This is a genomic window from Brevibacillus sp. TJ4 (genome assembly GCF_044627595.2).
Classification (GTDB): domain Bacteria; phylum Bacillota; class Bacilli; order Brevibacillales; family Brevibacillaceae; genus Brevibacillus.
The window spans coordinates 3,333,637-3,391,307 of the sequence record NZ_CP185865.1; the positions used below are offsets into that span (position 1 = coordinate 3,333,637).

Sequence of the window (57,671 nt, forward strand, 5' to 3'; positions counted from 1 at the left end):
GACGACGACGCCAGGGTCTTTCTTTTTATCCTCCAGCAGCGGGGCGATCATCCGTACTACCGCCCCCAGCGAAATAATCACGATCAGCCCTTTGTACACCGGCCACAATGCGGGAAACAACATCCGCACGCTGCCGGAAAAGAGCTGGATGCCGCGAGCCTCTTCGTCCCCGCGGGCAAACTTGCTCATGTAGTACAAATCCGTCCCGGGGAACTTTTGCACAAACTGGCGTCCCAGCTCGACCCCGTGCTTGGTAATGGCGATCAGCGCATAATCGTGTTTTTGCTCGATGCGCGGAATTTGACCTTCGACCAGCTCGATCATCCTTCGGTCACACCTTTTCTGTACCCGTGCGTAAAGGTTTTGTCGTAGAGCTTGGAGCGGTACTGCTCATTTTTTTCATGGATGTCGGGATCGAGCGCCCAGCCGGCGAGAATCATCGCGTGCTTGCGAATTCCGTGCTTGCCCATCTCCTCGTCCAGGTGCTCAAGCGTCGTGCGCACGACTTTTTGGTCTGGCCAGCTCGCCCGCTGCACCACCGCGACGGGCGTATCCTCGCTCCAGCCGGCTTCCAGCAGCTCGCGCACGACCTTTTTCGTCAGCGTCGCACTGAGGTAGAGCGCCAGTGTGCAGTGATGCTGTGCCAAAGCGCTCAGTTTTTCCCGCTCGGGGACAGGCGTACGCCCCTCCGCGCGGGTCAGAATAAGCGTCTGGGTCAGCTCGGGAATCGTCAGTTCTGCCCCCACGGCGGCGGCGGCGGCAAATACCGAGCTGACGCCGGGAACGATCTCTACTTCTACGCCTTGGGCGTGCAACAGCGCGATCTGCTCCATGATCGCCCCGTACACGGACGGGTCACCCGTATGCAAGCGGACGACCGTTTTGTGGGCTCGCACCCGCTCCACCATCAACGCGACCATTTCTTCCAGGGCCATGCCGGAGCTGTGCAGCACCTCTGCATCGGGATTGCCCAGCGCCACCAGCTCTTCGTTGACCAGCGAATCGGTGTACATGATCACATCGGCCTTTTGCAGCAGCTTCAATCCTTTTACCGTAATCAGGTCGGGATCGCCCGGTCCTGCTCCCACGATGTACAGTTTCATCCCTTTTTCACCACCATCAGCGTAAGATAGCCAAGCTCGGCTCGCTCAAGCTCCCGTACGTCCGTCCAGATCATTTCCTCGGCAGAGGTGACTTTGGTCGCTACGGCAGCATGGTCGAGCAATTCCATTTCTTTCAGCAAATCGATGATCATCGGCAAGACCTTGGCTACTTTCAAAAACACCACACAATCATGCGTGGAAATCGCCTCGCGCATCGCCTCGCGGTCGTCCGTCGCCGGGATGATGCCGATTCGCTCGTCGCCATCAGCCAGGGGCAGGTTCAGGCGGGCAGCCGCTCCCAAAAACGAGGAGACACCGGGAATCGTCACGATCGGTACCTCGGGATGGAGCTTTTGCATCAAGCGCATCAGATGGATAAAGGTGCTGTAAAACATCGGGTCGCCCTCGGTCACGAACGCGACATCCTTGCCTTGCGCAAGCCGCTCCCAGACGATCTCCACCGTCTTGTTCCACTCGCGGTCGAGAATTTCCTGATCGCGGGTCATGGGGAATACCAGTCCGAGCATCTCTTTCTCTTCCCCGTTCACGTACAGTTCGGCGATTTGGTGGGCGTAGCTTTTGCTGCCCATCCGTTTTTTCGGGTAGGCGACCACCGGTGATTGCCGCAGCAGGCGAAACGCCTTGACAGTGATCAATTCCGGGTCGCCAGGGCCAACGCCTACCCCGTACAGTGTTCCAATCGTGCTCACACCGGACCCCCTCCTTTTTCTGTTTGCTTTGCCCATGCGGTAATGATGTAGATCGGGTTCAATGCTTCAAAACGGGTCAGATTCAGGATCGGCTTGCTGCGGGAAAGCTGCGCCAGGGTGACGGACGTCTCGAAGCCTTCCTCGGCGAATGACTGTGTCGCTTCGTACAAAGTCTCAATCGTTGCCGCGTTGACGACGATCCTGCCGCCTGCGCGCAGCCTCGTGCAGCAAATGTGCAAAAGCTCGCGCAGCTCGCCTCCGCTGCCGCCGATAAAGACCGCATCGGGATCGGGAAACTGCTCCAGTCCCTCGGGCGCACGGGCGTGTACCACAGTCAAATCGGTACGAAACTTCGCCATGTTCTGGCGGCAGTTGTTTAGATCGTCGGCGTTTTTTTCGACCGCGTACACTTCCCCGTCACGCGCGATGCGCGCCGCCTCGATGGCGACAGAGCCGGTGCAGGTACCGATATCCCAGACGATGCTTTTGGCGTGCAGCTCCAGTTGGGCGAGGCTGAGAATCCGCACCTCCCGCTTTGTAATCAGCCCCTTGTCCGGCTTGCGCTGGGAAAACTCCTCGTCGCGAATACCGAGCGGCCAGACCGGAGCCGGTCGCTGCTTTTTCAGAATGACGACATTGAGTGGAGAGAACGTCTGCTCCGCCATGTCCGCCAGCGTGTACCAGCCTGTGCGCTCGTCCGCTCCGCCCAGATTTTCTGCCACGAAAGCATCGTACTCATTCATGCCAAAGTCGAGCAGATAGCGGGCGATCGCCGCCGGATTGTTCTGTTCATCGGTCAAAAGCGCCACCTTCTCCTTGCCGTCGATGCGCTGCGCCAGGCCTTTGATGCTGCGTCCGTGAACGCTGGCAAAGAAGGCGTCCTGCCACGCATCTCCCATTTTGGCAAAGGCAAGCTGGATCGAGCTGAGATGCGGGTAAATGTGCACGTCCAGCTTTTTCGCCAGCAGGCTGCCGATGCCGTAAAACAGCGGATCACCGGAAGCGAGGATGACCGTCCTGCGCGTCTCGGTGCGAAGCTCTTCTGCCAACGCAGTAAGGCCGCCTTTGAGCAGCCGCGTCTCCCCGCGAAACTCCGGGAAAAAGGCGAGATGCCGCTCCCCTCCGACCAAAAGCTCCGCTTCCTCGATCCACTGGCGATACAGCGGCAGCAAACTCGCCTGTCCGTCATCCCCGATTCCGATCACTTTGATCGTCTGTGTCATTGATCGTCACCCTTCCCAACAGGGACCCTTTCATCGTGATGATTGCCGTTTCGATTTCGATGCCGCCGCCAGCCTCATTCAAAGCAGCGCGGCAGCAGTGCTCGCACATTTTTTCAAAAAAGGCAGGTTTGTCTGCCATCAGATCCCCTACCTGGGACGCTGTATTGGCGGTGCGGATTTGTTCCAGCAAGTCTGCTTCCGCGCCCGCTTCCTCTGCCAGCGCGGCGAGAAAGCCGAAGTCGACAGGAGCGCTTTTCGAGTGAACCATCATCACGCCCTGCGCAACTTTGGAAAACTTGCCCATCATCCCGACCAGGGTCACTTTTTTTATCTGCCGGCTCTTGCACTGCTTGATCGCAAAGCCGACGAAATCGCCCATCTCGACAAATGCTTCCTCCGGCAAATCCGGATACATCCCCATGCCAAACGTCTCGCTCCTCCCGCCAGTCGACAGGACGATGTGCTCGCAGCCGGCTTCTCTGGCTACGTTGATCGCCTGGGCGACACTGGCTTTGTAGGCGGAGGTGGAAAACGGCACGACGATCCCCCGCGTTCCGAGAATCGAGATGCCGCCGATGATGCCGAGCCGTCCATTCAGCGTTTTTTTGGCGATCTCTTCTCCGTCGGGCACAGAGATGACGATGCGGACACCGCGTGTGATGCCGTATTGGTCGAGGACCGCCTGCGCCGCTTCCCGAATCATTTTGCGCGGCACCGGGTTGATCGCCGCTTCCCCGATCGGAACGGGCAGCCCCGGCTTGGTCACCCGTCCCACGCCTACTCCTCCGTCGAGGACGATGCCCGGTTCGCTGCTCCATTCCACGCTGCTGACAATCAAAGCCCCGTGCGTCGCATCGGGGTCGTCGCCACCGTCCTTGATCGTCGCCGCCACGGCAGACTGTGCATCATACGTGCAGCTCTCCATCCGAAACGTCACATCCTGTCCGATCGGCAAGCGGATCGTCGCCTCCTGCTGCGGCTTTTGCGCGATCAGCGCAGTCAATGCTGCTTTGGTCGCCGCAGCCGCACAGGAGCCGGTCGTGTAGCCGTGGCGAAGCGGTTTTTCTTCGGTCTGCTCCTTTGCCGCTTTTGCCGCCATCTGCCTTACCCCATTCGCTCCGCGAGCAGCGAGAGCGCATTCAACGCCGCTACCGTGACCGGGCTGCCGCCTTTGCGTCCCTGGTTGGTAATAAACGGCACTTCCGTCAGCTTGGCCAGCTCATCCTTGGACTCCGCCGCCGAGACGAAGCCGACTGGCATCCCGATAATCAGTCCAGGCTTGGCCTCGCCTTCCTTGACCAGACGGATCAGCTCCAGGAGCGCGGTCGGGGCATTGCCGATGCAGAAGATGCCGCCTTCTGCTTCGCGAATCGCCTTGCGCATGGAGACGATCGCACGGGTCGTGTTGAGACGCTTTGCCTCTTCCATGACGTCGGGGTCGGAGATGTACACCTTTACGGCGCCGCCGTACTTTTCGATCCGGTTTTTGCTGATTCCGGACTGCACCATCTGGACGTCGGCCACGACAATTTTGCCGCTGCGGATCGCCTTGATCCCCGCCTGTACGGCATCCGGGTGAAAGATCAGGCTGCGCCCCAGTTCGAAGTCTGCCGATGCGTGAATGACCCGCTGTACCACGGGAAACTGCTCGTCGGTAAAGGAATGCTCACCCAACTCTTCGGTAATGATCCGGAAGCTCAAGTCTTCGATCTCTTGCGGCTGTACGGTAAGCGGCTGAAACTGTGTGCGAAAATCCATCCTTACTTCCCTCCCATGCTTGTTTTCAACTCGTCGAGGACGCCGTCGAAGTCGGAAAAACGACTGCCGTACTCGATGCGCGGACGCCCGATGACGATCGTTTCGATGCCCATCTCCAGGGCCGCCTCGACTTTTTCATCGAATGCTCCGACCTTGCCGCTTTCCTTGGTGATCATCAAGGTGACGCCGTAGTGGGCGTAGAGCGCCTTGTTCAGTTCCTTGGAAAACGGCCCCTGCATCGCGACGATGTTTTTCTGCTCAAGGCCCAGCTCCTCGCATTTGACCATGTTGTCGACGCGAGGCAGCATGCGGGCGACCAGGGTTGTATCGGGAAGCCCGATCAGCCTGTCGGCAAAAATGTTCAGCGTCTTGCTGCCCGTCGTCAGCATAATGACCCCTTTTTTCTGTGCAGCCAGTTCAGCAGCCTGCACGTAATCGTCGACTACGATCAGCTTCTCGTTCTGCGGAGCGTCGCTGCCGGCCCGCTCGTAGCGGATGTAGGGGACGTTTGCTGCTTGCGCTGCTGCCATAGCGTTGCGGGAGGCTTCCTCGGCAAACGGGTGGCTCGCATCGACGACGCACTCCACTCCTTTTTCCTCGATCAACTGTTTGATCGCTTCGGCGTTGAGCCGCCCTACCTGTACAGGGATGCCCGCTTCCTCCAGACTTTTCGCTGCATTGTCCGTCACTACCGTGGCCAGGAGCGGATAGCCTGCCTGCTTGATTTTTTCCGCCAGCTCACGGGCGTCGCTCGTTCCGGCAAGTACCAGGATCATGTGGCATTCCTCCTCGCTCTCCTCGTTCGATAACCGTGCTTTTATTTGTGTCCGTGCTTGACTGTGTGGTGGTCGTGATCGTGGCTGTGATCATGGTCATGGCTGTGCCCGTGATGATGGTGATGATGATGCCCGTGACCGTGGTCGTGGTGATGGTGGTGATGATGGTCGATATGCTCCATCGCCGCTAGACGGTACTGGCAGGTGTCGCAGTTGAGCTTTACCTCGCCGTGCAGTGCTTCCTGCACCCGGTCCTTCAGCACTTCTTGCAGCAGCGGGTGAAACCCGAAATACGCCGCGAGCGTAAACTGCGCTTCTGGATAGCGAAGGCGGAATTGCTCGAGCTGGTCGGCCATGCGCTTGATCAGCACGCCAGTGAACAAGAAATACGGGAGTACGACGACGTGGCGCGCGCCCAGCTTGAGGCAGCGCTCGATTCCGTCCTGATAGAGCGGGAAAGTGACGCCCATAAACGCGGTTTCCACCCATTTCACCTGGCTCTTCTCCCAGAACATGCGGGACATTTTGTAGATGTCGCTGTTGGCGTCCGGATCGCTGCTGCCTCTGCCGATGACGAGCACGGCTACATCGTCTTTTTTCTGCTCAGATGTAATCCCCGCTTCTTGCAAGCGAGCCTCCAGGATGTTCAGCACCTCCTGGTGGATGCCGATCGGTCTGCCGTATATAAACTGAACGTGCGGATACAGTTCCTTCGCTTCGTCAATCGCCGCCGGGATGTGGATTTTCGCGTGGCCTGCGGAAAACAGGATAATCGGGATGACGGCTACGCGCGTCGCTCCCCTTTTCACGCATGCAGACAGTCCTGCCAGCATATCCGGCTGCTCAAATTCCAAAAAACAGGTTTCCAGTACGGGTACGTCAATCTGCCCCGCCAATTCGTTGACAAACTGGCGAACTTCTTCATTTCCCTCGGGATCTTGGCTCCCGTGGCCGACAAACAGTACAGCGTCCATTGCACAGCCTCCTTTTTTTAATCGCCGCATGCGGCCGTCTCAATCTCCGCCTTGGCCGGCTCACGCCATTTGTATCCTTCGATCTCTCCTACCCGCTGGAAAAACTTGTGGAACCTCTCATTCGGAAAGGCATCCTGCTTGTAGCGGGCGACGATTCTTTCGACGAGCGGCACGATTTCCTCCGCATCGATCCCTTCTGCGACGGGTATGCCAGAATGAGCGTTGCGCCCGACCGTCTTCGCTCCCAGGAACAGATCGAATTTTCCTTTGCGGAAGACGATTCCGATATCTTCCCGAACAGCTCCGTAGCAAGCCATGCCGCAGCCGTTAAAGCCGATTTTCAGCTCTTTTGGGCTTTGTCTGCCCGCCAGCTTCTGCTGGATTTGCTCGGCGTACGGTATGCTATCTTTCTTTTCGCCATCGCAAAAATCACACGCTTTTATCTGCACCACGTCGCCGATCGGACTGACCATCAGCCCTGCTGCCCGCAGTCGTTCGGTGATGCGCTCAGGCTCTGCGGTCGGAACGCGCAGGATCAACTGGTGATGCGGCGTGTACTCGATCTCGCCCTTGTCCTTCGTTACTTCGGCGAGCAGCATCATCTGCTGCGGGGTGATTTTTTTGTTGGCGACGCCCGGACTGACCGAACATTCAAAAATCAGCTCCGGCGTAAACGACTGGACAGTGCGGGCTGCGGCTGCAGACGAGGCCTCGCTCTCTCCGTCGAGGACAGCCAGCGCCTCCAGCGCCCATGAAAGCGGCGACTGCTGCGGATGTGCCGGGGCGGGCGGTGACTGTACCGCGATTGCTGCTGCTTGCGGCGTCCCGCTGTCTGGCTGCGCTGCCGGAGATTGCGTTCGTTCCTGTACGGCAACGCTCTGTGCGATGCTTGCTCCCGCTGGCTCTTGCCCCGATCCGCCTTGCGCTTCCAGCGACCACGGCTCATTCTCGACGCGCAGGCGCTGATGCGGCAAAAGCGGCTGCTCATCCACGGAAAGCGTGTATTTTCGCTGGTACCCGCGCGGCGTGATCATCTTGCCGTCGTAGACAAATGTGGACGAGTTGCCGATGATGACCGTCGTCAGCATCCCGATGTCATGTTCCAGCATTTGCTCCAGCGTGGTAACAACGACATGCTCCCGGCTCCGGTATGCGCTTTTTACGATCCCGACCGGGGTGTCGGGCGAGCGGTACGTAAGCAAAATCCGCTGCGCTTCTACGATCTGACGGGTGCGTCGACCGCTGCGCGGATTGTACAGGGCGATCACGAAATCCGCCATACCGGCCGCCTCGATGCGTCGGGCAATCAGTTCCCATGGCGTGAGATGGTCGCTCAGCGAAATCGTGCAGGCGTCGTGCATAATCGGCGCTCCCAGCAGTGCCCCGCACGAATTGATCGCAGAAATGCCGGGAATGACCTCCAGCGGCACGCCTGTTTTTTCGGTCCAGCCTTTTTCCACCAGCACCTCGTACACCAATCCGGCCATGCCGTAGACGCCGGCATCGCCGCTGGAGATGACCGCCACCTTTTTGCCCGCTTCCGCCTGGCGGACCGCTTCCCGCGCCCGCGACACCTCCTCGGTCATTCCCGTGCTGACGATCTCCTGGTCGGTCAACAATCCGCGGATCAGGTCTACATACGTGGAGTAGCCGATGATCACATCACTGTCCTCTATCGCTTCACGGGCACGCTGGGTGATATGTTCAAAACTCCCCGGCCCAAATCCAATGACAAACAGCTTGCCGCTCATAATGCTCCTCCCTTCGAATACTGCTGCACTATTTTCGTTTGTACACACATCGCCGCAAAACAAAAAGCGCTCTGTTCCCCTGCATGACAAGGAAAACAAAGCGCGGAAAGCCAAAAGCCGCAATCCTCACCTTTCCTTTGACCCGAAGGAAATCAGTGCTGTACAGCAAACAGGCAGGTCTCCTGGCTTGAGGATCATCGCCTTTCTTCTCCTTCCCGCCCTCATAGGACAGTGGATGGCAAACGCCGCGAAGAAAAGCTCCTCTCTTACAGTGGCGGGACCGCGTTGGCTTTTCACCAAACTTCCCTTTTAACCCTGTCCTGGCCGCACGGCATCGCCGTACCCAGACAGGGACCTGTTCGCGAAATCGTCTATTCGGTACATCGAATGTACTTTAATCATAGCAAATATTGGTCGAGTTTCAAGCAAAAGCTGGCAAGCATTGTGGCGGGTCTCCGCTCCCCTACCATCCATGCCAACAGAAACCAGTGACGGCAAGCCTGTCCTGCGGAAGCGGCAAAAGACGCCCGGACGCCGCTTGGTCGTACCGGACGGCTGGAGCCCCTTGAGCAGGTGGCTGACGCCGCTGACGGCTGGCTGGACAAGAGCTCCGCCCGCTACGCCAAGTCAGCAGCATCGAGAAACGCGATCTCGCCGGACAATCTGCTGTCGGCCGAACAAACCGCCAGTTTATACCCTACGTCAATGTCGTACTGGCGGAAATGCCACGAACGCACCTGTTTGAGTCCATGATACAAACCGATATCCCCGCTGCCGGATGTTTTGACAGCAAAAGACTGAAGCGGCAGCGAGAGCCCCATTCCCACTGCCTTTATGTAGCTCTCCTTTAACGTCCATATTTCATAAAAGGAAGCGCGTTTTTCTTCATCTGGTTTGTTTGCCAAATCTTCGTATTCTGCATTGGAAAAAAACTGCTTTGCGATGTCCAAGTCGATCGATTCCACCTTCTCGATATCGATTCCGATACGGGAATGGCTCGTAGCGCAGACCACCCATTTGCCGGAGTGGGAGAGGTTAAAATGAAAACGAGGAAAATCGGGCAAAAACGGTTTTCCGAATCGATTGCGCCGAAACGCGATACGGTCATTTTCGATCTGAAACGTCCGACAAACGATTTGCCTTACAAGCACATCTCCGAGCACCGTTCGCAGCGAATCTTCCCGTCTTCGGAAGCGGCACGCTTGTTGTCGTTTCTGAAAGCAAACCCGGTTCAGCAAGCGTTCATACATTTCCTGCGGCAGATGATCCGGGACGGGGACAGCGTATACGTTCACCATTTGCTTCCTCCCCCATTTCGATTCCTATCCTGTGCGCCTCCCCGGACTGCTCTGCCTGCTAGTCCATTCCTGCACTCATGGACGCTTTTTTCGCACCAAGTAACCGTTAATGGCCAGATAGTCAATATCGGTCCCAAGGAAACACTTCACCGCGTCCGCCGGACTTTCCACGATCGGCTCGCCGTTGTCATTAAACGACGTATTCAAAAGCACAGGCACGCCGGTTTTTTCGTAGAACTTTTCCAGCAACCCGTACAGGTACGGATTCAACTTCTTCGACACGGTTTGTACCCGTCCCGTTCCGTCTACGTGGGTCACTGCCGGTATCTCCTCCACCTTGTCGGGCTTGACCCGAGGAACCAGCAGCATGTAGTAGGAAGGGTGGTCCAATTCAAAGTACGCCGTTTGATACTCTTCCAGAACGATTGGCGCAAACGGGCGGAACGGCTCTCTGTGTTTGACCCGTGCATTCAGTATGTCTTTCATTTCACTGCGTCTCGGGTCCACCAAAATGCTTCTGTTTCCCAATGCCCGCGGCCCGATTTCCGATCGCCCGTGAAACCAGGCGACGATGTACCCTTCCGTCAGCAATTGGGCGACCGTTTCGGCACAATCGGCCGGTTTCTCGACCTGAATCGATTCCTTGCATGACTCAAGAGCGGCAAGCACCTCGCTCTCGGCATACTGCTTGCCGAGATAGGGCGAAAACAACTGCCCCGTCGCTTCTCGCGGTCGGTTTGACAAGACATGATACCCGTACAAAGCGGCGCCGATACTGGTTCCGGCGTCTCCGCTGGCCGGCTGGATGAACACGTGTTGGAACGGAGTATCTTCCAGTATCTTTGCGTTGGCGACGCTGTTCAGGGCGACGCCTCCCGCGATGCACAGGTTTTTGCAGCCGGTAGCTTTGTACAATTCATTGCAGATCGAAAGCAAGATCGTCTCCGTATGGTGCTGGACAGCGTATGCGAGATCGGCCTTTGCTTCGAAACTGTGCTCCTCTCGTTTGAGAACGTCGCGTATGTAGGAGACCATTTCCAGCTTCTGCTCGAACGTCTGTCTGAAGCGGTATCCGTCTATGCTGTAAAATCTGGCGAACTCCTTCACGTAGGTATCCCGGCCGTACGGGGCCAATCCCATTGTCTTTCCTTCCTGCAAAAAGGCAAATCCGATCTCGGACGTAACCCGGAAGTAAAAGCGGCCGACCGAATTTTCATACATCGTCCACCCTGTAACGGGGTTGGCGATCTCTTTCCCGCCCAGTTTGGCGAGTTCCTTGATTTCATTTCCGTTTCCGTGGTACAAGGTGAGTGTCTCATGGATCCGGTCGCGCGAATCGATCCTGCTGCCGATTCCATCGACGACGAGAATGGCGGCTTCTTCAAACGGGGAAGGAAAAAACGCGCTCGCCGCATGGCTCAGATGGTGATTGATGAGCAGGATTTCCTGCTTGGTATCGGGAATGTACCGGGGATTCATCAGGTCGTTGCCGACGATCAGATCCACGTCGTCAATCGAGAGCGAAGCTTCCTCCAGGCAGTATCGCACCGCCCTCCACTCTTTTGCCAAAGGCGTAATCGCCAAGTCGCGGTCTAGCGAGTGTTTTACTCTTGTCAGCCGTTCATCCTCAATGGAACATACGATTTCGCCGTTTTTCAGCAATGTTGCCGAAAAGTCGTGCTCCGATCCGCCAATCCCGAGAATATACAATGCAATCTACTCCTTTTGCACAAGGATTTTTTTGCAACGAACGGTCGCCGGCAACTGGCAAGCTTTTCACTTCACCGTATTTGAGGCCGAATTGTTCGACGAGTCCGCCGGGAGAGCCGTAGCCTTTTGATACAGCTTGTTGCTCAGCAGGATCGGCGCCAACAAAATGACGACAAGCCCGCTAATCGCACCCGACACAAGCATTCCCTTCAACGGCAGGATCGACAGGAATATTCCGCTTAGGCCAAAGCCGACGGAATGGGCCGCCCCGACGACACTGAACCCCTCCGATTTGCGGTCGTCGGGAATTTCATCCTCGATCGCCTGCGACCTGAGAATCATCAAGGGAGCCGTACAGGTCCCGATCAGGATGAGCGAAATAACCACCACCGGCCAGGATTGGCTGGCGTAAAGTCCGAAACAACCTGACACGATGACGAACAGCATCAGATTGGCTTGCAAAAACTTGGACAGCTTAATCCGCTTTTCCAGGGAAGCATAAAGCAAGCCGCTGACAATACTGAAAACAGATACGATGCCGATCAATATCGCTGCAGTATTCGGCCCTCCGTTCAAGGATTTGGATATCGGAAAAGCCCCCGTCTCCGCTGTCCCCAATGCGTGGCCGAAAGCGACGCTGGCCAAAACCCAAAAAATATAACGCGGATTGAGCCACAGACTTTTGGGAACAGCGTAGGACTCGGTCACGTTTGACTCGTTCTCCGCTTTGTTGTTCTCCGTCCCCCTGGCAAGGCTATAGGCCAGAATCGCAGAGACCAGAGAGGCGGTCGCCATCGCGATGGCGGCACCCGATTCCCAAAAAGTCGCAATGATCGAAACGACGAGAGGCGCCGTTACCACGACGACCTCGATCATCGTTGCGTCGATGGCCACCGCCGACGGTATCAGTCTTTTCGGAATAACCCGGCTTAGCAAGGTACGGAAACCGCCCGCTGCACCCGCCAAGCATGCGCTGGAAAAGCCGGCCAGGACGATGAGAATCCACGACGGCGCTTTGAAGATCGTCGCCAGGAGCAGCAAGAAAAACATGAGAGAGCTTCCTAGCAATAAAAACGGGAGACCTTTGGCAATCCCCAGCTTGTCGACGAAGCGGCCGCCCGGTACGGCGAATAGGATCAGGCCAACCGTATACACGGTTACCATCAATCCTCCCAGGGCGTAGCTTCCCGTCGCATAGTAGCTGATGATGATGAACGCCAGTGAAGTCATGATGGAAGGCGCCCGCATGCACTGTACAGAAAGGGACCACAGCATATACCGCTTGTGAAACAGCAGTTCTTTTAAGGGAGGCTTGTTTTCCTCTCCGCCCAAGGTTGTCACGATTTTTCACTCCTCTAGCATTGATAGCGACTTTTCTTTTTCTCATTTCTTACACTATACTAGATTTGATGGAAAAAATTACAGAATAAGGAGAAAAAAGTGATCACAAATATCGTTTCTATCGATAAACGAACAGCGAGAACATTTTTGCTGCAAACCCAGCACCTCTGGTCCAACAGAGCGGAGAAGTCCGGCGCGCGGGAATCCCGGACGCGAGATCTGATCGAGAGTTTGGAATGCGTCCAGTTGGACCCTGTTGCTGCGGTGGAACGAAACCACCATTTGGTCCTCCATGCCCGAAACGGCACGTACCAAACGAACGATTTGGAGCAATTGATCGGCAACGGCTCGCTCTTTGAATACGTAGCGAACGCCGCTTGTCTGATTCCGGTAGAAGATTATCCGATCTTCGAACCGATCCGCAATCAATACCGTCTGGCGCTTGGCAAACAACGAAGCGAACTTGCCCCGGTCATCGCCCAAATCAAAGAGCGGCTTGCCGCAGAGGGGCCCCTCCCTTCGCGGGCCTTTCGGTCTGACAGGCTGGTGAGAGGGTATTGGGATAACACCGTAGCAAAAACAAAAGAAACTACTCTCGCCTTGAACGTGTTGCTAGACACCGGCGAAATCACGGTAGCTAGAAGAGTGGGAAGCGAAAGATTCTACTCGCTTACGGAACAGCACATTCCCGATTCCCTTCGCAAACGAGCGGACGAAATAGAGGAAGCGGAAGCCAAAATGGCATTGGCGGAAAAATACATGCGGGCTTATCGGATTTTCGACTTCGAAGATTCCCGCTTCGGCTGGTACAAGACTTCGGCGAGCGAGAGGAAGCAGCTATGCAGCCGATTCCTCGCCGCCAACAAGATCGTTCCGCTTCACATCGAGGGGGTCAGAAGGGAATACTATATTTTGGCAGAGGACGTGGCGACAGTGGAGAGCATAAGCAGAGACCAAGCGCCTTCTCCCAAAATCGTCAGGTTTCTGCCGCCGCTGGACAATCTGCTGTGGAGAAGGCCGCGGCTGGAAGACCTGTTTTCCTTTTCCTACAAGTGGGAAATTTACTTCCCCGAGTCAAAGCGCGAGTTCGGCTACTACGCCATGCCGATTCTTTACAAAGACATGCTGATCGGGAGAATGGACCCCCGCTGTCTTCGCGAACAGAAGAAGCTGGTCATTCGGCGGCTTCACCTGGAAAACGGCGTCCGCATCAGCAAAACGCTGGTTTCCTCCTTGCAGAAAGGACTGCTGTCGTTTGCCCGCTTCCATCAAGCGAATGACATCGTGGTGGAACAAAGCGTTCCTGAACAGTTGCGGGATCATTTGACATTCTAGTCGAAAGGGGACAGCCGGAGCCAAGGGGCGGAAAACGCCCCGGCTGTCTTCAGAGAGCAAAGCGTTCCCGGATGAGGTGGAGCAAATCCCCGGGAGCGTCCAGGAAGCGGTAGTGATCTCCCGGCAAAGTGACAAAGACGGATTCGCCGCACTCTTTCCATCCCTTCATGGCTGCCGGGGCTACCTCGGCGTCGCTGTCCCAACCGATCGCGGTCAAACGGCAATTGAGCCGCGAGATCGTTTCGGGTTTGTATTTTTTGTTTGCCTCGACGTCCTTGCGCAAAACTCCCAGATTCAACTCGAGAAGATCGGGAATGGGCTGCCCTCCCATTTTTACGATCAGCATTTTCAGCTCTTCGTACAATTCTTCGTCCGACATTTTCAAAAATCTGCCGCAGGGGCCGTCTTGGGGCGCAACCTGGGATGAAATGAATAGGTGGGCAGGCATGTTCAACCCGTTTTTTTGCAGTTGCGCCACTGTCTCGTAACTGGGAAGAGCCGAACCGCAATGGCCGAAGAACGCGAAGGGACGGTCGAAATAGGGCGACAGTGCTTCGATTAGCTGGGCCGCAAGCTCTTCGTAGGTATCGTAGGATTTCTCGACAAGCCGATTTTCTCTGCCTGGCAACTGAATCGGGCATACTTCAATGTCCCCGATATAGTGCGGCCAGTTTCGATACATGCTCGCTCCGCATCCCGAGTAGGGCAGGCAGAACAATCTCCCTTTGCTTTGGGAATCAGGCTCTCGCAGGAACCATTTGTTTTTCTTCCCCATTTCCCTCACCTTTTCTTTCCGGGTTTCCTTATCGAGTTACGCTTTTTTCGTGAATCGGATCGAGGATTTTCTCAATCCCGGGCCGCAAATGTCCTTTCACCGGCAAAGACTTGATCCCGGCGATGAAATTGGAAGCCAAATGCTGCTCCGGTCCGGCAAGTTCGAATGCCTCAAAATGATAGAACAGCTCCTCAAACAAAATTTTTATGGTTTGCCGGGCTGCCGGATGGCCTACGCAATAGTGGGCCCCTTTGCCAAAGGCAATGTGCGGATTGTGTTTGCGCCGCAAGTCGAAGGTAAACGGATCTTCAAATACGTCCTCGTCCCTGTTTGCCGAACCGATCCATGCCACGACGGCGTCCCCTTTGTTAATCCGTACCCCTTTGATCTCCACATCCTGCAGGGCGTATCTCATAAAGTGGCTTGCCGGAGAAGACCAGCGCAGGGCCTCTTCCACTCCGATGGTAAGAAACTCCGGGTTTTTCGCCCACTCTTCGTACACATTCGTTTCGATCATCGTAAACAGCGCAGCGGAAGGAACATGGGGTGTCGTCACATTGGCTCCCAGCAACAGGCTGTAGCAGTTCGCCAAAATGGCGCCGAGGTCCATCTTCTTTCCGTCGACCTCCATTTTTTGCAGAATCCCCAGTACTTCGTCCTCTTCCCAGTGTTTCTTTTCGTAGATGATATCCTCGAAATACGCGAATATTTCCCGGTGGGCCTTGTGCAGCGTCGCTTTTGTTCCCTCGGGGAGCTGGAACTGCGGATCGTCCGGCGCGATCGCCATCGCCGTCAAGCGGGTAAGTTTCGGCCAGTCCGCGGAAGGCAATCCGAGTATGGTTCCCGCCACTGCGGTAGACAAGGCCATCATGGCAGCGGCGAAATCGATCGTCTCCCCGTTTGCCGCTGGTTCGAGCAGCCTTCTCACCTCATTGCGAATCACATCCGCATGTTTTTTTAGCGTTCTCGGAGTAAAGCCCGACTGAATCGGCCTTCTCATTTGCGTATGTCTTGGCGGATCGGTCGCCGTCATCTGCTTTTTTCCTGCCGGATCGTCGATGCCCAACAGGTTTAGGAGCGTTCCCCGCTCGGAAGTAAACAGTTCATGGTTGCTCAGTACCATTCCCACGTCTTCATGCTTGGTCACAGACCAAAACCCCAAGCCGTTTCCAACCTCCTGCCAATAGACAGGGGCTCTCCTTCGCATCGCGTGCCAGATCAGATGGATATCGCCTTCGCTGTGCAAATGCGGATCAGCCAAATTGTAGTTTTCAATGACGACATGGGACGAGTCTGTCGGTCTGGTCAGCCTCATGCATGGCCCTCCTCTTTCTGTTTGGTTTTTTCCTCGTCAATCGCGCTCGCCAACTGTTCCAAAGTCGGATTGAGGTACAATGTTCTGGAGAGTATGTTCACGTCCTGGTCGCTTCTGATCTGGGAAATCACCTGGGCGACGATCAGGGAATGCCCTCCCAGTTCAAAAAAATCATCCTCTGCCCCTACAGGATCGATATCGAGTATGCGGCCCCACAAATCGGCCAGATAAGCCTCCGTGGGCGTGCGTGGAGCGACGTATTCATTTGCCAGGGCTCTTGGTTTTTTGCCGATGGCTGGAAGTGCGTTCCGGTCGACTTTTCCGTTTCTCGTAAGCGGGAGAGCGGAAATGACGGATATGTGCCAGGGAAGCATGTAGGAAGGAAGCGCGTCTTTCAGAAACGCATGAAGCTTGGCGCTGATCGAGTCGCTTGCGCAGCCGGGCTGTTTTGGCGTTACGTAGGCGACGATTCGTTTCGCCGTCTCCACCGTTTGGACGACCACGACCGCATCCGCGATTTCCGGGCAGGTTTTGATCGCCGCTTCGATTTCGCCTGTTTCCACGCGATAGCCATTGATTTTGACCTGGCTGTCTTTTCGTCCTACGAACGCGATCGTGCCGTCGTCGTTCCATTTTGCCTGATCGCCGGTATCGTACATCCGCTCCCCCGGTACAGCGGAGTACGGATTGGGAATGAAGCGCTCGGCGGTATGTCTGGGCATGTTCAGATAGCACCTCGCCAACCCCGCTCCGCCGGTATACACATCTCCGATTGCCCCTACAGGCATCGGCGACAAGTCCGAGTCAAGGATGTATACGGTTGTGCCGTTGACCGGTTTGCCGATCGGGATGCCGGCATCGGGATAAAAACCGTCTTGCGTCGACCAGGTCGTGGTGAACGTCGTATTTTCCGTAGGGCCGTACCCGTTCGTAAACGTGATAGCGGGAACATGATGAACCAGCTTTTCCACGTGCTTTTTGGAAATGACGTCCCCGCCAGCGAGAACATGCCGGATGTGGCGAAACATGTCGATATTTGTATCGACCATCACGTGAAAGAGACCGGCAGTCAACCAAACGGTATTCACCGCCTCCCGTTCGACGACGGCAGCAATTCCCTCCGGGGTAACTTCGTCGCATGGATAAATGGCAAGCCTGCCGCCATTCGTCAACGTCCCCCAGATCTCCAGCGTCGACGCGTCAAATGATACGGGCGCCATTTGCAGACATGTCGTTTCCGGCGAAAAGGAAATGGACGCCTCTCCCTTTACCAGCCTGGATACCGCCCCGTGGGTCACGCAAACGCCTTTGGGATTGCCCGTCGTGCCCGACGTATAGCTGATGTACGCGAGATGGGAAGGGTCTGTCTTCACCTTGCCGCGGAAGGGAGTATAGGTGCCGATTCCTTCCAGACCGGCGTCAAGATCCAACACTCTGCTACCGTCAAAATCGGGAAATTCTACTTGACGGCATCCCTGCACGAGAAGAAGCTCGGGGCGTGCGTCCTTCAGCACGTATGCCAGGCGGGAGGAAGGCATATCGCGCTCCAGGACGAGGTAGCAACCTCCGGCTTTCAGGATGGAGAGAATCGAGACAATGGTGAAGAATGATCTTTCCGCCAGCACGGCCACTGCTTTCTCGGGGCCAATCCCGCGCTCCGCCAGCCAGTTGGCGAGGTGATCGGTCACCTCGTCCAAGCAGCGGTAGGTCATTTCTTTGCCCTTGCAGGATAAGGCAACGGCGTCAGGTGTACGCTTGGCCTGCTCCCGAAACAGCTCATGCACGGGCTGAAGCGGCAATTTGGACGTTATGGTCCCGTTCCATGTCGAATCGATCGAAGCAGACTCGGCAAAACGGGTCTCTCCGGTTTTCGGCATCCATGTTTCCTCCTCAGCTTTTGATTTTGAGAAAATCGTCCAAAGCCTGCTCGTCGAATGTCATCTGGCCGATCTGTTCCGCCAATTCTTTGATCGTCGGGTAATCGAAGAATGTCAGAAGCGACAAGTCCGCCTTCAGCGTCTCGCGAATTTTCGTTACCAGTTGCGCTGCCAGCAACGAATGGCCACCCAGATCAAAAAAATCGCCATCGACTGTGATGTCTTGCTTTTCAAACGCATCCGCCCATACATGAACGAGAAATTGCTCAATTTTTTCCTGAGCCATTGACACTCCTCCTATCCGCTGATTTCCTTTGACAGCAGCTCTCCAATCGTCGTGTCGGGTTCGTCAAGGATGACGCCCAAGACGTTGACAAACCTGCTGAATATGTCGTTGACCCTGGCCTCTGACAGCAATCGTGTGTTGAATATGGCATGGACTTGAATTCCTTTTTCCCTTTGCTTCATCATCCAGGTCAAATCAAACTTGGACAGCCCGGTGTCGACATCTTCCAGCCGGGAAATTCGCAAGCCCGCCAGCTCGACATTCCGCAAAGGATTCTCTTCCAAAAGGAAGTCGGCTTGGAACAATGGATTTCGCCCTTTTTGCCGCTTGGCGCGAACCTTTTGCGCGACGATATCGAGGGGAATCTCTTGATGCCGGTAGCCTTCCAAGGCGGTCTGTTTCACCTGCTCGAGGAACTGGCTGAAGCGCAGACGCTCATCCACGGTGTTTCGCATGACCAGCGTGTTTACAAAATAACCAATCAGGCTGCCAAACTCCCGTACGATTCTCCCTCCCGCCGCCGGAACGCCGACAATGACGTCGGCTTGTTTGGTAAAGTCGTACAAGACAACTTTGAAGACGGCCAGCAACAGAATAAATGGCGTCGTTTTTCGCGTTTGAGCCGCGATCCGTATGGCCTGCTCATCCAGAAGCGGCGTAAAGGCGACGGTTTTTCCCGCATTCACGGGGCCATCGGTCTGCTCGGACCGATCCGCCAATTCCAACAATCCTTCTATCTTCCCAAGCTTGGAAACCCAGTACGAAAGTTCCTTTTCCAACCGCTCCCCCTGCAAGCGTTCCCTTTGCCACATCGCGTAGTCGCCGTATGTCCATCTCTGCTCCGGCAGCTCAGGCGGTCTGGCGGCGGCAAAGGCGGAATAAATCGAGCCCAATTCCTGCATGAAGATTTCCAAAGACCAGCCGTCAAAAACGATGTGATGGACGTTGAACATCGCCACGTACTCGCGATCGCCCGTTCTCGCCAAGTAGGCCCGAAGCAGCGAATCCTTTTCCAAATCGAACGGCCTGGAGGCTTCTTCCTTCAGGTATCGGGAAACCCGGGCGGAGATGTCGGCCGTATCCTGCCGGCGAAAATCGCGGTAGCACAGGTCGATGGAGCGCTGCGGATGAACAAACATCAGCACTTGGCCGTCCACCATCCGGAAATTGCTGCGAAGCGCCGGATGCCGTTTTACCAGTTCGGCGATCGTCTTCTCGAACAGTTGCACGTCCAATCTTCCCGAAATGGCGAATCTCCAGGGCACATTGTACAGAGAGCTGTCGGGAAACAATTGCTGCAAAAACCATATACCGTTTTGCGAAATGGAGATTGGCGAGCAGTCCGCTATCCCCGCCTTGCTTCCAATCTCTCCTGCGAACATCTGCCTCTTGCGCTTTATTTCTTGCAAGCTCTCGGCCAGCCCGCTTCGCTCGCCGCCTTCTTCCAGCATCTTCGCCACTTCCTTGATCGTCCTGTGCTGCAGGATGGCATCCGGCTGCAAATCGATGCCGAAAGCTTCGCGAATCCGGGAAGCGATGCGCAATGCGAGCAGGGAGTGGCCGCCCAAGTCGAAAAAATCATCCAGGCAGCCGATCTCGGCATGGCCAAATGTATCCCGCCAAATCGCCAGCAATTTTGCTTCTTCCCCATTGCAGGGAGCGGCTCTTTCAACCGCCCGTTCTTTTTCTCTCTCGCCTTTTTGCAACAGCGCCTGCCTGTCAATTTTTCCGTGCAGCGTCAAAGGAATGTGATCCACCTGGACATAGAAGGACGGGATCATGTAGGCAGGCAGCAAATCCTGCAAGTAGGCCCTCCATTCGCCTGTCGAGGGAATTTTCTCGTCTCTTCCTACGAGGAAGGCAACCAAATGCTGGCCGCCCAGCCCGTCTTCCCTTCCGAGAACGACGGCCTGTTTTACTTTTGGATGGGTCTCCAGCGCTGTTTCCACCTCTGCCGGTTCGACTCGGTAGCCGCGTATTTTCAACTGGCTATCCATCCTGCCGATAAATTCCAGACTCCCGTCGGAACGAAATAGCCCGGCGTCGCCGCTTTTGTACATCCTTGCCCCAGGGTAGTTCGCGAACGGGTCTGGCAGAAATTTTTCAGCGGTCAGTCCAGGCTTATTCACGTAACAGGTGGCAAGCGAATCCCCGCTGATATAGATCTCGCCTACCGCTCCCGGAGGTACTTGATTCATGTTTTCGTCCAGTACATACACCGCCGTGTTTGCGATCGGCTTCCCGATAGAAAGCCTCCACTCCGAAGCGGCATCGGGCTGAAGTTGCTTCAGATCGGCGCTTTCCTCGCAATGGTGATAAGTAGCCGTGGCAGCGTACTCCGTCGGGCCGTACACGTGGATCAGTTTGATCCCGTGTCTGCACCACATCTCGTATTTATCGAGGAGAGGCCGCTCTCCGCCCGTAATCACCAAGCGCAAGGAAGAAGGAGGAGCAGCACGGCCTTTTTCAATTGCGTGAATCAGTTCATGCCAGAGCGGCGTGACCAGCTCGCACACGGTCACCCTTTCCTGCTCCATCGTTCGCAGCAGGTCGGCGATCGATGGAGGCGAACTGCCGCTGGACGAAAATACAATCGTGCACCCGGTCAGCAAAGGAGGATACAGTTCTTCCAACGCCGCCGAGAAACTGATCGAGGACACCTGCAAAAACCTGTCGCTTCGCTCGAGGGCAAAGTGAATGGAGCCGGACAGGGCCAAATTTAGCAGGCTTCGATGCGACAAAACGATTCCTTTCGGCTTGCCGGTCGATCCCGACGTGTAAATGATGCATGCGGCTTGATCGGGATTTCCTTTTTCGGAAATGAACGAACTGTCACCTGATTCGTGCCATGCGATTTGTTCGATGTGCAGTATGCCCGCCCCTGTACCGGAGAGCTTCCGACTCAATGCCTGAGTCGTGATGATCAGGGCAGCCCGGGAGTCTTTCACCATGTAGGCAATGCGTTCGCCGGGATAGTGCTCATCGACGGGAATATACACGCCCCCCGCCTGGAGAACAGCGAGAATCGCAATCACGTAATCCCTCGACTTCGGCAGGTGGATGATAACCCGCGTTTCCCGCTCTACTCCCTGCTCCCGCAGAATCCGGGCCAGTTTGCTCGCCATGTTCAGCAGTTCATGGTACGCCAATTCTCCATATTCATCTCTGATTGCTTGGTTATTTGGGTTTGTTCGGACTACATCCGCAAACGATTCGTGCACGCACCTGTTTTTTGAGCGCAACAACCTATCCGTCTGATTCCGGATCATATTCTTCATCCTTCTCAACAAACTTGATCGGCAACGGCCTCGGCGACGATTTTTTGGGCAGCTTTGGCAGCCTCCCCCGGCTGCAATCGGCAGCCGTATGCGATCAGCAACAGCTCGATCGCGGACAAAGCAGCCTGGATTTCAAACGGATCGATGTAGCCGCAGTGACCGACACGGATAAGTTTATCTTTGTACAACCCCGGCCCGTCGGTAATTTGGATGCCGTAATCCGCCGCCAATGTTTCCACAAATTCGTCGGCGTGCAGGCCAGACGGCAAATACGCTGCGGTGACCGCCGAAGCAAATCGCGGCTCTTTTTCCAGCAAAAGCTGAAGCCCCGCCGCCTTTAGTCCTTCTCTCGTCGCCCGCCCCAGCACCTCGTGCCTGCGGTAGACCTTTTCCAGTCCTTCCGCCAAGAGCATTTCTAGTGCCGCGTCCAATTGATACAGCAAACTGATGGCCGGCGTCCACGGGGTGTGCGGGTATTTGTCCTGGCTGTATCGTTTTGCCTTCTGCCAGTCGAAGTAAAATCGCGGCGAGCCTGCTCTCGCATTCCGCTCCCATGCCTTGTCGCTGACGCTGACAAACGAGATTCCGGGCGGGGTCATCAACGCTTTTTGGCCGCCGGACACGACGACGTCGATTCCCCACTGATCGGCTCTGATTTCCGTCACGGCCACGCCGGAGGCTGCATCGACGATGGAAATTACGTTTTGCGCCACTTTTGCGAACCGTTCGATATCATTTACCATTCCGGTGGAGGTTTCGCAGAGCACGCAAATCGCCGCAACGATTTCCCGGTCTTGTTCCAGCACCCTCGCTACCTGCGCGAAGTCAATTTCCCCGGCAAATCCGAAATCGCACTCAATGACGGCAAGGCGGTAAGCCTTGCACATTTCCACCCATCTTTGCGCAAAAAATCCGTTGTTGATGACCAGCACCTTGTCGCCCGGGTTGAACAGGTTTTGCACAGTTCCTTCGCAAGCGCCCGTGATGCTTGAGGTAAAAACGAGCACATCGTTTCTTGTATGCAGGATCTTCTTGATGTTTGTGCCTACTCGCGCGAATAGCTCCCCGAACTCGGGGGTGCGTTCATCGATCATCGGTTTCGCGCCGGCTTGCGCAACCTGATGCGGAACCGGGGTCGGACCGGGAACCATCAGCCTTTTTTTGTACAGCATGAACTCCCTCCTGCTTTGACAATTGCTTTCTTCGCCTTAAAAGATCACTCGATGCTCGGCGCTAATGCGCGAATCCCTCGATTTTCGCATGTCTCTGGCGATGTTTAACCGCTTTAACCATCGATCCGTACCGTCAAATCTCGCTTTAAACGGCATCCTTCCATGCACGACCTTGTAATTGTCAAGAAACAAGATTTCGCCTGGCTGAAGGGCGTATCCCTTGATGTTTTCGTCAATTTTCGTGACGAGCGTGTGAAAGGCAGACCTTGTCTCTTCGTCTTCAAACACATCGTCCATAAAATACGGATCGATTCGCATATATGGCCGATTCGGGTCACCGAACAATATCGCGATTTTTTCCGGGTCGTTGTTCATGCGCTCGATCTTCTCATAACTTCTTTGCAGCAATTCTTCGGAAGCTGCCAGCTCTTTGCGCAGCTGTCCCCTGTTTTTCTCCAAATGGGATTCGTCCGGTCGGATCACAAAACGGGGTTCGAAGAGGATCCGTTTCGTTTGTTCATCCAGTTCGATCTCTTCGATCGACGCGTACGTGGTCTCGACGCCATCGGGATTTCGCAGGCACATCAGGCCCAAGTAATCGGTACGATAAGGGTGGAATGCGTCTTCTGTATGCCAGGTGAGCAGTACCTCGCTGCCTGCCCCCAACTGCTCGAACTCGTATCCTTTGATCGGCAGGATGTCATGCATGATATAACCGTCCTGCTGCGTGGCCCAGGCGATCGGGTCTGCGAGGAGAGAAGCGCAGAGGTAGAAAAAGATATCGTGCTGAATCGTCGGCGAATGCGAAGGCTTTACATTCCAGTGGGCCGGCGTTTTGCCAAGCTTGCTGTCGTCGACGGGAAAGCCTCTGACTACGCAAAGTCCCCCGCCGGATTCCAACAGTCTGAAGCGGTTGATTTCATCCCTGAGCCGGCGCGGAAGCTCTTGCGCCCGGGTTGGGGCCGCCAGCAAAAATTCGTCGTTTTCCACAGTCGTGTAAGTGGACGCAAGTTCGGCCACAATTTTCATAGCCGTGTCGACTTCTTCCTTGCTTAACTCGATTATGTGCATACCCGTATTCACCTCGTGTAATTTCGAAAATAGGTTTCCAATTGGAACAGTCCTTCGCGCAACTCTTCAGCGCTGCCGCCAAACCCCAGTCGGACCCTCTGGGGATGGCCAAAACAACTGCCGGGAACCAGCAGTACATGGCGCTTTTCGCCGAGTTCTTGGCACATGTGTTCGACATCGATCTGCAGTTTGACCTTCGGAAATGCCGTAACGCCTCCGCTTGGCTGCACCCACTCCATGAATTCCGCGTTTCTTTCCATCCAATCCGACAGATAGCGGAGGTTTTCTTTTGCCTGGTCATAGCGCTCTTTCCATAACTCTTCAATCTGCATGACGGCGCGATAGGCCACGAACTCGACGAGCGGGGAAAGGTGCAGGGTGAGCCGGTCCCGCAACGGAATCAGGCTCTCCAATACCTGCGGATGTGCCATTACCCATCCGAATCTCAAGCCGGGAAGTCCGTAGCACTTGGAGAACGTGCCGGTTGAAATGGCTTTGCGGTACATTTTCGTAGGATCGGGAAGCGGCTCGCCTTCATAGACCAAATCGGAAAAGGCGGCATCCCACATCAGATAGGCGTCTGCCTCGGACACCAGCGAAACAATCTCTTCAACCTGGTCTTTTGTCAAGGTAACCCCGGTCGGATTGTGGGGAAAGTTCAAGATCACCATTTTTGTTTCTTTCCGAATCAACTTTTTCAATTCCCGGGTGTCAGGTTGAAACCGATTCTCCTCGCGAAGGCGCCACTTGGATACGTCGCAGCCGATCACCTCCGCAATGGATTCCATCGAATGGTAGCATGGCTCCACAAGGACGACGTGATCCCCGGCGGCAAGCAACGAGTGCAGGGCCAGGTAAATTGCTTCGCTTGACCCGTGGGTAACCATGACCCAATCGCGCTCGCCATTGCCCCAGCGCGCGGCGATGGCCTGGCGAAGCTGTTCGCTGCCGCAGGAGGTGCTGTCCGTCAGCGCAATGCCGTCCAGCTCTTCTACGGCGATACTCAGCTTGTTCCGAAGCTGGCCGAATGACCAAGGCTGAACGCCGCTGCTTCCAATATCCGTAGTTGCCGTATAATAATGCTTTCGCATCCAATCTTCCAATAAAGCCGGGCCGTACCGCATGCTTTCCCTCCTCGATCAATTGCCGTTGTCCATCTGTTTGCGCAGACTTAGCGGGCGCATATCCGTCCAGACGCTCTCGATGTAGTCCAGGCACTTCTCTTTGTCCCCCGTAAAACCGGCATCCTCCCATCCCAACGGATTCTCCCGGTCTGCTCTCCAAATGGAATACTGCATTTCATGGTTGACCACAACCTTGTAGAACACTCCTTGATTTTCCATGGCACCCTCCCTGTTCCTCTGCCAAAATCTGCCGCTTATAGCGACTCTTCCACTTTTTTCGCGAGCGTGGAAAGACTCGGTTCCGTAAATATCGAGTAATGGTCGCCGGGAATCACACTTACTTTAACTGGGTTAGATGAAAAATCATTCCATCCCAATGCATGGTCTTCTCCTACGGACTCGGAAGCGCGCAGCAAGACAATGTCACCGGGGTACTTCCCGGAAGGACTGTACGCGCGCAGAGCCCGCAGATTGGACGTATACACGGAAAACAGTTGCTTGATGTAGGAAACGTCGCTGTCCGTCGTGGCGATTCCGGCTTCTTTCATTGCGAAGAAGAGCTGTTCCATCCTGTCTTTGCCCGGGGTGTCATCCGGATTGAAAGAAATCCCGCTGCTTCTTGCGATATCGTCGATAAACGCTTCCGCCGCCTCTTCTTTGTCCGGCGTTTGCGACCGTACGTCTTTGGCCCAGCTGTCGATCATGATGAGTTTCGGAGCACGCCCAAGCTGGTCGTAGAGCTGCAGGCCCATTTCAAAAGCGATAATTCCGCCCATCGACCACCCGAGGAGCACAGGCTCTTCTTTGCCGACTTCCAGCAAGCGGGAGACGTAGTGTCTCGCCATTTCCTGAATGGTCGTCGCGGCGCTTTCCTTGCCGTCCAGCCCAGCAGACTTGAAGCCGTACATGGTCCTTTCGCTCGTCAACAACGAAACGAGCTTGGAATAGCAGAAAATCGTACCGCCAACCGGATGGATAAAGCATAGCGCCTGCTGGGTTCGACCCTGCCGCAGCTCGACCATTACGCCTTCCGTATGCCGCTCCGACAGTCCCGCCAGCAGCCGGGAAAACCCTTCTATGGTCGGATACTGAAAAATAGCGGATGTCGGCATGGTTTTTCCGAATTCTTTTTCCACTTTGCGGATCAGCTGTACGGCTGTAAACGAGTGTCCTCCCAATTCAAAGAAGTTATCGTGGATGCCGACCTCCTCGAGCTGAAGCGTGTCTCTCCAAATGCCGGCGAGAGCTTCTTCCACCCGGTTTCGCGGGAGTACCAGCGCTTGTTTCGCCAAAGCCCGGTCCGCGGCTGGCAGCGGAAGGCTTTTCTCGTCGATTTTTCCGTTTTCCGTGAGCGGGAAAGCATCCACTTTCTGAAACCAGGCGGGAACCATGTAGATGGGAAGGAATCCCCGCGCAAACTCCTGAAGATCGCTCGGCTCTACGATGCATCCCGGCTTGACAATGTAATAGGCGGCAATTCTTTTATCCTCGTCGCCGGCCTGATGGACGATTGCGTGCGCGTCCTGGACGGCCGGATGCTTTCGCAGCGTCTTTTGGATCTCTTCCAGTTCGATGCGAAATCCCCTGATTTTCACCTGGCGATCGATGCGGCCGAGGTACTCCACGTCCCCGTTCTCCGTAAAACGGGCCGCGTCGCCGGTTTTGTATAGACGTGATCCGTATTCGCTGCTGAACGGGTTGGGGATAAACCTCTCGGCAGTCATTTTGGGCAGGCTGTTGTACCCCCTCGCCAGTCCCGCTCCTCCGATATACATCTCCCCCGCCACGCCGACCGGTACGGGTTCCAACTGTTTATCCAAAATATACAATTCCAAATCGGAAATTTTTTCGCCAATCATGCTTTTGCCGAACATATCGGCTTTTGTGATCGGGCGGTAGGTGACATGGACAGTCGTTTCCGTAATTCCGTACATATTGACCAAGCTCGGCTTCGCATCCCCGTGTTTTTCCAGCCAGCCCTTCAATTTCTCGGGCTCCAGCGCTTCCCCGCCAAAGATGATGCACCGCACCTCTAAATCTTTTGCCAGCCTCTCATCCGCCTTGGCAAATTGATAGAAAGCCGACGGGGTCTGATTGAGCACGGTTATCCCTTCCCTGGCGACAAGCTCGTAAAACTCGTCGGCAGAACGGCTCGTTCTGTACGGAACGATCACGAGTTGGCCGCCGTACAGCAAAGCTCCCCAGATTTCCCAGACAGAGAAGTCAAAGGCGAAGGAATGGAACAGCGCCCATTTGTCTGAAGCGTGGAAATGAAACCATCTCTGCGTGTTCGCGAACAGCCGGATCACATTGGAGTGCGGGACCATTACCCCTTTCGGCCTGCCCGTCGAGCCTGAGGTGTAGATGATGTAAGCCAGCTGGTCCGGGCGTACTTCGCGCTGCGGATTCGTTCTTTCGTAGGAAGCGATCGTTCTTCTGTCGCCTTCAAATGTGATCACAGGCAGCGTCAGCTTTTCGCAATAGCTGTCATCCAATTGCGAACTGGTCAACAGGATCTCGGCCTGGCTATCCTGCAAGATATACTGCTTGCGCTCGTCGGGATAATGCGGATCGATCGGAACATAGGCTCCGCCGGCTTTCAAGATTGCGAGAATTCCGATGAGCATGTCAAAGGAGCGCTCGACGCAAATGCCGACCCTTGATTCGTCGCGTACTCCCATTTCGTTCAGGTGGCGGGCAAGCTGGTTCGCCCGTTCGTTCAGCTCCCTGTAGGTCAACATCTCTTTGCCCGCATATAGCGCGATCGAATCCGGCCTTTCCAGCACCTGTTGCTCGAACGCCTGATGGAGGCACATGGGGCTTGCCGGAGCGGCTTCCGTGCGATTCCAGGTCTTCAGGACCTTTTCTTTCTCCGCTTGCGTGATCATCTGCAACTGGGCGATGCTTTTTTCCGGATTGGCAATGACGCTCTTGACGAGAGAGCGGAACCGTCTCGCCAACTTTTCGATGGTGCCAGCCGCGAAAAGATCGGTGTTGTACTCCACGTGGCAGAGCAGTCCGTTGGAATCATTTTCAAACGCGAAAGTCAGATCGAACTTGGCGGTGTTATAGTCGACTTCGATTCTTTTTGTGCGCAGGCCGCCGATCTCGACATACTCCGATGCGCTTTGCAAGATGCACAGGGTCTGCACCAATGGCGTATAGCTCAGGTTCCGCTCTGGATTGGTGATCTCGACCAGCATCTCAAACGGAACCTCTTGATGGGTAAAGGCGCCCAGGCAGGCATTTCGCACTTCTTTCAGCAGGTGCGCAAAAGATTGCTCTTCGGTAAATCGGGTGCGTATTGGCAAGGTATTGACAAAAAATCCGATCATATTCTCCCACTCGGTCGAATTCCGGTTTGCCGTAACCGTACCGACGACGAGGTCTTCTTGGCCTGAGTGACGGAACAATAAAATCTTGTAAATGCTCAACAATCCCATGAACAAAGTAGCGGCATTTTGCTGGCAGATGGTTTCAAGCTCTTCCACATCGGCGCCGGACAGCGAAAACGTGTGAAGGCTGCCTTTGTATCGTTGAACCGCGGGCCTGGGAAAGTCGGTTGGCAACTCGATCAGCGCCGGGGCGTTGCGCAATTGCTTCTTCCAGTAGCCGAGCTCTTCTTGAAACCGTTCGCTCTGCAAAAAATCATGCTGCCACAGCGCATAATCGGAATACTGCAAAGGCAGTTCGCGCAGCGGAGAGGGCCGGTTGTTCACATAAGCGTCGTAGAGCACCCCCAGTTCATGGAACAAGATCCCCATTGACCAACCGTCCGAAATGATATGATGCATCGACATGATCAGGATGTGTTCTTCCGGTTGCAAACGAACGACGGTGACGCGAAACAAGCTGTGCGCCAGGTCAAACGGGGCGGACGCATCCTGCTCGATGATCCGGGTCGCTTCCGTTTCCCGCACCGCCTCGGGCAAATGGCTGATGTCCTCCAAACGAAAGGGATACGGCAAAAAGTCGGCGATGACTTGAACTGGCTGTTCGTCCGCTTCCGAAAAGGTCGTGCGCAAGGCTTCATGCCTTTTCACCAAATCGTCGAAGCTTCGCTTGAGCGCCTCCGGATTCAATAAGCCTGCGATCCGCCGCACATCCTGAATGTTGTAAAAGGTAGTTCCGGGCTGCAGCTGTTCCATAAACCACAACCGTTTTTGCGCAAAGGAAAGCGGGAATTGCCCTCTCCCCTTATCCTTTCGCGGCACGGGAGTTTTTTCGGCTGACTCTGTCCTCTTGCCGTGGGCGACTTCTTTTAAAAGCGACACAATTTCATTCTCATGGCTGCGCAATGCTCCCAGCAAATCCTCCGCAATGGCTTCCTGCGGACCTTGGTAGCGCAGCTTCCCTCCTTCGATCCAAACCTTGATCTTCTCCTTTTTCAGCCTTGCCAGCAATTCGATCATGCTCGATCAGTCCCTCTCTCGATACCGTATATTGCTGCCTCTTCACGCTTCTCCCGGGTCGTCGTCACCCGCAATCCACTTGATCGTATCGATCGCATCAGCCATGCTCTCCAGCGTCGGCGCCTCGAATATGCAGGAAACGGGGAGCGGCACATTGAATGTTTTCCTCGCCCGAGCGACGACCTGGATGCCGAGCAAGGAATGTCCGCCGATGTCGAAGAAATGGTCCGTTTTTCCAATCTGGGAAACTCCCAATATTTCCGACCAGATCGCCGCCAATTCTTTCTCGGTCTTCGTCGTTGGCGGGACCGTTTTCGAAACGTCCCGAAACTGGGGGGCGGGAAGCGATTTTCTATCGATTTTTCCATTGGGAGACAGCGGCAATGCTTCCAACTGAACAAAGCAGGCGGGAATCATATACTTGGGCAGTATTTTTTCCAGCTCCTTTTGCAGTTGCGAAGATGCGACTTCCTTCTGCTTCTCCTTCAAGACCACATACGCAACCAATTGCTTTTCCCCGTTGTGGTCCGGCTGCACCGTGACAGCGGCATTTTGCACGAATTCGATGCGTTTTACATTCGCTTCTATTTCCTCTAGCTCGATGCGGAATCCCCTAAGCTTTACCTGATTGTCTGCCCTTCCCAAAAACTCGAGCGTTCCGTCCGAACGGTACCTGCCCAAATCACCCGTGCGAAACAATCTGGCGCCTTTTTCCGAGCGAAAAGGATCAGGGAGAAATCTGTCGGCCGTCATTCGCGGATGATGGATGTATCCTCGCCCTACTCCTACCCCGCCAATGTATATCTCGCCTTTTGCGCCGATTGGCAGCAGTTGCAGGGAGTCATCCAGTATGTAGACTCTCATGTTGCTGATCGCTTTGCCGATTGGAGCAAGCCCTGGGGGCAAGACGGTCGCGTCGCGAACGTGATAGAGCGTGACGTCGTCCGAGCATTCCGACGGTCCGTACGCATTGACGATCGTCGTAGCAGGGAAGGCGTCGAGCCAGTCTTTCAGCAATTTCGAATCGGCCTGTTCGCCGGTCACCAGCATATGTTTCAAGGCTTTGTTGGAGGAACCGCAGTCTTTGGCAGCTTGAAGAAGAACTTTCAAGTACGCAGGGGTGGCTTCCATCACGGTTACCGCATCTCTTTCGGCCAGTTCCAGAAGCAGCGCCGGGTCGTGGACGGTCTCTTCCCTGTAAATGCGCACTTTTCCGCCAACAAGCAGGATGGCCAAAAATTGCCACACGGAGATATCGAAGCACTGGGATGCCGTTTGCGCGATGGTGTCCCGGGCAGTCAACCGGAAGTCGTCGATTTTTGAAAACAGGTGATTCATCAGCCCTTGATGTTCGACCATGGAGCCCTTTGGCAGTCCCGTAGAACCCGAGGTAAAAATCGTATAGGCCGCATTCATGGGCGAAATGATCGGTGCAGCGGCGCGCTTTTCCTCTTCGCAGGGCTCCGCGCTTCGCACATCCTCCAGTCGCAGGACCCGGTGCGCAAGCGAACCATCCGCTCGAGCGGTCCATGTGTCCGATTCACTCTCCAAAGTGCCGGTCTGCAGCAGCAATTTGCATTTGCTTTGCTGCAAAATATAGCGGATGCGCTGCTCCGGATAGCCCGGATCGAGCGGCACGTACACAGCCCCGCATTGCAAAATGGCAATGATGCTCGCCAGGTAAGAAAAATCTCGTTTTCCTAGCAACCCTACTACATCTTCCAGGCCAACCCCGCTTTGCCGCAGATGGAGAGAGATGCGATCGGCGAAATGAAGCAGCTGTGCATAGGTGTAATGCCCGTTGTCATCTTGAGCCGCGATGTTATCAGGCGTTTGCAGCGCTTGCTTTCGAAAGAGCGTGTAATAGTCTTGCTTTGACGCAAACTCTTTGCTAGTGTCGGTCCACTCTACCAGCAGCGTACGCTTTTCGGATTCGCAGATAATATCTGATTCGGAGACTTTTTGATCCGGTTGCGAGACGATCGTTTTGACGAAATGGATGAAATTGCTGCCAAAACGCTTGATGGTCTCGTCTTCAAACAGATCCGTGCAGTATTCGAAATTGAGCACAAGCGAGCCGTCCTCAATATCCTCAACGATCAACGACAAATCGTACTTCGAAGTAACGGATGAATCCTCCATGCTTTCGATTTCAAGCCCCTCAATCGAAACCGTGTGGCTGCCGTGCTGTACTTCGAACATGACCTGGAACAGCGGGGACCTGCTCAGATCCCGTTCGGGCTGCAGCTTTTCCACCAGCTTCTCAAAGGGAAGGTCTTGATGCGTGTACGCTTCCAGGCATACGTTCTTCACTTCTCTGACCAGGTCGCGAAAGGTCGCCTCTTCGCGAACCGTCCCTCGCAAACAAATCATATTGACAAAAAATCCAATGATCGACTCCAGCTCTTTGCTCGTGCGCGCCGCTATTGGCGATCCGATCAGAAGGTCGCTTTGTTTCGTGTATTTGTACAGAAGGATGTAGAATGCGGTCAACATCGTAATAAAAAGCGTAGTTCCTTCTTGTCTGCTAAACTCGCGCACCTTTTCGGCACAATCCGCTGCCAGAACCAGCTTCAGGAGGTTTCCTCTGGAGGACTGGACAGGCGACCTTGCCTTATCGTAAGGCAGTTCTATCGTTTGCGGCGCTCCGTCCAGTTTCGTCAACCAGTACTGCAAATGCTTGTCGATTTGCTCGTCGGTTAGCGTTTTTCGTTGCCAAGTGGAAAAATCGGCATATTGGTAAGCAAGCGGTTCAAGCGTGTGTCGCTGCTTGCGACAGTAGCTTTCGTATAGGTTTTTCAGGTCATTCATGAAAATGCCGACAGACCAGCCGTCAAAAACGATGTGATGCATGTGGAATAACAGAATGTGATGCCCGCTGTCGATCCGAATCAGATGAGCCTCGAACAACGGACCTGCTTCCAGATCAAACGGCTTATTTACCGTTTGCTCGACATATTGCTTGACTCTCTCTTCTGAGAAAAAGCCGCTGAAGTCTTTGGTATGCAAGGGAATGGAATACGGATCGTTGATTTTTTGATACGCTTCTCCTTCGATCTCTACGATAGTCGTTCGCAAGGCTTCATGGCGCTTGACCAGCTCATTCAATGTTTGCCTGAGGGCAAATTCGTTCAACGGCCCCTTTACATGGAAGGCAAAGCGCGTGTTATATGATGTATCATTCGGCTGAAACTGCTGAAAATACCAAAGTCTTTCCTGCGCAAAGGAGGCGCGAACCGGCCTGTCGCGAGGGACACGTTCCATCCTCTCTCTCTGCCTGTCGTGGGCAGCATTGCTTTGCAGCCGTTGCGAGATGAGCTCCTGAATCGATTTCCGTTCTTTCGTCGAGCGGTTGGGATCCATTATTCCGCCACCTCTGCCTCTTTCTCGAAGGAACGCTGGTCGTGATCGCGTGCAAAGCAATCTTCGACGGCTGTTATAAACGCTACGATGTCTTCCGCCTCAAACAAGCTGCGCAATGGCACGTCGATCCCAAAAGACTCTCTCACGCGTACGATGATTTGAATAGCCAAAAGAGAGTGGCCGCCAAGCTCAAAGAAACTATCGTCAGCATGAATGTCCTCGACACCCAGCACTTCTTTCCAAATTTTCAGGATTTCTTGGCCAGCGACGGTTTCCAGTTTGTCAGAAACCGCTTCGGTTCGGTCTGCAGGATGAAGGTGATCCTCATCTTCGGGGCGGAAGCCGAACAGTTCGATAATGTGGATGCTGCCGTCCGCGTTCCGCTTGGCTCGGCCGGCGCGAATGAGCTGGGAACCTTCTTTGAAGGGATGGTCGACGAGATGCTTCTCCAATTCTGCATTTTGCCGCATGTACTGTTGCTCCAGGCTGACATCACTGATGTACAGATCGCCGGGAGTGCCGATGGGAGCGAGCTGGAGATGCTGGTTCAAGACCAAGATGTTGCCTTCCGTCAGGATCTTTTCTTCTTTCTCTGTAAATATTGCAATCTGGGAAACCTTGCTCTCCGGGCTCTTTGCGATGCTTTCCAACGCGTTTTCGTAATGCTGGATAAGCCTGTGAATCGTGGTTTCGGCGTACAAATCTGTGGCGAATTCCACGTTCAATTCATAGAAATCGCCTTTATTGGTAATCGTCCAGGTCAAATCGAATTTGGACGTATTCGTCGGCAAGCCTTCGATGGGCGACAGCTCCACGCCATTCATGGAAATCCCCAAGGTAGCGTCATCCTCGTACGCGAACACGGTGCGAATGAATGGCTCGGCGCTGCTTCGCGAGGGCAGCAGCTCGGAGATGAGCACATCAAGCGGAATCGCCTGATTCGAATAGGCTTCCAGCGTCGTTCTGCGCACTTCCCGCAACAGTTCTTTGCACGCCATATCGCCTCGGCAGCTGATTTTCAGCGGAACGAGATTCACGATATATCCGATAACCGATTCAAATTCGCTGTTGGAACGCCCAGCCATGGGAGAGCCGATTACGATCTCTGAGGAACCCGTGTATGTGTGCAGCAGTACCTGGAGTCCGGCCAAAAACACCATATACGGGGTGACCCTCTCTTTTTTGGCCAACTCGATCAGCTTGTCGGACAGATCCTTCGGGAGTTTTTTCGTGACGATGCTTCCGCTGTAGCTTTGCTCCTGCGCTCTCGCATGATCGGCGGGAAACTGGCTTCCCGTCAGCGGTTCCTTCAGCTTGTTTCGCCAGTATTCCAACAGTTGCGTTTTTTCATCGCCCTGCACCATTTTCTTCTGCCATTTGGCAAAATCAAAGAAATCATGCTGTAGAGGAGGCAGGACAGCTGCGGCGCCTGCGCTGCGTGCGTTGTAGACCTCTGCAATCTCGCGCAGCAGGATCTCCATCGACCAACCGTCAAAGATGATATGATGCATGTTAAAGAACAGAATATAACGGCCAGCCCCGCACGAGAACAGGATGGATCGCATAAGCGTATCGCGATACAGATCGAAGGGCTGCAAAGAATGCTCCAACAGCATCCCGGTGACCCGATCTTCGACTGCTTGCGGATTCATGCCGTCTTGTGCAACGTCTATGATTGCAAACGGAACCTCCCTCTCATTGGAAACAACAACAAAGGGTTTCTCGTTCGCCATCCTTATTTTGCTGCGCAGCACATCATGCCTCTCCCACACCGCCTGCAGCGCTTCCTGGAGGGCAGCTACGTTCAGTTCGCCCGTTATTCTCACCATCCAGGGAACGCTGTACAGCGGGCTGTTTGGAACGAGGCGGTCAAAAAACCAGAGGCCGTATTGATTCATAGACAGCGGGTATATCTTTTCCTTTTTTTCTTCCACATGCAGCATCGCGCAATCATCCCTTCCTGCTGTGCATTACAGATTTTTCCGAATGGAAAAGTCGATGATTTCCAAACCTTTCGCCAGCAGCTCTGTGCTGATGACGAGAGGAGGCATCATTTTGATTACGGTGTTGTCAGCACCCGACGTCTCGCAGATGAGCCCGTTTTCAAAGGCGGTACGGCAGACGCTTTCGGCAAAACCTGCTTTCTTGCAGTAGATTCCTTGCATCAGTCCTCTACCTCTGCGCTCGCCTTCCAATCGGGGGTACTTTTCTAGCAGATGCTCGATTCCTTTCGCCAAAAACGCTGCCTTTTGAGCGATTTCCTGTTCGAATTCGTCGCTTTCCCAGTATGCCAGGGCAGCAGCCCCTGTGACGAATGCGAGATTGTTGCCGCGAAAGGTTCCGTTGTGCTCGCCCGGCAGCCATTGATCAAACTCGGGCTTTATCAGCGTTAACGCCATGGGCAGACCGTATCCGCTGATCGATTTTGACAGGCAGATCACATCCGGTTCGATCATGGCCGGTTCAAAGCTGAAGAATGTGCCGGTGCGACCGCACCCCGTTTGGATATCGTCAAGGATGAAGAAAATGCCGAACTCGTCGCATATATGTCGCAATTCTCGCAGCCATGGAAAGCTGGCTTTGTGCAATCCGCCTTCTCCTTGCACGGATTCGACGATAATCGCCGCCGGCATATCGATTCCACTTCCTCTGTCCTGCAATAGTCTGCGCACATACAGCAGGGAATCGAGATTCTCGAAATAGTTTTCATAGGGAAGAAACATGCTATTGGCCAAGGGAATGCCCGCCCCTTTTCGCTTGAACGCATTGCTGCTTACGGAAAGAGAGCCGATGGACATACCGTGAAAGGAATTGGTAAAGCTGATGATGGCGGTTCTGCCGGTTACTTTCCTGGCGATTTTCAATGCGCTTTCCACTGCGTTCGTTCCCGTCGGACCGGGAAACATGACTTTGTAGTGGAGCCCTCTTTGCGAGAGAATCACGTCCTGAAACCGGCGCAGGAAGTTCGCTTTCGCCACTGTTCCCATGTCCAGACTGTGACTGATCCCGTCGTTGGAGATATACTCAATCAGCTTTTTCTTCAATTCCGGATGGTTATGTCCGTAATTGAGCGCACCCGCTCCGGCAAAAAAATCGATGTATTCCTGACCGTCGCTATCCCATATGAAGGATCCGACGGAGCGCTCGAATACTTTTGGAAAGCATCTGGAATAACTTCGTACGGCAGATTCCAACTCTTCAAAGATTCCCATCTCGTCGGTACGACTAACTTCCAACACTGGATGACCTCCTCGAATAAACGCTGTTTGGATCGTTTCGCATTCTGCTCTGACTGCCGGGCCGCAATTTTCCTCCGTCGTGAACGAATTGCCATGCTAATCAAAAATCCTTTATTTTGATATTATGTAAAAATATAACAATTTCAGGCATACGCGGCCGTATCGCTTCTCTATTGCGGGGTGCAAGTTGTTCGACCAGTATTACGTATATTATGTAAGGTAAGTAAAAATTTTCCAATAAAATGCAAAAAATATCGTTGCCTTCCCGCTTCTATTCTCCCTCCTCCCTTCATAACAGCAATAAATCCCCCTGGCGAAAGCGCAAAAAAAATAGGCCTGGAGCTCCCCACATCTGCCGCAATCGGAAAGAGCCTTTCCGTGCCGCCGGAATGTGCCAGGATCGTCTTTCGATAAGTAATTTATTTCCAATTTGGGACTGTTATTCCTTGTTTTGCTCTTCTTGTTAAAAACAAGCAGGGATGCAATCAGACGCACCGAAACATCCAGACGTCCATGAGCTTACCGTCATCTATATTCAGATTCGGTGCATACATACGCAAAGGAAAATAGGCCGACTTTTCTGAATAATAAAGCGGTGTCAGACAGGCAGCCCGTCGCTTCTCCAAACCGACTCGATCCCCTTCGCACCGACATCAGCCGGTCATCACGACCTGTTCGCCGTCTTCCAGCTACGCCCGCTTCGCTCCGTTGACGAAGGAAAGCGGATCGACTTCCCGCCAATTCGTTGGCGAACTGGCGAGATTCCGATCTTCCCGGACTGCTCCTCCCTTCGAATACTGCTGCACTATTTTCGTTTGTACCCTCACGACAGCACCAGGCGAATCAGCAGGCATACGCCCAGGCACAACAGGGAGACGAGGTACATCAGGCGAATCGTCTCGCCGATGTCTGCCGCGCGCAGTGGCCGCAGGGCATCTCCCATCCGGGTCCGGTCGGATACCACTCCCTGGTACGTATTTCTTCCTCCCAACTGGACGCCCAGCGCCCCCGCCACTCCCGCTTCCGGCAGGCCGCTGTTGGGACTGGGGTGCAGATGCGCGTCACGCCGGATCATCCGTGCGCACCGCCGCCAGTCGAGGCGAAGCATCCAGCTCGCCGCGATCAGCAAAAGCGCGGTCAAGCGGGCCGGAATGTAGTTGGCGACGTCGTCAAAGCGGGCCGAGGCCCAGCCCAGGTTTCGGTACCGCTCGTTTTTGTACCCGACCATCGAGTCGAGCGTGTTGGCGGCGCGATACGCCATCGCCAGCGGCGCTCCGCCAACCGCCGCGTACAAGAGCGGAGAGACGATCGCATCGACGATGTTTTCCGCTACTGTCTCGACCGCTCCCCGGCACACTTCCGGTTCGTCCAGCTTGTCCGTATCGCGCCCCACGACCATGGACAGCGAGCGCCTTGCCTGCGGCAGATCGCCAGCTTCGAGAAATCGCTTGATCTCGTTTCCCGCGTCGGCCAGTCCTTTGCTGGCAATCGTCGTGGAAATCAACCAGGCAGACAGGGCAAAAGCGAGCCAGACCGAGAGCTGCGCCGCCGCGTAGAGCAAGAGCCAGACGGCGCCGTAGCTGCCGGTGACGATCAGCAGGGGAAACAGCAGCCCCGCTGCCCTCATATGCCGCTCGTCCCTGACCATCAGCCTGATCAACCGCTCCAGCCGGGTGATGAACCAGCCGATGATGACGACCGGATGGGGAATGCTGCGCGGGTCGCCGACGATCCGGTCAAGCAGGTATGCCGTACAGAGCAGCCACATCTCCTGATTCACGCGCGCATCCCTCCGTTCTGCCACTGCTGTCCGCGCCAGCGCTCGCCGTCCAAGGCGACCAGCATCGCATCGCCATGCTTGAGCCCCTCTACCTGCCAGTAACTGTCCCTGTCTTGCCTGAGCCAAGCTGCTTCAAACCAGCGGATCACTCCTCCGTGGGAGACGAGCACGATCGTCTGCTCGCTGTCCCGCGACTGCTCCAGCAGCGAACCGAGCCAGGCGTCCACCCGTGCCCCCAGCTCCTGCAAACTCTCGCCGTTTGGCGGCTTGCGGGTATACGGATCGTCGTACCAATGCTGCGCTCGGACGGCGTCTTTTTGCATCAACTCGTCATAGGTGAGCAGCTCCCAGTCGCCAAAGGAAAGCTCGCGCAGCGCCGGCACCTCCTGCGGCGGCAAACTCCAGCGCCGGGCGATCGCCTCGGCTGTTTGCCGACAGCGCTGCAGATCGCTCGTGTAGACCGCCTGTGGCTGATCGATGGCAGCGTACAATCGCTCAGCCAGCCGTGATACCTGTGCGATGCCCTCATCGGAAAGCGGCGGGTCGCTATGACCGAGATACCTTCGCTGACGATTTTCCCGCGTCTCGCCGTGCCGCACCCAGATCAGCTTCATGCCCACCAGCTCCCGACCAGGACGAGCAGCATGACCGCCTCGCTGCTCTCGATCACTGCGCCGTAGCAATCCCCGTTTAGCGCGCCCAGCTTGCGCGTCACTGAACGGGATAGCCAAAGGGCAAAAAGCAGGGAGACAGCGACTGCCACGAGCACCTGCCAGCCGCCGATCAGCCAGCCCGCCAGCGCCAAAAACGCGTAGGCGAGCAGAAACGCAAGCGGGGTAAGTCCATCGCGGATGCCTTTTCCTACACCGTCGTCGGCGTTCAGGTACGGCCAGTAGTAGATCGACAACAGCACATGCGTCCGTGCAGCCATCGGCACGAGCAGCAGCAGCATCGCTGTCCCGGCCTGTGCCAGCTCGATCAGTGCCGCCATTTTCAGCAGCAGCAACAGCAGTGCCGCCAACACGCCCATCGCGCCAACGCGGCTGTCCTTCATAATCGTCAGGGCTTGTTCCTTCGGCCTGCTGCTGCCCAGTCCGTCCGCCAGGTCCATCCAGCCGTCGAGGTGGAGTCCTCCGGTGATGTACACCCAGACGATCAGGGTGACAGCGCCAGCAAGCAGCGGACTGTACAGGGCAAGGCCGGCCTCGTACACTCCCCACAACAATGCCCCGATGACAAGCCCGACTGCCGGATACCAGCAGACGCTTTTTTTCCAGGCTTCTTCGGATGCTCTAAGCCAAGGGACAGGAATGCGAGTAAAAAAGGTAAGGGCGTGAAAAAACGCGTTCATGCCGCTTACTCGCCCCCTTTCCCGTGTGCACCACAGAACTCGCGAAGCCGTGCGATCAGCCGTTCATTGTCCTCCCGCCTGCGCACGGCTATGCGTACATGGCGAGAATCAAGTCCCGGGTACATCGCGCAGCTTCGAATCAGCACGCCGCTTTTGCCGAGTGCGTCCTGCAGCCCATGCGCGTCTGTCCACGCCGGTGTGCGAACGAGCAAAAAATTGGCTTCTCCCGGCCACACCTGCCAGTCCGGCAGACTGGACAGGGCAGAGATGAGGTATGCGCGTTCTTTCGCGATCAGCGCCCGCGTCTTCTGCTCGTACGCCACTTCGCGCAGGCAATGCTCCCCGGCGAGCAGCGCAAGCGCGTTGACGCTCCAAGTCACTTGCTTTTCCCGCATGCGCTCGACCACCTCCGGCAACGCGATGGCATAGCCCAGGCGCAGTCCGGGGATCGCGTACATTTTTGTCATCGAGCGGATCAGGATGACACGGGGGTAGCGTGCCAGCGTTGCTGCAAGCGAGAACTGCTTCTCTTCTTCCAGAAAATCGAGAAACGCCTCGTCTACGACCAGCCAGGTGCCCGTCTCTTCGGACCATTCCGCGAGCCTGACCAGTTCGTCGGGCGTGTAGCAAAGACCCGTCGGATTGTTCGGCGAGCCGACAAACACCATGTCAGCCTGTCGGCACAGTGCGTACAGCTCCTGCGCGTCCGGCTTGTAGCCGTTTTCTTCACGACCGTATATGCCGTGCAGCTTCGCCCCGAACTGACGGGACAATTGCGCGTATTCGGAAAAACAAGGGTAGACCAGGCCGACTGTCTTCGGCTCGCAGGCGAGAATGGCGAGCGCCATCGCTTCGGCAGCGCCATTGGTCGGCAGCAGCCACTCCGCAGGCAGTTGCAAGCGCTCGGACAAGGCATGGCGAAAGGCGCGATGGGCAGGGTCCGGATAGCGCACCACTTGCAAAAACTGGTCCTGCAATACCTCGATCACGCGCTCTGGCGGTCCTAGCGGGTTGATGTTGGCGCTGTAGTCGAGAAACGCATCCGGCCCGATCCCGTATCGCTCTTTCGCCGTCAGCAAATCTCCGCCGTGCCCGAATTTTTCCAGCACCTCCATCAAAACTCTACCCCCAACACAGCCGGTATCCCTTCGTCGTAGTAGTGCTTGACCGGCTTCATCTCCGTCACCAGATCAGCCAGCTCGACCAGCTCTTCCCGGGCACCGCGTCCCGTGACGACGACGTGCATGTGCTCCGGTCTTTTTTTCAATGTCTCCAGTACATCGGCGAGCGGCAGCACATCATCGATGGGGAACCTGTCGATCGCCAAGGCGTTGTTCAACTCGTCGAGGATGATGACGTCGTACGCTCCGCCAAGAATTCGCTGCTTGGCGAACTGCCATGCCTCTGCCAGCGCTGCCCGATGCTCTTCGGGCGTCTTCGTCCAGGTGAAGCCGACGCCTTTTTGCACGATTTCGATGCCGATTTTGTCAAACATGATTTTTTCCCCGTACGTGCGCTCCGGCGACTTGATAAACTGGATCATCAGCACCTTTTTGCCGCGTCCCGTCGCCCGTACCGCCAGCCCGAGAGCTGCGGTCGTCTTTCCTTTTCCATCTCCCGTGTACACCAGGAGAAGTCCCCGTTTGCTTGCCTGTTTGTCCACTCGATACCCCTCCCGACATGTCCGTCCCGTCATTGCCGTCGCGCAAAAAGCCGGCCATTATGCCAGAACAAAAAGAAAAACGCCTTGTCCTCCCTGCATGACAAGGAAAACAAAGCGTGGATAGCCCAAAGCCGCAATCCTCACCTTTTCCTTTGACCCGAAGGAAATCAGTGCTACACAAAAACAGGCAGGTCTCCTGGATCGAGGATCGACGCCTCTCTTCTCCTTCCCGCCCGCATGTGGGCAGTGGATGGCATACGCCGCGAAGAAAAGCTCCTCTCTTACAGTGGCGGGACCGCGTTGGCTTTTCACCAAACTTCCCTTTTAACCCTGTCTGGCCGCTTGGAAGCACATGCGCCTAGACAGGGACCTGTTTGCAAAACGTATATGCAGTTTACGACTGATACTTGCTTTAATAATAGCAAATACTGGTCGGGATTCAAGCAAAAGCTGAATGTCCAACTGTTACGCGGCTTTTTGAAAGCGCATTCTTTTTTTGCAGGATATGAAAAAAATTGTAGTTTACTAGAATCAGCATTTCCGTTACCATAATTGGCAAAACCATCTAGGCAGGTGAACGCTTTGTCATTTCCACCAATCCCGAACTTGCCGGGAGAAACGAATGAAATTCCGCCCGTTCGGCAAGAGTGCGGCGAACCGCTGATCCCGCTCTCCGCGCTTACCCCCAAATTAACCGTATACGCCGCTTACTACCACCAGGGCTATGAGGGCGCCCAACCGGAAATTTACCTGCGGGAAGGTGTTGCCCGCCGGCTGGTCACTGTCGCGGAAAAGCTGCCTTCGGAATACAGGCTGGTCGTGCTGGACGGCTGGCGTTCTCACATCGTGCAGGCGTCGATATACGATCGCTTCCGCCAGACGCTGCTCGCCCAAGGCTGGGAGGAAGGCGAACAACTGACGGCTGAACTGGGCAAATTTGTGGCCAAGCCGACAACCGACATCATCAAGCCGTCTCCCCATCTCTCCGGAGGTGCCGTCGACCTGACGATTGCCGGACCAGAAGGCTGGCTGGACATGGGCACGCCGTTTGACGATTTCAGCGACCTGGCGGCAACCCGCTATTTCGAAGAACTGACGGAAACATCCGAACACGTGCAAACCGTCCGCGAGAACCGGCGGATGCTCTACCACTTGATGGCGGAAGCAGGGTTTGTCAATTATCCGAGAGAGTGGTGGCACTACGAGTACGGAACGCGGGTCTGGGCGCGCAAGACCGGACAGGAAGCAATTTACGGCGGGATTTTGTCGCTTTCTCCCCAACCGCAATAACAACCTTACGAGAATTTTGCTAGTTTTCAGAAAAAACAGTTGAATAGTCCGAATCATTGCAATATATTAAAAAATAATTAAATATATTTCACATGGGGGTAGATGTACGTGAAGCGCAGGAAATCACTTTTCACCAGCCTGCTGCTTGTCCTCTCACTCACGGCAGCAGCATGCGGCAACAGTACGCCTGCAAATCAGTCACAAAGCGAAACTCCGCAGACCGCTACGGAACAGCCACCGGCCGCCTCGGCCACGCCATCTGATACGCTGTTCGTCGCGATCAACGCCGACCAGGGCACGCTCGACCCGGCTGTCACCTTTGACAACGGCGCATGGAAAATCACCTATCACGCCTACCAGCGACTGGTCGAGTACGATGGCGCATCGACCGAAGTAAAGCCAGGACTGGCCAAGGAATGGACAGTCAGCGATGACGGCCTGACCTGGACGTTCACGCTGGAGGAGGGCAACATGTTTTCCGACGGCACACCTGTCACTGCAGAAGCCGTCAAATTCACCTTTGATCGCACACTGGCAATCAAGCAAGGCCCATCCGACGTGTACAATGTCATCAAGGAAGTTCGCGTAGACTCGCCTACCACTGTCACGTTTGAACTGTCCCAGAACTTCCCTCCATTCCTTTCTACCCTGGCGGCCAACTACGGCAGCATCGTCAATCCGAAAGTAATGGAGCATGAGCAAAACGGCGACCACGGCCAAAACTACCTCGCAAACAACACCATGGGCAGCGGTCCCTACCAACTCTCTGAATGGAGAAAAGGGGAATACATCAAGCTCACCACGAACCCGCACTCCCCTGTCAAACCAACCCTTCAAACCGTCTTTTTCCGCATCGTCCCTGATGCCACTTCACAGCGTCTGCAGCTCGAGCAGGGCGAGATCGACATCGCCGAAGGAATTCCGAGCGAACAGATCAAGGCTGTCAAAGAAATGCCCAATGTAGAAGTGCTCCAGTTCCCAAGCCTCTTCGTCGACTACATCTACGTCAACACATCCAAAGGGCATCCAGCTCTGCAAGACAAACGCGTGCGTCAGGCACTCAGCTACGCCATCGACTATCCGGCTCTGACCGAGTCTGTACAGGAAGGCTTCGCCACACAGATGCGCGGCCCGATCCCGAAAGGACTGTGGGGGCATGACGAATCTGCCTTCCAATACAGCCGCGACGTGGAAAAGGCAAAAGCACTGCTCGCCGAAGCAGGCGTACAAGACCTGAAAATCAACCTGCTCTATTCGGACAACCGGGCATGGTGGGAGACCGAAGCCCTCGCGCTGCAATCGTTCTTCTCCGACATCGGCGTCACGCTGGAGCTGAACAAGATCGCCTACGCGACTTCGCGGGAAATGATCGACACCGGCGAATTCGACCTGGCCATGGGTGTATGGAGCCCCGACTTCGGCGACCCGTACATGTTTATGAACTACTGGTTTGATTCCAACAACTTCGGCTTGGCCGGCAACCGCGCCTTCTACAAAAATGACAGAGTGGACGAGCTGGTGCGCCAGGCAGCCGCGGTCAACGACCAGGCTGAGCGCGAAAAGCTGTACCAGGAAGCGCAAAAAATCGTCATCGACGAAGCTCCTTACCTGTATCTCTACCAGCGCGATTTCCTGCTCCCGGTCAGCAAAAACGTCAAAGGCTTCGTCTACAACCCGATGCTGGAAGGCATTTACAACCTGCCAGAAATGTCAAAATAACGACGTGTGAAGGAGTGCTTTCCTCGTGAGACAAATCATCGTCAAACGCCTTTCCATGCTCGTGCTGGTGTTGTTCGGAGTGACGCTGATCACATTCTTTCTCTCGCATGTCATTCCCGGCGATCCGGCACGGATGATGGTGGGGCAGCGCGCCAGTGAGGAAACACTGCAAGAAGTCCGTCGTCAATTGGGCCTAGACCAACCAGTCTGGGTCCAATATTTTACTTACATGAGCGGGCTACTCGCAGGTGATTTTGGCAAGTCGATCCGCACACAGCAGCCGGTCATCGACGATCTGCTCACATTTTTTCCCGCTACGCTCGAGCTTGCCCTCACCGCTTTTATCATCGCCATTATCATCGGCATTCCGATCGGCATTCTCTCCGCAGTCAAAAAAGACACCGGCTGGGATCACGCCGGACGCTTTTTCTCCATAGCGGGGATCTCCACTCCCGTATTCTGGAGCGGCCTGGTCGGTATTCTCTTGTTTTACAAAGTGTTCGGCCTGTTGCCGGCCGGCGGGCGACTCGCGCTGACCGTCCCTCCGCCGACGACGATAACCGGCTTCTACCTGCTGGACAGCCTGTTGACCGGAAACTGGGCGGCGTTCTCCAACAGCTTGTGGCATCTGATCCTGCCCGCTGTTACACTCGCCTTCGCACAATTGGCGATCGTCACGCGACAGGTACGGGCCAGCATGCTGGAGGTGCTCAGCCAGGATTACATCCGGACAGCGCTTGCCAACGGCATCCACGGGCCGGTGCTGCTGTTCCGCTATGCCCTGCGCAATGCGCTGATCCCGACGATTACGGTAGTCGGCCTGTCCTTTGGCTCCCTGCTCGGGGGAGCTGTCGTCACAGAAACGATATTCAGTTGGCCTGGAATGGGCAAATACGTGGTCGAGTCGATTGCCTTTCTCGACTTTCCGGCAATCATGGGCTTCACCTTCTTCATCTCGCTGGGATACGTGGTGATCAACCTGATTGTCGACCTCACGTACTATGCGCTCGATCCGCAAATCAAGGAATAGAAAGGGGACACTTCCATGTCAGGTATGACGGCGCATCCAAAAGACCTGTCGACCGCAACGGCAGCCAAGACGGTTAACCCCTTCTGGTATAAAATCCGCCGCAATCCGCTCACTTTGCTGGGTTTGTTCCTGCTCTTGCTGTTGATCCTGATGTCGACTTTCGCACCGTTGATCAGCCCCTACGACCCGACGCAGATCAATATCGCGGAGCGTTTTGCGCCGCCCAGCGCGGATCACTGGTTTGGCACAGACGAGGTCGGTCGCGACATCTTTACCCGTATCCTGTACGGTGCCCGGCTCTCGCTTGGCGTCGGCGTAGCCGTCGTCCTCGGCGCCGGACTGATCGGGACCATCATCGGGTCGATCTCCGGCTACTTTGGCGGCAGACTGGACCAGATCATCATGCGGGCGATGGACATTATTCTCGCCTTCCCTGCTCTCGTCCTGGCCATGGCGATCGCCGCTACGCTGGGGCCCAACCTGCAAAACGCCATGATCGCTATCGCCATCATCAAAATTCCCGTCTACGTGCGGCTGGCGCGTGCGGAAACACTTGCTTTGCGGGAAAAGCTGTACGTCAAGGCGGCAGTGACGTTTGGCATCAAGCCGTGGCGCATCATCGCCCGCCACATCATTCCCAATGCCATCTCCCCGGTGATTATCCAGGTCACGCTGGACATCGGCGATGCGATCCTGCTTGTGGCTACCCTGGGCTTTTTGGGATTGGGCGCGCAGCCTCCGACACCAGAGTGGGGCGCGATGATCAGCGTTGGCTGGAAATATTTGCTGGACTACTGGTGGTATCCCACATTTCCCGGCTTTGCCCTGTTTTTGGCTTCATGCGGCTTTAATTTGATCGGTGATGGAATTCGGGACATTCTCGATCCAAAAGCGAACCGTTCATAGGGGGAATGAAAGATGCTGCTCGAAATCAATAATTTGACCGTCGAGTTTTCGTCCATGCAAGACAAGATCGTGGCGCTGCAAAATGTGTCGCTTGCGATCAACGATGGCGAAATCGTCGGGATCGTCGGGGAATCCGGTTCGGGAAAGTCGGTAACCGCGCTGAGCATCCTCGGATTGCTGGAGAAAAACGCGCGAATCGCCAGCGGGACAATCCAGTACAAAGGAACGAATCTCCTCACGCTGGATAAAAAAGGACTGCAAAGCCTGCGGGGAAAGGAGATCGGCATGGTTTTCCAGGAGCCGATGACAGCCTTGCACCCGACAATGCGGATCGGCGACCAGCTCGCTGAGGTGATTCATCGTCACCGCAATATTTCGTATCGGGAAGCGTACCAGCAGGCCGTGCTGAGCCTGGCTGAAGTGCGAATCAATGACCCGGAGCTGGTCGCGCGCAAATTCCCCTTTGAGCTGAGCGGCGGCATGCGCCAGCGGGTCGTGATCGCGCTGGCCATGTCTTCGCCTCCCGACCTGCTGATCGCAGACGAACCGACGACCGCTCTCGACGTGACGATCCAGAACGAAATTTTGAAATTGATGCAGGAGCTGGCGGCAAAGCGGGGCACCTCGATCATGCTGATTACCCATGATCTCGGCGTCGTGTCGCAGGTCTGCCAGCGCGTGGTGGTCATGTACGCAGGCGAAGTCGTGGAGACGGGCATGACCGAAGAGGTGCTGCAGCACCCCCGTCACCCGTACACGCGCGCTCTGATCGGCGCTCTGCCCGACCTCGCCGATCCAGGGCAGCCGCTATCGGCGATTCCCGGTGACGCGCCCGACTTGCGCAACCGTCCAAAAGGATGCGCGTTCGCGTCGCGCTGCCCCCACTCGCTGCCAATCTGCCAGGAGGATCATCCTGTACTGGAACTGGTCTCCGCTGCATCCACTACGCATTACGTCTCCTGCTGGGGGAGGGAAACCGGATGAATCCACTGCTCGAACTGCACAGCATCGGAAAAGAATACAAAAAAGGCAACCAGCGCTTCCAGGCAGTGACGAACGTGAACATTTCCATCGAGCGCGGCGAGACGTTCGGACTGATTGGCGAATCCGGCTCGGGGAAGAGCACGATCGGGAAAATGATTACCGGACTGGAGCCGCCTTCCTCGGGAGAGCTGCTCTACGAAGGACAGCCGCTGTGGAAAGCCGGCAAATTCTCCGGTCTCAAGCCCGGTGAAATGCAAATCGTCTTCCAGGACCCGCAGTCATCACTCGACCCGCGCATGCGCGTGCAGGCGATCATCACTGAACCCTTGCTCGCCCTGCCCAAAGAGCTGCGTCGGGAAAAAGGAAGCCCCGAACGGCTCCATGAGCTGATCCGCCGCGTCGGCTTAAAGCCGGAGCATCTGAACCGCTATCCCCACGAATTCAGCGGCGGGCAGCGGCAGCGCATCGCCATCGCGCGGGCATTGATTACCGATCCCAGCTTCGTCGTCTTAGATGAGCCTACTTCGGCGCTGGACGTATCCGTACAGGCCAACGTGCTCAATCTGCTCCAGGAATTGAAGCGCGAACGAAATCTTACCTATTTGTTTATCTCGCACAACATGTCGGTCATCCGCTACATGTGTGACCGCATGAGCGTCATGCAAAAAGGACGTATCGTAGAAACCGGCTCTGTCGGCGAAATCTTCAACAATCCGTCTGACCCGTATACGCAAACTTTGTTGTCATCGCTCCCTACTCTCCAGAAGAAGGTGGATACTCATGTTTAACGGAGCAGAACTGCGGGAACTTCGCAAAGAAAAGCAGCTTACCCTGCAAAACCTCGCTGATCAGACAGGCTTGAGCGTCAGCCTGCTGTCACAGATCGAGCGCGGATTGGTAGACCCGACGGTAGGTACATTTTGGAAAATTTGTTCCGCACTGGACGTGCCTTTCCACCATTTCTTTCGCCCGCAAAGCAATCCCGATCCGATCATCCGAAAAGGGATGCACAAGCTCATCCAGTTGAAAAACAGCAAGACCAAGTACCAGGTGCTCACACCTCTGCAAGAAGGGCGAATCGAATTTTTGCTGATCGAAATCGAACCGGGACAAGCGCTGGAGCAGGAGCAAATTTCCCACTCCGGCGAAGAGTGCGGATACATTTTGCAAGGCGAGCTGAAGGTGCTGTTGGGCGATCGCGAATACCATCTGTACGAAGGCGACAGCATCGGCTTTAACAGCACCTCGCCGCACCGTTTTGTCAATCCGGGATCGTCCGTGTCACGAGCGATTTGGGCGCGGGCGACCTAGCCTCGCCGCCCATGAACGAACATGCTTGCTTCCATACAAATAACCCGGCATCTCCCCACAGGAGAATACCGGGTTATTTTGGGATGTGTCCGGTTACGGCAAAGCCGGAAGGATACGGCCTGTTACTTCTCCAAAGCCAACCCTGTATCCATCCCCCTGGCACCACCCGGTGATCGTCACCCGATCGCCGTCCTCCAGCCATCGCCGCAACTCTCCGTTTTTCAGAACCAGCGGCTCTGTTCCGCGCCAGGTCAACTCCAATAGACAGCCCCGTGCCTGTCTGTGCGGTCCGCTAATCGTCCCTGAGGCGAGCAGATCACCCGGACGCAAATTGCATCCTCCGACAGTGTGATGAGCGATCTGCTGGGCCATGCTCCAGTACAAATAGCGAAAGTTGCTGGCACAAATCCGCTCAGGCCGCTCCATGCCATCTCCCTGCACATACGCCTCAAGCTGGATGTCAAAAGACGTCTTTCCTGTCGTGCGCAAATACGCCAGCGGCTCAGGCTCCTGCGGCGGCCCTTCGATGCGAAATGGTTCCAGCGCCGCCAGCGGCACCACCCAGGGCGAGATCGAAGTCGCGAAATTTTTCCCCAAAAACGGCCCGAGCGGCTGGTATTCCCAGGCCTGGATGTCACGGGCGCTCCAGTCGTTTACCAATACAAGCCCAAAGATATGGCTCTCCGCATCTGCGATCGAAATCGGTGTCCCCAGAGGATTGCCGGGACCGATAAACAGTCCCATTTCCAATTCGAAATCAAGCTGGCTACTGGCAGCAAAGAGAGGATCTGACGAATCAGCCGGCTTGATTTGCCCGCGTGGACGGCGTATATCTGTGCCGCTTACGACTACCGAGCTGGCGCGTCCGTGATAGCCGACCGGCAAATGCGTCCAGTTCGGCATCAGTGCCTGTTCCTTGCCGCGAAACATCACACCTACATTTGTCGCATGTTCCTTCGAGGCGTAAAAGTCCGTATAGTCGCCAATGCGGACTGGCAAAAGCAGTTCGACATCGTTTTGGCGCACCAATGCCGCACTGCGAAGCGAGGCATTGTCCCGCAGCAGCGGCTCGTCTGCGCGCAGCAATCGCTGGACGATCTGCCGGACCTCGTGCCACGCCGCCGGACCAGCCGCCATGAAAGCATCCAGCGAATCCCTGGAAAAGACCTCCTTGCCACAAACTGCGGTATTACGGAAATGTCCGGCTCTATCCAGGACGGACAGATCCAGCACATAGTCGCCAATCGCCACGCCGACGCGCGCAGTGCCGCCAGCCCGCGTACGGAACACGCCGTATGGCAGGTTGTGAATGGGAAAATGGCTTTCGGGACTTACCTCGATAAATGAGCGCAGCATCAAAGACCTCCTTTGACCGTCCTTTTGTCGCGGCATTTCACCGGACTTTTCATAAGCGGCAGTGTCTTCCCTGCGTTCATCGTAGCGCCCTTTTCTTCCTGTTTCAAGAATATTTGGAAAAGACAGCAAAGGACCATCGTTACTGCAATGCGCCGATAGCTTCCTCCACACAATCGATGATTTCCCCCGAATGAATCATCGCGCGCAGCGTTTCCAGATGCGGGTACAGGTAGATGTCGCCTTCCAGCCTGGGCACAACCTGCGAGATTCGCGCAAGGACAGCGCGAGATGCAGAGCCTGGGGAAAGGTCGCGTTCCACAAACGAATGGGCACAGTACACAGACAATAGTTCGACTGCCAGTACATATTCGAGCTTTTCAGCCACCTGGCGCGCTTTTTTGGCGGCATTGTAGCCCATCGCCACATAGTCTTCCTGATCTGCGCATGTCGGTATGCTGTCCACCGTCGCCGGATGCGACAATATCTTCATGTCATTGAGGAGCCCCGCCTGGGTATACTGGGGGATCATCAGTCCGGAGTTGAGTCCGGGTTTGGCGATGAGAAAGGCCGGATACCCGGAAAGCTGGCTGTTGATGAGCCGATTGTTGCGCCGCTCCGACATTTTCGCGATGGCTGTGGCGGCTATACAAGCCGAATCCAGCTCGATCCCTACATACGACGAATCGCAGTTGCAGCCTGAGATGGCTCCCGCGTCCTCGTCCGGCCAAATAATCGGATTGTCACTGCACGCATTTAGCTCGATTGCAAACGTCTGCAACGCGTCGTACAATGTTTTCTTTGCGGCTCCGTGCAGTTGTGGAATCGCACGCAAGGAAAGCGCGTCCTGGAGGCGGTAATCGACGAATGTCTTGGCAATTTGCGAGTCCTCCAAAATATTTCGCAGATTGGCGGCCGTCTGTCTCTGCTCGGGATGCGGGCGTACGCTCATCAGCCGATCGTCGAAGGCGCGCGTCGTTCCCTTCAGGACTTCCAGCGTCATCGCGCCGATCACATCGGCAGTCTTGGCAGCCTTCAGCATGTCGTGGAGCGCCAACGCCCCGATAGCTGTCGGACTCGTCGTCCCGCTGGCAAGGGCCAATCCTTCTTTGGCAGAAAGCACAATCGGCTCCAGCCCAACCCGGCGCAGCGCTTCTTTGGCCGGCAGCAGCTCTCCTGCCACATACGCCTTTCCTTCACCCATCAGGACGAGAGCCATGTGGGATTCCGGACTCAAATACCCGACAGAGCCTTCCCGGGGAGCAAAGGGGGTGAGGCCAACTTGCAAAAACTTCCGATACATGTCCAGCGTCTCAAGCCGAACCCCGGAATACCCTTGCCCCAGGTTTTGCAGGACCATCAGCATCGTCGCCCGCACGTCTTCCTCCGACAGCGGTTCTCCGACCGAAGTGGCGTGGGACAGCAAAATATTGCGCTGCAGCTCTGCCGTTTGCTCCGCAGAGATCACTTCCGTGCAGAGGGCGCCGAAACCTGTATTCACCCCGTACATGACGATGCCTTCTTCTATCCACTGCTCAACGAGTTGACGGGACCGCTCCACCCGTTTTCGATAGTCGTCGGAAAACTGGACCTCGGCACGAAACCGGGCTACCGCGACGAATTCTTCCAGTGTAAGCGGAGCCCCTAGAGTTACTTTCGAGATGTCTTTTGCTCGCATGTGCTTCTCCTTTCCTTGCGTTGATCATTTATCCGCTTTGTCCATGAAGAACAGCTTAATCGCAGAGGCGACCTGCAACACGAAGACGAAAAGGACCGTCGAGCCACCAAGGGCAGCCAGATATTTCACGCCGTCGACCCCTTGGGCACCGCCGGCAAACGCCACCATGACGAACGAAATAACACCGATGGACAGAGCCCAGAGAAGCGTTTTCCATTTTGCCGGCTCTTCGTCATGGCGAATGTTGGCCGTACACAACGTGGAAATGGTCCGCACCATCGAATCGGCAGCGGTCGCGAAGGACAAAATCAAGGTCAGCATGACAACCGGGATAATGATCGCTCCCAGCGGAAGGTTGGCCAAAAATGCCCAGAGCCCGGCAACTGCCCCGCTGGCCTTGATCGTGGCTGCGAGGTCGACAATGTTGTTCTGCTGCCAGTACAAAGCAGTTCCTCCCCAAACTCCGAACCAAATCAGGCCGAAGACAGAAGGCAATATCCAGTTGACAATCATAAATTCGCGAATGGTCCGGCCGTGCGAGATGACGGCGAGAAAAATGCCCATGAGCGGTGCGTAGGCAATCCAGATCGCCCAATCGTACAAGGTCCACCACATGACGAGCGCCTCTCCGCCCAAATCAATCGGGTCGAGCCCCCATCCCCAAAAATTCTGCAGCCAGTACGCCATTCCCGCAGTAGAGGTTCGTAACATGTATAATGTAGGACCGATGATGACAAGTGCGATCAACAAGATATAAAAGACCTTTGCATTGATATTCGATAGCCTGCGAATTCCATTGTCCAGTCCCTTGAGAGCCGAGAGCGTAAAAGTCGCGGTAATGAGAAATGTCAACCCGAGCCACATCATCGGCCCTTGCTTGATGCCGTACGTCGCCTCGATGCCAGACCCGATCAGCGCAAGGCCAGCTCCCAGAGAGGACGCCAGGCCGAGTGCAATCGCCAAGACTGCCAATGTATCGATGATGCTTGTCCATATCCCCTTCTGTACCTTTGCGCCGAACAGGGGCGTTAACGTGGAAGTCACCGACAGCGATTGCTTGCGATTGAAATAGAGATACGCGGCGATCAATCCGCTCAGCGAGTACATCGCGTACGGGATAAACGACCAGTTGTAAAAACTTCGTCCCATGGCATAAATGGCGGCCAGAGGCGTTCCCGGAGTAACCCCGGTATTCTCCATTTCCCCATAGATGTTGGCAAAGTAAATGATCGGTTCATTGACCCCATATGTGACCACGCCTGTCGCAATTCCGCCGCTCAGAGCCATGGCGAACCACGTACCAAACGAATACTTGGCTTTAGCGTCTTCTCCTCCCAAGCGAATGTTTCCTATTTTGGAGAACGTCACGATAACAACAATGAGCAACGCCACGATCGACACGATTTGATAGAGCCATCCCAGCCCGCGAAGCGAGGCCAAAAACCCGTTCATTGAAATATCGGTCAACAACTGGTTGTTGACGATTCCGAGCAGGGCTCCTCCGCCTACGACGAGAAAAGCGGGCCAAAACACCCCTTTCCGGGTTTTCTTTTGATCCGCTGTTGTTTCCACTGCGTCCGCTTTATTCGTAACCATTGACATGATTTCATCCCCCTTTACCCCAGTAGATCAGTTTCCATTGCAATTCCAGAGCGAACCGTTCTTTTTGTCCTTTCTCTTCCGGCCATCCCCCATTTTTTTGATTTTTCTTACATATCAAATAATGTAATCGGGACAGAAGCGGAATAATAGATAACAAACTTACGAACTTTGCTCATTCGTTATCGTTGTCCATGGGAGGCATACGGTAATTGCAGCATGGATTTACACTTTTTTAAAGATTCATACATTTTCTTTTGATCCCATTGGATTTTCCTGGAAATATTGCCCCCTTGAGAGTGCAGCTCGTTTGCACACAGAAACCCCCGAAGCAAAGCCCCGGGGTTTTCTGTGGTAGACTCATCCTCTTCTCTAGTCGTACCTCGCATCCTCTTCCCTTTGCTGCCCTTCCACAATCAATTCCAGCTCCGTCTCAAAGTTGAGCAGCAGTTCTGCCGGAAGACGATCCAGCATGCGGCTGATCTCTTCAGTCTGCATCGCCTCATCGAGCGACTTCGGTTGATCTTGCCTTTGCCCGAACCAGTCGCGCAGCTGTTCCGTCAGCTTGTAAAATGAAGACTGGAACTGATCAGCGTCCTCTTCTGCATCGTCCTCGACACTGCGCTTCATGCGCTCCCAGTTGTCGAGCATCGTCTGGAAGGCTTTTTCCAATTCGCTTTTCACAGTCTACCTTCCTTTCTATATGGAAAATATAGAGAAGCCAAACGAAGTTTTTGCTTTTTTGCCTTTTTTCATAGCCCTGTTGGGTCATCTACAGAGCAGATTTGCCTGTTATCATATATAGTAGCATCAGAGAGGAAGGAGGGAGAACCGTTGTTTTCGCGTCAGAATCAACTACTCCTCGCACGCCTTGTCGTACCGCTGTCGCTCTGTCTGCTCACAATGGTCTGTATGCCGCTTGCCGGTCAGGCCGAAGAGGAGATTTTCTCGCTGCAGGCACGGATTGACCAGGCTGCACCCGGCGACGTCCTGACCATCCCCGAAGGCGAGTACGAGGGACCGATTCAGGTGAACAAACCGATCGTGCTGCAAGCGTCCGGCACTGTCGTCATCACGACCCAAAATGATGATCCGGTACTGACGATCGACAGTGACCAGGTGACGATAAAAGGCGTGCAATTGCTCGACAACCGGATCAACAATCCGCAAGCGACTTTGGTCATTCGCGGCAACGCCAACCGGATCGAACAGGTGGAGATCGACACGATGGGTACCGGGATTCAACTGCGCAATGCCAGCGGCAATATGCTGCGCGAGATTCGCATCACCGGACACGTGCTCGACCCCAACGAGGCGGCGGCAGACATCGGCCATGACCACGCAGCCCACCAGCAGCTTACCCAGCCCGTCCAGCAGCCGGGCGTCAAGCCGCGAAAAGGCAATGGCATCGATCTGCTCGCATCGCATCAAAACGAGATCGTCGCCAATCAGGTCATCAATATGTACGACGGCATTTACCTGGAAAGCAGCCAGGAGAATACCATCGCGCTCAACATAGTGGAAAAATCCCGCTACGGCTATCACCTGATGGCTACTTCCGGTACGGTGCTGCGCGACAATACGGGCAGCGGCAACGTGACTGGCGCGATGCTGATGGACACGAGCACTGCCACGGTAACCGGCAACCAGTTTCTCAAGCAAAGGGACAATCCCAACTCCCAGGGCGTGCTGCTGTTCACCGTCACCGATTCTGTGCTGGAGAACAACATCATCGAAGGCAACCGCGTCGGCCTCTACATCGAGGACTCGACCGGCAACACGATTGCGGACAACGAGCTGTCGCTGAACTTTATCGGGATGCAGACTGTGGATTCATCCGGCAACGAGGTCGTCGGCAATCAATTTGTCTCCAATGTGATTCAGGCGCAGGCACAGGATAGCGAACGCAACCAGTTCGACGGCAACTACTGGGACAACCTGCAAGCCCTGGATGTGGACGGAGACGGGCGAAGCGATCTGCCCTTTGAGATGAACCCGTTTTTTCTCGCCCTGACGGATGCCGTCCCGCCTTATCAACTGTTTTTTCAGGCTCCTGGATTCGCCTTCCTGGAGAGTCTGTTTTCCGCCGGTTCGGTCACCATCCGCGATACTGCGCCCTTGATGGCACCCCCGCTGGATGATGCGCTGCCCCAGGCGGAAGCCTCTTCGCTTCCCGCTGGACTGCTCGGAGCGTGCTTGCTCCTGTTCAGTATGACATTTATGTATATAGGAGTGAAACGAAAATGAAAAAGTGGAAACAAGCGTTACTCGGTATGGCAGGAATGGGATTTTTGCTGATGGGATGCGGCTCGAATGAAGCGCAGCCGGTCGCCATCCAGGAAGGCGTGGATGAGTGCGAGATATGCCATATGCACATCGCCGACGATCACAACGCTACCCAACTGCTGCTCAATGACGGGCGGGCCTTGAAGTTTGACGACCTCGGCTGCATGAACGAGTGGGCACACAAAAACGGCCTGGATCACGTCCATGTCCAGTACGTCCGCGACTACAACACGGAGGAATGGCTGGATGCAAAAGAGGCGGCTTTCGTCTACGATTCCAGCTTCCAGACCCCGATGGGATACGGCATCTACTCTTTCCAGGACGAAGTCTCGGCACAATCGTTTGTACAGGAAAAGGGAACAGGCAAAATTTTGACCTTTGACGATCTCGCCAGCCATAGCTGGGAGCGCAACATGACGCAGCATGGCGGAGCCGGGCATGAACAGCACGGCAGCCATGAAGGCACTTCTGACCATCACGGAAGCACGGACAGCGACCAAACACACAACTAGCAAAGGATGAGGGCATAGTGCATTTCTACCATATCGCCAAACGGGAGCTGAAGCTGGGGTTTCGCAATCCCTGGTCCTACTCGTTTCTCGCCCTGTTCACCCTGTTTACGCTCGCCCTGATGGTGATTCAATCGCGTTCCTATCTCGAAGGGTACACGTACACGACAGGCAGCATGCTCACCCTGATTTTGTACCTGCTTCCTTTGATGACGATTCTGCTCTCCTCTTTTTCGCTGACGGGTGAAAAAGAGGACGGAAGCTGGCAGTTGCTATCCACCTATTCGCTGACCAGCGCTTCCTATCTGATGGGCAAATACTTCGGACAATCTGTCGTCCTGATCGTGATCGTCTGCTTCGGCTTTGGTCTGTCCGGGGTCGCAGGAGCGCTGGTCGGAGCCGGTTTTTCCCTGGCAACGCTGGCATTTTTGCTCTGCTTCTCGATTCTCATCATCTTGATGTTTTTAGGGATCGCCATGCTGATCGGCGCCATTAGCAACAACCGCTGGCAGGCGCTTACGATGGGGGTCAGCGTCTGGTTCTTTCTCATCCTGGCCTGGCCGACGCTTTTGATTTCGGTGCTCAGCTTTGTTCCCTACACCTGGATCAAGCCGATCCTCCAGGCAGCGATCATCTGCAATCCTGCCGAGCTGGTCCGCTTCTTCTCCGTGATCTGGCTCGGCGGCGGCTCTATTTTCGGGCCGGAGTACTTCCAGTGGGTCAACTGGTTTGATTCGCCTTTCGGGGCAGTCGGCTTTTTCATGCTCTTGTTCATGTGGATCTGCATTACGATGTACGCGGCGATCTTCATCTGGGAAAGGAGGAGATACCATGGCTGACAACGGACTGGTCATCAGGCAGGTGGAAAAGACGATCAAGAAAAAGCAAATCGTGCATCCGTTTGACTTGACGATCGCACCGGGTGAAGTGGTCGCCTTGTGCGGTGGAAACGGCGCGGGCAAAAGCACGATCTTGCGGATGATCGTCGGTATTCTCCAACCGAGCGCCGGCACGATCGAATTGAACGGCTGCACCTGGAAGCAGCAGCGGGTGCACTACCTGGAGCAAATCGGCTACATGCCCGACCATTTCAACTTCGCTCCGGGGCTGACGGCGCACGAGACGCTGTCGTTTTACGCCGGACTGCGGGAAGTGCCCGCATCGGTCGTCGACCAGGCGCTGAAAGCAGTCGGCTTGTACGAAGCAAAAGACAGACGCGTCGGCCAGTTTTCCAAAGGGATGCAGCAGCGCCTCCTGTTCGCCCAGGCCGTGCTGGCAGATCCGGCTCTGGTCGTGCTCGATGAGCCGACCAACGGGCTGGACCCGTATTGGATGGACGCATTCGTCGATCTGGTCAGAGGGTTGAAGGAAGACGGCCAATCGGTCATCTTTACCACCCACCAGTTGCAGGTCGCAGACGCTGTCGCGGACCGGGCGCTCTTTTTGATGGACGGCAAAGTGGCACAGAGCGGCACGGTGGCGGAATTCCGTGAGAAATACGGTGAGCTTGGACTCCACGGAGCGTTCTCCGCCCTCTTTTCCCGCCCGCCGCAAGCAAGCGCAGCCGAACCAGTATCGTCGGATAGCCAAGCAGCGCATGACAAAGCCAAACCTGGCGTCAACGTGACAATCAAAGGGCGCTCCCAGGACTAAACGCACAAGCAGCCAGCCTCTCCCGTTATTTCGGGAAAGAGACTGGCTGCTTTTTTGCCGTATTCTGGCTGCGAATATTTGTCAACGCAAGCGCTTGACCCAAAATCCGCCTTTCAGGTTCTTCGGCTCAAAGGAGACGATAAATGCTTTCGGCGCCATACTGGTTACCAGCTTCCACAGCTTTTGCTCGTTGCTGCGCTTGGTCAACACCTGCATCATCAGACGTGGGCCATCTCTGCCTTCCGCCACCCAGGAGGTGACACCAAAACCGTGCTCACGGAGCTTTCCGGGCAACTCCATTTCCAGCGAGTCGACGACCACCTGTACGGTGACGTAGCCGAGAGCCAGATATTCCTCGATCTTGCTCCCGACGAACACCCCCATCCCCCAGCCGATACAGTAGGCTGCCAGATTGATCGGGTTGTCGAGATTGTCCAGGACGAGCTCCAAGCCTTTGAGGTAGACAAACACCTCCACCATCGCCAACAGGGAAGCGAGAAGGCGGTACCCCTTGATTACCATCAACATGCGCAGTGTGAAAAAAGAAACGTACAAAATATTGATCCCGATGATAATCCCAATAAATGTGAAGCCCACGTCACAATCTCCTTTTTGCTTTTGACCTGTGGTAATTTCCTTTTTTTGTAAGATGAGCACAGATAAAAGAC

47 protein-coding genes and 2 riboswitches (1 of these 49 running past the window's edge) are annotated in these 57,671 nt (G+C 55.3%); of the genes, 12 read left to right on the forward strand and 35 right to left on the reverse strand.

Annotation, left to right across the window (positions count from 1 at the left end; all coding sequences use genetic code 11):
• The 12 genes from ACAF76_RS16340 to ACAF76_RS16395 form a co-directional block, all read right to left on the reverse strand.
• Window positions 1-324: the 5' portion of a cobalt-precorrin 5A hydrolase gene (locus tag ACAF76_RS16340; RefSeq protein WP_400161922.1), read on the reverse strand. The gene continues 816 nt to the left of window position 1, outside the view; only the first 324 of its 1,140 coding nucleotides appear in the window; it begins with the start codon at window positions 322-324; its stop codon lies beyond the left edge, outside the window.
• The gene (gene cobM, locus ACAF76_RS16345; RefSeq protein ID WP_400161923.1) at window positions 321-1,103 is read right to left on the reverse strand and encodes a precorrin-4 C(11)-methyltransferase; all 783 of its coding nucleotides are present in this window, start codon (window positions 1,101-1,103) and stop codon (window positions 321-323) included. The genes ACAF76_RS16340 and cobM overlap by 4 nt, the downstream gene beginning before the upstream one ends.
• Window positions 1,100-1,813, reverse strand: a complete 714-nt coding sequence (gene cobI / locus ACAF76_RS16350) for a precorrin-2 C(20)-methyltransferase (protein ID WP_400161924.1) — start codon at window positions 1,811-1,813, stop codon at window positions 1,100-1,102. Before cobI ends, cobM begins: the two co-directional genes overlap by 4 nt.
• Window positions 1,810-3,036, reverse strand: a complete 1,227-nt coding sequence (gene cbiE / locus ACAF76_RS16355; protein ID WP_400161925.1) for a precorrin-6y C5,15-methyltransferase (decarboxylating) subunit CbiE — start codon at window positions 3,034-3,036, stop codon at window positions 1,810-1,812. Before cbiE ends, cobI begins: the two co-directional genes overlap by 4 nt.
• Window positions 2,999-4,135 carry a cobalt-precorrin-5B (C(1))-methyltransferase gene (locus ACAF76_RS16360; RefSeq protein WP_400161926.1) on the reverse strand — a complete coding sequence of 379 codons (1,137 nt, stop codon included), beginning with the start codon at window positions 4,133-4,135 and terminating at the stop codon, window positions 2,999-3,001. The genes cbiE and ACAF76_RS16360 overlap by 38 nt, the downstream gene beginning before the upstream one ends.
• A 5-nt stretch (window positions 4,136-4,140) precedes the next feature.
• Window positions 4,141-4,794 carry a precorrin-8X methylmutase gene (locus tag ACAF76_RS16365; protein ID WP_400161927.1) on the reverse strand — a complete coding sequence of 218 codons (654 nt, stop codon included), beginning with the start codon at window positions 4,792-4,794 and terminating at the stop codon, window positions 4,141-4,143.
• A gap of 2 nt (window positions 4,795-4,796) precedes the next feature.
• Window positions 4,797-5,570: a precorrin-6A reductase gene (gene cobK, locus ACAF76_RS16370; RefSeq protein WP_400161928.1), complete on the reverse strand. Its 774-nt coding sequence runs from the start codon at window positions 5,568-5,570 to the stop codon at window positions 4,797-4,799.
• Between the two features lie 41 nt (window positions 5,571-5,611).
• Entirely contained in the window at window positions 5,612-6,544 is a 933-nt protein-coding gene (locus ACAF76_RS16375) for a sirohydrochlorin chelatase (RefSeq protein ID WP_400161929.1), read from the reverse strand.
• 17 nt (window positions 6,545-6,561) lie between these two features.
• Window positions 6,562-8,295: a precorrin-3B C(17)-methyltransferase gene (gene cobJ, locus ACAF76_RS16380; RefSeq protein WP_400161930.1), complete on the reverse strand. Its 1,734-nt coding sequence runs from the start codon at window positions 8,293-8,295 to the stop codon at window positions 6,562-6,564.
• A gap of 155 nt (window positions 8,296-8,450) precedes the next feature.
• Window positions 8,451-8,669, reverse strand: a riboswitch (cobalamin riboswitch).
• Between the two features lie 243 nt (window positions 8,670-8,912).
• Window positions 8,913-9,593, reverse strand: coding sequence for a 4'-phosphopantetheinyl transferase family protein (locus ACAF76_RS16385; protein ID WP_421616964.1), 681 nt, complete (start codon window positions 9,591-9,593; stop codon window positions 8,913-8,915).
• A gap of 75 nt (window positions 9,594-9,668) precedes the next feature.
• Window positions 9,669-11,303, reverse strand: coding sequence for a carbamoyltransferase (locus ACAF76_RS16390; RefSeq protein WP_400161932.1), 1,635 nt, complete (start codon window positions 11,301-11,303; stop codon window positions 9,669-9,671).
• Window positions 11,304-11,369: 66 nt separating this feature from the next.
• Window positions 11,370-12,644, reverse strand: a complete 1,275-nt coding sequence (locus ACAF76_RS16395) for an MFS transporter (protein WP_400161933.1) — start codon at window positions 12,642-12,644, stop codon at window positions 11,370-11,372.
• Between the two features lie 99 nt (window positions 12,645-12,743).
• Between ACAF76_RS16395 and ACAF76_RS16400 the strand changes: the two genes are divergently transcribed.
• The gene (locus ACAF76_RS16400; protein WP_400161934.1) at window positions 12,744-13,979 is read left to right on the forward strand and encodes a winged helix-turn-helix domain-containing protein; all 1,236 of its coding nucleotides are present in this window, start codon (window positions 12,744-12,746) and stop codon (window positions 13,977-13,979) included.
• 49 nt (window positions 13,980-14,028) lie between these two features.
• On the opposite strand, the gene ACAF76_RS16405 is transcribed toward ACAF76_RS16400, so the two are convergent.
• From ACAF76_RS16405 to cobO, 18 genes are all read right to left on the reverse strand, one after another.
• On the reverse strand, window positions 14,029-14,754 hold the full coding sequence (locus ACAF76_RS16405; RefSeq protein WP_400161935.1) for a thioesterase II family protein: 726 nt from the start codon (window positions 14,752-14,754) through the stop codon (window positions 14,029-14,031).
• Window positions 14,755-14,782: 28 nt separating this feature from the next.
• Entirely contained in the window at window positions 14,783-16,069 is a 1,287-nt protein-coding gene (locus tag ACAF76_RS16410; protein WP_400161936.1) for a cytochrome P450, read from the reverse strand.
• Window positions 16,066-17,946: an amino acid adenylation domain-containing protein gene (locus ACAF76_RS16415; protein ID WP_400161937.1), complete on the reverse strand. Its 1,881-nt coding sequence runs from the start codon at window positions 17,944-17,946 to the stop codon at window positions 16,066-16,068. Before ACAF76_RS16415 ends, ACAF76_RS16410 begins: the two co-directional genes overlap by 4 nt.
• Window positions 17,947-17,959: 13 nt before the next feature.
• On the reverse strand, window positions 17,960-18,232 hold the full coding sequence (locus ACAF76_RS16420; protein ID WP_400161939.1) for a phosphopantetheine-binding protein: 273 nt from the start codon (window positions 18,230-18,232) through the stop codon (window positions 17,960-17,962).
• A gap of 11 nt (window positions 18,233-18,243) precedes the next feature.
• Complete coding sequence (locus ACAF76_RS16425; protein ID WP_400161940.1) at window positions 18,244-21,510, reverse strand: amino acid adenylation domain-containing protein; 3,267 nt, start codon at window positions 21,508-21,510, stop codon at window positions 18,244-18,246.
• A 5-nt stretch (window positions 21,511-21,515) separates the two neighbouring features.
• The gene (locus ACAF76_RS16430) at window positions 21,516-22,682 is read right to left on the reverse strand and encodes a pyridoxal-phosphate-dependent aminotransferase family protein (RefSeq protein ID WP_400161941.1); all 1,167 of its coding nucleotides are present in this window, start codon (window positions 22,680-22,682) and stop codon (window positions 21,516-21,518) included.
• 36 nt (window positions 22,683-22,718) lie between these two features.
• Window positions 22,719-23,753: a guanitoxin biosynthesis L-enduracididine beta-hydroxylase GntD gene (gntD, locus tag ACAF76_RS16435; protein WP_400161942.1), complete on the reverse strand. Its 1,035-nt coding sequence runs from the start codon at window positions 23,751-23,753 to the stop codon at window positions 22,719-22,721.
• An 8-nt stretch (window positions 23,754-23,761) separates the two neighbouring features.
• A complete protein-coding gene (gene vioD, locus ACAF76_RS16440) occupies window positions 23,762-24,877 on the reverse strand; it encodes a capreomycidine synthase (RefSeq protein WP_400161944.1) in 1,116 nt (371 codons plus the stop codon).
• Between the two features lie 15 nt (window positions 24,878-24,892).
• On the reverse strand, window positions 24,893-25,096 hold the full coding sequence (locus tag ACAF76_RS16445; RefSeq protein ID WP_400161945.1) for an MbtH family protein: 204 nt from the start codon (window positions 25,094-25,096) through the stop codon (window positions 24,893-24,895).
• 35 nt (window positions 25,097-25,131) lie between these two features.
• The gene (locus tag ACAF76_RS16450; protein WP_400161946.1) at window positions 25,132-29,289 is read right to left on the reverse strand and encodes an amino acid adenylation domain-containing protein; all 4,158 of its coding nucleotides are present in this window, start codon (window positions 29,287-29,289) and stop codon (window positions 25,132-25,134) included.
• Between the two features lie 42 nt (window positions 29,290-29,331).
• Window positions 29,332-32,652 (reverse strand): amino acid adenylation domain-containing protein, encoded by a 3,321-nt coding sequence (locus tag ACAF76_RS16455; protein ID WP_400161947.1) that lies wholly within the window; start codon window positions 32,650-32,652, stop codon window positions 29,332-29,334.
• Window positions 32,652-34,595, reverse strand: coding sequence for a condensation domain-containing protein (locus tag ACAF76_RS16460; protein WP_400161948.1), 1,944 nt, complete (start codon window positions 34,593-34,595; stop codon window positions 32,652-32,654). Before ACAF76_RS16460 ends, ACAF76_RS16455 begins: the two co-directional genes overlap by 1 nt.
• Before the next feature lie 27 nt (window positions 34,596-34,622).
• Window positions 34,623-35,864 (reverse strand): diaminobutyrate--2-oxoglutarate transaminase, encoded by a 1,242-nt coding sequence (ectB, locus tag ACAF76_RS16465; RefSeq protein ID WP_400162084.1) that lies wholly within the window; start codon window positions 35,862-35,864, stop codon window positions 34,623-34,625.
• 850 nt (window positions 35,865-36,714) lie between these two features.
• Window positions 36,715-37,659 carry an adenosylcobinamide-phosphate synthase CbiB gene (gene cbiB, locus ACAF76_RS16470; protein ID WP_400162085.1) on the reverse strand — a complete coding sequence of 315 codons (945 nt, stop codon included), beginning with the start codon at window positions 37,657-37,659 and terminating at the stop codon, window positions 36,715-36,717.
• A gap of 8 nt (window positions 37,660-37,667) precedes the next feature.
• Window positions 37,668-38,285 (reverse strand): histidine phosphatase family protein, encoded by a 618-nt coding sequence (locus ACAF76_RS16475; RefSeq protein ID WP_400161949.1) that lies wholly within the window; start codon window positions 38,283-38,285, stop codon window positions 37,668-37,670.
• On the reverse strand, window positions 38,282-39,022 hold the full coding sequence (cobS, locus tag ACAF76_RS16480) for an adenosylcobinamide-GDP ribazoletransferase (protein WP_400161950.1): 741 nt from the start codon (window positions 39,020-39,022) through the stop codon (window positions 38,282-38,284). The genes ACAF76_RS16475 and cobS overlap by 4 nt, the downstream gene beginning before the upstream one ends.
• Window positions 39,023-39,027: 5 nt before the next feature.
• A complete protein-coding gene (gene cobD / locus ACAF76_RS16485) occupies window positions 39,028-40,137 on the reverse strand; it encodes a threonine-phosphate decarboxylase CobD (protein WP_400161951.1) in 1,110 nt (369 codons plus the stop codon).
• A complete protein-coding gene (gene cobO, locus ACAF76_RS16490; RefSeq protein WP_400161952.1) occupies window positions 40,137-40,685 on the reverse strand; it encodes a cob(I)yrinic acid a,c-diamide adenosyltransferase in 549 nt (182 codons plus the stop codon). Before cobO ends, cobD begins: the two co-directional genes overlap by 1 nt.
• 169 nt (window positions 40,686-40,854) lie before the next feature.
• Window positions 40,855-41,074: riboswitch (cobalamin riboswitch) on the reverse strand.
• Between the two features lie 193 nt (window positions 41,075-41,267).
• Between cobO and ACAF76_RS16495 the strand changes: the two genes are divergently transcribed.
• From ACAF76_RS16495 to ACAF76_RS16525, 7 genes are all read left to right on the forward strand, one after another.
• Window positions 41,268-41,975: a M15 family metallopeptidase gene (locus ACAF76_RS16495; protein WP_400161953.1), complete on the forward strand. Its 708-nt coding sequence runs from the start codon at window positions 41,268-41,270 to the stop codon at window positions 41,973-41,975.
• A 102-nt stretch (window positions 41,976-42,077) separates the two neighbouring features.
• Window positions 42,078-43,694 carry an ABC transporter substrate-binding protein gene (locus ACAF76_RS16500; RefSeq protein ID WP_400161954.1) on the forward strand — a complete coding sequence of 539 codons (1,617 nt, stop codon included), beginning with the start codon at window positions 42,078-42,080 and terminating at the stop codon, window positions 43,692-43,694.
• Window positions 43,695-43,719: 25 nt separating this feature from the next.
• Window positions 43,720-44,724, forward strand: coding sequence for an ABC transporter permease (locus ACAF76_RS16505; protein WP_400161955.1), 1,005 nt, complete (start codon window positions 43,720-43,722; stop codon window positions 44,722-44,724).
• Between the two features lie 15 nt (window positions 44,725-44,739).
• A complete protein-coding gene (locus tag ACAF76_RS16510) occupies window positions 44,740-45,630 on the forward strand; it encodes an ABC transporter permease (protein WP_400161956.1) in 891 nt (296 codons plus the stop codon).
• 12 nt (window positions 45,631-45,642) lie between these two features.
• Window positions 45,643-46,614 (forward strand): ABC transporter ATP-binding protein, encoded by a 972-nt coding sequence (locus ACAF76_RS16515; protein ID WP_400161957.1) that lies wholly within the window; start codon window positions 45,643-45,645, stop codon window positions 46,612-46,614.
• Window positions 46,611-47,402, forward strand: a complete 792-nt coding sequence (locus ACAF76_RS16520; protein WP_400161959.1) for an ATP-binding cassette domain-containing protein — start codon at window positions 46,611-46,613, stop codon at window positions 47,400-47,402. The genes ACAF76_RS16515 and ACAF76_RS16520 overlap by 4 nt, the downstream gene beginning before the upstream one ends.
• A complete protein-coding gene (locus ACAF76_RS16525; RefSeq protein ID WP_400161960.1) occupies window positions 47,395-47,925 on the forward strand; it encodes a helix-turn-helix domain-containing protein in 531 nt (176 codons plus the stop codon). Before ACAF76_RS16520 ends, ACAF76_RS16525 begins: the two co-directional genes overlap by 8 nt.
• Before the next feature lie 93 nt (window positions 47,926-48,018).
• Here ACAF76_RS16525 and fahA read toward each other — a convergent pair whose 3' ends face one another.
• The 4 genes from fahA to ACAF76_RS16545 form a co-directional block, all read right to left on the reverse strand.
• Window positions 48,019-49,281 carry a fumarylacetoacetase gene (fahA, locus tag ACAF76_RS16530; RefSeq protein WP_400161961.1) on the reverse strand — a complete coding sequence of 421 codons (1,263 nt, stop codon included), beginning with the start codon at window positions 49,279-49,281 and terminating at the stop codon, window positions 48,019-48,021.
• Window positions 49,282-49,420: 139 nt separating this feature from the next.
• Complete coding sequence (locus ACAF76_RS16535; RefSeq protein ID WP_400161962.1) at window positions 49,421-50,956, reverse strand: histidine ammonia-lyase; 1,536 nt, start codon at window positions 50,954-50,956, stop codon at window positions 49,421-49,423.
• Window positions 50,957-50,980: 24 nt separating this feature from the next.
• Window positions 50,981-52,558, reverse strand: coding sequence for a BCCT family transporter (locus tag ACAF76_RS16540; RefSeq protein ID WP_400161963.1), 1,578 nt, complete (start codon window positions 52,556-52,558; stop codon window positions 50,981-50,983).
• Between the two features lie 369 nt (window positions 52,559-52,927).
• Window positions 52,928-53,239 carry a hypothetical protein gene (locus tag ACAF76_RS16545; RefSeq protein WP_400161964.1) on the reverse strand — a complete coding sequence of 104 codons (312 nt, stop codon included), beginning with the start codon at window positions 53,237-53,239 and terminating at the stop codon, window positions 52,928-52,930.
• A gap of 150 nt (window positions 53,240-53,389) precedes the next feature.
• On the opposite strand from ACAF76_RS16545, the gene ACAF76_RS16550 reads away from it, so the two are divergent.
• The 4 genes from ACAF76_RS16550 to ACAF76_RS16565 are packed head-to-tail and all read left to right on the forward strand — an operon-like array spanning window position 53,390 to window position 57,003.
• Window positions 53,390-54,802 carry a nitrous oxide reductase family maturation protein NosD gene (locus ACAF76_RS16550; protein WP_400161965.1) on the forward strand — a complete coding sequence of 471 codons (1,413 nt, stop codon included), beginning with the start codon at window positions 53,390-53,392 and terminating at the stop codon, window positions 54,800-54,802.
• Window positions 54,799-55,353 (forward strand): nitrous oxide reductase accessory protein NosL, encoded by a 555-nt coding sequence (locus ACAF76_RS16555; RefSeq protein WP_400161966.1) that lies wholly within the window; start codon window positions 54,799-54,801, stop codon window positions 55,351-55,353. The genes ACAF76_RS16550 and ACAF76_RS16555 overlap by 4 nt, the downstream gene beginning before the upstream one ends.
• 17 nt (window positions 55,354-55,370) lie before the next feature.
• Window positions 55,371-56,189 (forward strand): ABC transporter permease, encoded by an 819-nt coding sequence (locus tag ACAF76_RS16560; RefSeq protein WP_400161967.1) that lies wholly within the window; start codon window positions 55,371-55,373, stop codon window positions 56,187-56,189.
• Window positions 56,182-57,003 (forward strand): ABC transporter ATP-binding protein, encoded by an 822-nt coding sequence (locus ACAF76_RS16565; protein WP_400161968.1) that lies wholly within the window; start codon window positions 56,182-56,184, stop codon window positions 57,001-57,003. The genes ACAF76_RS16560 and ACAF76_RS16565 overlap by 8 nt, the downstream gene beginning before the upstream one ends.
• Before the next feature lie 81 nt (window positions 57,004-57,084).
• On the opposite strand, the gene ACAF76_RS16570 is transcribed toward ACAF76_RS16565, so the two are convergent.
• A complete protein-coding gene (locus tag ACAF76_RS16570; protein ID WP_400161969.1) occupies window positions 57,085-57,600 on the reverse strand; it encodes a DUF2179 domain-containing protein in 516 nt (171 codons plus the stop codon).
• Window positions 57,601-57,671: the final 71 nt, after the last annotated feature.

Excerpts from the sequence above, each read along its gene's own strand:
- cobM (WP_400161923.1), bottom strand. The coding sequence starts at position 1,103 with ATGAAACTGTACATCGTGGGAGCAGGACCGGGCGATCCCGACCTGATT.
- cbiE (WP_400161925.1), bottom strand. The coding sequence starts at position 3,036 with ATGACACAGACGATCAAAGTGATCGGAATCGGGGATGACGGACAGGCG.
- ACAF76_RS16360 (WP_400161926.1), bottom strand. The coding sequence starts at position 4,135 with ATGGCGGCAAAAGCGGCAAAGGAGCAGACCGAAGAAAAACCGCTTCGC.
- ACAF76_RS16365 (WP_400161927.1), bottom strand. The coding sequence starts at position 4,794 with ATGGATTTTCGCACACAGTTTCAGCCGCTTACCGTACAGCCGCAAGAG.
- cobK (WP_400161928.1), bottom strand. The coding sequence starts at position 5,570 with ATGATCCTGGTACTTGCCGGAACGAGCGACGCCCGTGAGCTGGCGGAA.
- ACAF76_RS16375 (WP_400161929.1), bottom strand. The coding sequence starts at position 6,544 with ATGGACGCTGTACTGTTTGTCGGCCACGGGAGCCAAGATCCCGAGGGA.
- cobJ (WP_400161930.1), bottom strand. The coding sequence starts at position 8,295 with ATGAGCGGCAAGCTGTTTGTCATTGGATTTGGGCCGGGGAGTTTTGAA.
- ACAF76_RS16385 (WP_421616964.1), bottom strand. The coding sequence starts at position 9,593 with ATGGTGAACGTATACGCTGTCCCCGTCCCGGATCATCTGCCGCAGGAA.
- ACAF76_RS16405 (WP_400161935.1), bottom strand. The coding sequence starts at position 14,754 with ATGGGGAAGAAAAACAAATGGTTCCTGCGAGAGCCTGATTCCCAAAGC.
- ACAF76_RS16410 (WP_400161936.1), bottom strand. The coding sequence starts at position 16,069 with ATGAGGCTGACCAGACCGACAGACTCGTCCCATGTCGTCATTGAAAAC.
- ACAF76_RS16415 (WP_400161937.1), bottom strand. The coding sequence starts at position 17,946 with ATGCCGAAAACCGGAGAGACCCGTTTTGCCGAGTCTGCTTCGATCGAT.
- ACAF76_RS16420 (WP_400161939.1), bottom strand. The coding sequence starts at position 18,232 with ATGGCTCAGGAAAAAATTGAGCAATTTCTCGTTCATGTATGGGCGGAT.
- ACAF76_RS16425 (WP_400161940.1), bottom strand. The coding sequence starts at position 21,510 with ATGAAGAATATGATCCGGAATCAGACGGATAGGTTGTTGCGCTCAAAA.
- ACAF76_RS16430 (WP_400161941.1), bottom strand. The coding sequence starts at position 22,682 with ATGCTGTACAAAAAAAGGCTGATGGTTCCCGGTCCGACCCCGGTTCCG.
- gntD (WP_400161942.1), bottom strand. The coding sequence starts at position 23,753 with ATGCACATAATCGAGTTAAGCAAGGAAGAAGTCGACACGGCTATGAAA.
- vioD (WP_400161944.1), bottom strand. The coding sequence starts at position 24,877 with ATGCGGTACGGCCCGGCTTTATTGGAAGATTGGATGCGAAAGCATTAT.
- ACAF76_RS16445 (WP_400161945.1), bottom strand. The coding sequence starts at position 25,096 with ATGGAAAATCAAGGAGTGTTCTACAAGGTTGTGGTCAACCATGAAATG.
- ACAF76_RS16450 (WP_400161946.1), bottom strand. The coding sequence starts at position 29,289 with ATGATCGAATTGCTGGCAAGGCTGAAAAAGGAGAAGATCAAGGTTTGG.
- ACAF76_RS16455 (WP_400161947.1), bottom strand. The coding sequence starts at position 32,652 with ATGGATCCCAACCGCTCGACGAAAGAACGGAAATCGATTCAGGAGCTC.
- ACAF76_RS16460 (WP_400161948.1), bottom strand. The coding sequence starts at position 34,595 with ATGCTGCATGTGGAAGAAAAAAAGGAAAAGATATACCCGCTGTCTATG.
- ectB (WP_400162084.1), bottom strand. The coding sequence starts at position 35,864 with ATGGGAATCTTTGAAGAGTTGGAATCTGCCGTACGAAGTTATTCCAGA.
- cbiB (WP_400162085.1), bottom strand. The coding sequence starts at position 37,659 with ATGTGGCTGCTCTGTACGGCATACCTGCTTGACCGGATCGTCGGCGAC.
- ACAF76_RS16475 (WP_400161949.1), bottom strand. The coding sequence starts at position 38,285 with ATGAAGCTGATCTGGGTGCGGCACGGCGAGACGCGGGAAAATCGTCAG.
- cobS (WP_400161950.1), bottom strand. The coding sequence starts at position 39,022 with ATGAACGCGTTTTTTCACGCCCTTACCTTTTTTACTCGCATTCCTGTC.
- cobD (WP_400161951.1), bottom strand. The coding sequence starts at position 40,137 with ATGGAGGTGCTGGAAAAATTCGGGCACGGCGGAGATTTGCTGACGGCG.
- ACAF76_RS16500 (WP_400161954.1), top strand. The coding sequence starts at position 42,078 with ATGTACGTGAAGCGCAGGAAATCACTTTTCACCAGCCTGCTGCTTGTC.
- ACAF76_RS16510 (WP_400161956.1), top strand. The coding sequence starts at position 44,740 with ATGTCAGGTATGACGGCGCATCCAAAAGACCTGTCGACCGCAACGGCA.
- ACAF76_RS16515 (WP_400161957.1), top strand. The coding sequence starts at position 45,643 with ATGCTGCTCGAAATCAATAATTTGACCGTCGAGTTTTCGTCCATGCAA.
- ACAF76_RS16520 (WP_400161959.1), top strand. The coding sequence starts at position 46,611 with ATGAATCCACTGCTCGAACTGCACAGCATCGGAAAAGAATACAAAAAA.
- ACAF76_RS16525 (WP_400161960.1), top strand. The coding sequence starts at position 47,395 with ATGTTTAACGGAGCAGAACTGCGGGAACTTCGCAAAGAAAAGCAGCTT.
- fahA (WP_400161961.1), bottom strand. The coding sequence starts at position 49,281 with ATGCTGCGCTCATTTATCGAGGTAAGTCCCGAAAGCCATTTTCCCATT.
- ACAF76_RS16535 (WP_400161962.1), bottom strand. The coding sequence starts at position 50,956 with ATGCGAGCAAAAGACATCTCGAAAGTAACTCTAGGGGCTCCGCTTACA.
- ACAF76_RS16540 (WP_400161963.1), bottom strand. The coding sequence starts at position 52,558 with ATGTCAATGGTTACGAATAAAGCGGACGCAGTGGAAACAACAGCGGAT.
- ACAF76_RS16555 (WP_400161966.1), top strand. The coding sequence starts at position 54,799 with ATGAAAAAGTGGAAACAAGCGTTACTCGGTATGGCAGGAATGGGATTT.
- ACAF76_RS16565 (WP_400161968.1), top strand. The coding sequence starts at position 56,182 with ATGGCTGACAACGGACTGGTCATCAGGCAGGTGGAAAAGACGATCAAG.